47 protein-coding genes, 1 tRNA gene and 1 pseudogene (1 of these 49 running past the window's edge) are annotated in these 47,901 nt (G+C 69.3%); 23 read left to right on the forward strand and 26 right to left on the reverse strand.

Annotation, left to right across the window (positions count from 1 at the left end; genetic code table 11):
- The 5 genes and pseudogenes from pfkB to BLQ49_RS30425 form a co-directional block, all read left to right on the forward strand.
- Positions 1-791, forward strand: partial view of a 1-phosphofructokinase gene (pfkB, locus tag BLQ49_RS21890; RefSeq protein ID WP_091719613.1) — the 3' portion only. The gene continues 157 nt to the left of window position 1, outside the view; 791 of the gene's 948 nt are visible here — the last part of the coding sequence; the start codon falls outside the window, past its left edge; its stop codon occupies positions 789-791.
- A gap of 48 nt (positions 792-839) precedes the next feature.
- On the forward strand, positions 840-1,265 hold the full coding sequence (locus BLQ49_RS30420; RefSeq protein WP_244507711.1) for a hypothetical protein: 426 nt from the start codon (positions 840-842) through the stop codon (positions 1,263-1,265).
- 18 nt (positions 1,266-1,283) lie between these two features.
- Positions 1,284-1,475 (forward strand): annotated as a pseudogene (locus tag BLQ49_RS30800) (PTS fructose transporter subunit IIB); the annotation flags it as partial.
- A 9-nt stretch (positions 1,476-1,484) separates the two neighbouring features.
- The gene (locus tag BLQ49_RS21895; protein ID WP_342028204.1) at positions 1,485-2,555 is read left to right on the forward strand and encodes a PTS fructose transporter subunit IIC; all 1,071 of its coding nucleotides are present in this window, start codon (positions 1,485-1,487) and stop codon (positions 2,553-2,555) included.
- Between the two features lie 261 nt (positions 2,556-2,816).
- Positions 2,817-2,966 (forward strand): carbohydrate porin, encoded by a 150-nt coding sequence (locus tag BLQ49_RS30425; RefSeq protein WP_244507713.1) that lies wholly within the window; start codon positions 2,817-2,819, stop codon positions 2,964-2,966.
- Positions 2,967-3,360: 394 nt separating this feature from the next.
- Here the strand turns inward: BLQ49_RS30425 and BLQ49_RS21905 are convergent, their stop codons facing one another.
- The 5 genes from BLQ49_RS21905 to BLQ49_RS21925 all read right to left on the reverse strand — a co-directional run bounded on the left by BLQ49_RS21905 (position 3,361) and on the right by BLQ49_RS21925 (position 8,521).
- The gene (locus tag BLQ49_RS21905; protein ID WP_091719615.1) at positions 3,361-4,659 is read right to left on the reverse strand and encodes a flavin monoamine oxidase family protein; all 1,299 of its coding nucleotides are present in this window, start codon (positions 4,657-4,659) and stop codon (positions 3,361-3,363) included.
- Positions 4,660-4,707: 48 nt separating this feature from the next.
- Entirely contained in the window at positions 4,708-4,992 is a 285-nt protein-coding gene (locus BLQ49_RS21910; RefSeq protein WP_091719617.1) for a hypothetical protein, read from the reverse strand.
- Between the two features lie 91 nt (positions 4,993-5,083).
- A complete protein-coding gene (gene clpA / locus BLQ49_RS21915; RefSeq protein WP_091719619.1) occupies positions 5,084-7,570 on the reverse strand; it encodes an ATP-dependent Clp protease ATP-binding subunit ClpA in 2,487 nt (828 codons plus the stop codon).
- 38 nt (positions 7,571-7,608) lie between these two features.
- The gene (clpS, locus tag BLQ49_RS21920; protein ID WP_425284023.1) at positions 7,609-7,998 is read right to left on the reverse strand and encodes an ATP-dependent Clp protease adapter ClpS; all 390 of its coding nucleotides are present in this window, start codon (positions 7,996-7,998) and stop codon (positions 7,609-7,611) included.
- A gap of 190 nt (positions 7,999-8,188) precedes the next feature.
- Positions 8,189-8,521, reverse strand: a complete 333-nt coding sequence (locus BLQ49_RS21925) for a phasin family protein (protein WP_091719623.1) — start codon at positions 8,519-8,521, stop codon at positions 8,189-8,191.
- A gap of 298 nt (positions 8,522-8,819) precedes the next feature.
- Here BLQ49_RS21925 and BLQ49_RS21930 point away from each other — a divergent pair, with 298 nt between their 5' ends.
- Positions 8,820-10,298, forward strand: coding sequence for a D-alanyl-D-alanine carboxypeptidase (locus BLQ49_RS21930; protein ID WP_091719625.1), 1,479 nt, complete (start codon positions 8,820-8,822; stop codon positions 10,296-10,298).
- Between the two features lie 103 nt (positions 10,299-10,401).
- Here the strand turns inward: BLQ49_RS21930 and BLQ49_RS21935 are convergent, their stop codons facing one another.
- The 3 genes from BLQ49_RS21935 to BLQ49_RS21945 are packed head-to-tail and all read right to left on the reverse strand — an operon-like array spanning position 10,402 to position 12,580.
- Positions 10,402-11,202, reverse strand: coding sequence for a J domain-containing protein (locus BLQ49_RS21935; protein ID WP_091719627.1), 801 nt, complete (start codon positions 11,200-11,202; stop codon positions 10,402-10,404).
- A 2-nt stretch (positions 11,203-11,204) separates the two neighbouring features.
- On the reverse strand, positions 11,205-11,450 hold the full coding sequence (locus tag BLQ49_RS21940; RefSeq protein WP_091719629.1) for a hypothetical protein: 246 nt from the start codon (positions 11,448-11,450) through the stop codon (positions 11,205-11,207).
- The gene (locus BLQ49_RS21945; protein WP_091719631.1) at positions 11,447-12,580 is read right to left on the reverse strand and encodes a S1C family serine protease; all 1,134 of its coding nucleotides are present in this window, start codon (positions 12,578-12,580) and stop codon (positions 11,447-11,449) included. The genes BLQ49_RS21940 and BLQ49_RS21945 overlap by 4 nt, the downstream gene beginning before the upstream one ends.
- A gap of 413 nt (positions 12,581-12,993) precedes the next feature.
- Here BLQ49_RS21945 and BLQ49_RS21950 point away from each other — a divergent pair, with 413 nt between their 5' ends.
- A complete protein-coding gene (locus BLQ49_RS21950) occupies positions 12,994-13,209 on the forward strand; it encodes a hypothetical protein (protein WP_091719633.1) in 216 nt (71 codons plus the stop codon).
- Positions 13,210-13,267: 58 nt separating this feature from the next.
- On the opposite strand, the gene BLQ49_RS21955 is transcribed toward BLQ49_RS21950, so the two are convergent.
- The 3 genes from BLQ49_RS21955 to egtB are packed head-to-tail and all read right to left on the reverse strand — an operon-like array spanning position 13,268 to position 16,575.
- A complete protein-coding gene (locus BLQ49_RS21955) occupies positions 13,268-14,305 on the reverse strand; it encodes an adenylate/guanylate cyclase domain-containing protein (protein ID WP_091719635.1) in 1,038 nt (345 codons plus the stop codon).
- 23 nt (positions 14,306-14,328) lie between these two features.
- On the reverse strand, positions 14,329-15,288 hold the full coding sequence (egtD, locus tag BLQ49_RS21960; RefSeq protein WP_091719637.1) for an L-histidine N(alpha)-methyltransferase: 960 nt from the start codon (positions 15,286-15,288) through the stop codon (positions 14,329-14,331).
- Between the two features lie 18 nt (positions 15,289-15,306).
- On the reverse strand, positions 15,307-16,575 hold the full coding sequence (egtB, locus tag BLQ49_RS21965; RefSeq protein ID WP_091719639.1) for an ergothioneine biosynthesis protein EgtB: 1,269 nt from the start codon (positions 16,573-16,575) through the stop codon (positions 15,307-15,309).
- A 262-nt stretch (positions 16,576-16,837) separates the two neighbouring features.
- On the opposite strand from egtB, the gene murI reads away from it, so the two are divergent.
- Together murI and BLQ49_RS21975 are read left to right on the forward strand one after the other, a co-directional pair.
- A complete protein-coding gene (gene murI / locus BLQ49_RS21970) occupies positions 16,838-17,713 on the forward strand; it encodes a glutamate racemase (RefSeq protein WP_091719641.1) in 876 nt (291 codons plus the stop codon).
- A 127-nt stretch (positions 17,714-17,840) separates the two neighbouring features.
- Positions 17,841-18,554 (forward strand): cache domain-containing protein, encoded by a 714-nt coding sequence (locus tag BLQ49_RS21975; RefSeq protein WP_091719643.1) that lies wholly within the window; start codon positions 17,841-17,843, stop codon positions 18,552-18,554.
- 25 nt (positions 18,555-18,579) lie between these two features.
- On the opposite strand, the gene BLQ49_RS29815 is transcribed toward BLQ49_RS21975, so the two are convergent.
- Both BLQ49_RS29815 and BLQ49_RS21985 read right to left on the reverse strand, forming a co-directional pair.
- A complete protein-coding gene (locus BLQ49_RS29815) occupies positions 18,580-18,753 on the reverse strand; it encodes a hypothetical protein (protein WP_167627755.1) in 174 nt (57 codons plus the stop codon).
- A 563-nt stretch (positions 18,754-19,316) separates the two neighbouring features.
- Entirely contained in the window at positions 19,317-20,972 is a 1,656-nt protein-coding gene (locus BLQ49_RS21985) for a porin (protein WP_091719647.1), read from the reverse strand.
- Positions 20,973-21,584: 612 nt separating this feature from the next.
- On the opposite strand from BLQ49_RS21985, the gene BLQ49_RS21990 reads away from it, so the two are divergent.
- Positions 21,585-21,794, forward strand: a complete 210-nt coding sequence (locus tag BLQ49_RS21990; RefSeq protein WP_091719649.1) for a hypothetical protein — start codon at positions 21,585-21,587, stop codon at positions 21,792-21,794.
- 97 nt (positions 21,795-21,891) lie between these two features.
- Here BLQ49_RS21990 and BLQ49_RS21995 read toward each other — a convergent pair whose 3' ends face one another.
- On the reverse strand, positions 21,892-22,614 hold the full coding sequence (locus BLQ49_RS21995) for a GntR family transcriptional regulator (RefSeq protein WP_091719651.1): 723 nt from the start codon (positions 22,612-22,614) through the stop codon (positions 21,892-21,894).
- A 151-nt stretch (positions 22,615-22,765) separates the two neighbouring features.
- Between BLQ49_RS21995 and BLQ49_RS22000 the strand changes: the two genes are divergently transcribed.
- A complete protein-coding gene (locus BLQ49_RS22000) occupies positions 22,766-24,064 on the forward strand; it encodes an MFS transporter (RefSeq protein WP_091719653.1) in 1,299 nt (432 codons plus the stop codon).
- A 20-nt stretch (positions 24,065-24,084) separates the two neighbouring features.
- The gene (locus tag BLQ49_RS22005; protein ID WP_091719656.1) at positions 24,085-25,161 is read left to right on the forward strand and encodes a tartrate dehydrogenase; all 1,077 of its coding nucleotides are present in this window, start codon (positions 24,085-24,087) and stop codon (positions 25,159-25,161) included.
- Between the two features lie 55 nt (positions 25,162-25,216).
- Here BLQ49_RS22005 and BLQ49_RS22010 read toward each other — a convergent pair whose 3' ends face one another.
- Positions 25,217-26,272 carry a zinc ribbon domain-containing protein gene (locus BLQ49_RS22010; protein WP_091719735.1) on the reverse strand — a complete coding sequence of 352 codons (1,056 nt, stop codon included), beginning with the start codon at positions 26,270-26,272 and terminating at the stop codon, positions 25,217-25,219.
- Between the two features lie 945 nt (positions 26,273-27,217).
- Positions 27,218-28,216 (reverse strand): GlxA family transcriptional regulator, encoded by a 999-nt coding sequence (locus BLQ49_RS22015; protein WP_244507714.1) that lies wholly within the window; start codon positions 28,214-28,216, stop codon positions 27,218-27,220.
- Between the two features lie 131 nt (positions 28,217-28,347).
- Between BLQ49_RS22015 and BLQ49_RS22020 the strand changes: the two genes are divergently transcribed.
- From BLQ49_RS22020 to glnT, 6 genes are all read left to right on the forward strand, one after another.
- On the forward strand, positions 28,348-29,679 hold the full coding sequence (locus BLQ49_RS22020; RefSeq protein WP_091719660.1) for an NAD(P)/FAD-dependent oxidoreductase: 1,332 nt from the start codon (positions 28,348-28,350) through the stop codon (positions 29,677-29,679).
- A gap of 66 nt (positions 29,680-29,745) precedes the next feature.
- Positions 29,746-30,432: a helix-turn-helix domain-containing protein gene (locus BLQ49_RS22025; protein WP_208859094.1), complete on the forward strand. Its 687-nt coding sequence runs from the start codon at positions 29,746-29,748 to the stop codon at positions 30,430-30,432.
- A 103-nt stretch (positions 30,433-30,535) separates the two neighbouring features.
- Positions 30,536-31,444 (forward strand): class II glutamine amidotransferase, encoded by a 909-nt coding sequence (locus BLQ49_RS22030; RefSeq protein WP_091719662.1) that lies wholly within the window; start codon positions 30,536-30,538, stop codon positions 31,442-31,444.
- A 48-nt stretch (positions 31,445-31,492) separates the two neighbouring features.
- The gene (locus BLQ49_RS22035) at positions 31,493-32,179 is read left to right on the forward strand and encodes a GltB/FmdC/FwdC-like GXGXG domain-containing protein (RefSeq protein WP_091719664.1); all 687 of its coding nucleotides are present in this window, start codon (positions 31,493-31,495) and stop codon (positions 32,177-32,179) included.
- 105 nt (positions 32,180-32,284) lie between these two features.
- A complete protein-coding gene (locus BLQ49_RS22040) occupies positions 32,285-33,613 on the forward strand; it encodes an FMN-binding glutamate synthase family protein (RefSeq protein ID WP_091719666.1) in 1,329 nt (442 codons plus the stop codon).
- Between the two features lie 74 nt (positions 33,614-33,687).
- On the forward strand, positions 33,688-34,995 hold the full coding sequence (gene glnT / locus BLQ49_RS22045) for a type III glutamate--ammonia ligase (protein ID WP_091719668.1): 1,308 nt from the start codon (positions 33,688-33,690) through the stop codon (positions 34,993-34,995).
- 350 nt (positions 34,996-35,345) lie between these two features.
- Here the strand turns inward: glnT and BLQ49_RS22050 are convergent.
- Both BLQ49_RS22050 and leuC read right to left on the reverse strand, forming a co-directional pair.
- Positions 35,346-35,430 (reverse strand) — tRNA-Leu (locus tag BLQ49_RS22050).
- A 67-nt stretch (positions 35,431-35,497) separates the two neighbouring features.
- Positions 35,498-36,910 carry a 3-isopropylmalate dehydratase large subunit gene (gene leuC / locus BLQ49_RS22055; protein WP_091719670.1) on the reverse strand — a complete coding sequence of 471 codons (1,413 nt, stop codon included), beginning with the start codon at positions 36,908-36,910 and terminating at the stop codon, positions 35,498-35,500.
- A 239-nt stretch (positions 36,911-37,149) separates the two neighbouring features.
- On the opposite strand from leuC, the gene BLQ49_RS22060 reads away from it, so the two are divergent.
- Together BLQ49_RS22060 and BLQ49_RS22065 are read left to right on the forward strand one after the other, a co-directional pair.
- A complete protein-coding gene (locus BLQ49_RS22060; protein ID WP_091719672.1) occupies positions 37,150-38,115 on the forward strand; it encodes a 2-hydroxyacid dehydrogenase in 966 nt (321 codons plus the stop codon).
- Positions 38,112-38,993: an AprI/Inh family metalloprotease inhibitor gene (locus tag BLQ49_RS22065; protein ID WP_091719674.1), complete on the forward strand. Its 882-nt coding sequence runs from the start codon at positions 38,112-38,114 to the stop codon at positions 38,991-38,993. Before BLQ49_RS22060 ends, BLQ49_RS22065 begins: the two co-directional genes overlap by 4 nt.
- 2 nt (positions 38,994-38,995) lie before the next feature.
- Here BLQ49_RS22065 and BLQ49_RS22070 read toward each other — a convergent pair whose 3' ends face one another.
- From BLQ49_RS22070 to BLQ49_RS22085, 4 genes are all read right to left on the reverse strand, one after another.
- A complete protein-coding gene (locus BLQ49_RS22070) occupies positions 38,996-39,613 on the reverse strand; it encodes a cytochrome b (RefSeq protein ID WP_091719676.1) in 618 nt (205 codons plus the stop codon).
- A 392-nt stretch (positions 39,614-40,005) separates the two neighbouring features.
- A complete protein-coding gene (locus BLQ49_RS22075; RefSeq protein ID WP_244507715.1) occupies positions 40,006-40,596 on the reverse strand; it encodes an NAD(P)H-dependent oxidoreductase in 591 nt (196 codons plus the stop codon).
- Positions 40,597-40,771: 175 nt separating this feature from the next.
- Positions 40,772-41,431 (reverse strand): class I SAM-dependent methyltransferase, encoded by a 660-nt coding sequence (locus BLQ49_RS22080; protein WP_091719678.1) that lies wholly within the window; start codon positions 41,429-41,431, stop codon positions 40,772-40,774.
- Positions 41,432-41,433: 2 nt separating this feature from the next.
- The gene (locus BLQ49_RS22085; RefSeq protein WP_091719679.1) at positions 41,434-42,594 is read right to left on the reverse strand and encodes a glycosyltransferase family 4 protein; all 1,161 of its coding nucleotides are present in this window, start codon (positions 42,592-42,594) and stop codon (positions 41,434-41,436) included.
- A 134-nt stretch (positions 42,595-42,728) separates the two neighbouring features.
- Between BLQ49_RS22085 and BLQ49_RS22090 the strand changes: the two genes are divergently transcribed.
- Positions 42,729-43,946 carry a DNA topoisomerase IB gene (locus BLQ49_RS22090; RefSeq protein ID WP_091719681.1) on the forward strand — a complete coding sequence of 406 codons (1,218 nt, stop codon included), beginning with the start codon at positions 42,729-42,731 and terminating at the stop codon, positions 43,944-43,946.
- A gap of 33 nt (positions 43,947-43,979) precedes the next feature.
- On the opposite strand, the gene BLQ49_RS22095 is transcribed toward BLQ49_RS22090, so the two are convergent.
- Positions 43,980-44,666 carry a LuxR C-terminal-related transcriptional regulator gene (locus tag BLQ49_RS22095; RefSeq protein WP_091719683.1) on the reverse strand — a complete coding sequence of 229 codons (687 nt, stop codon included), beginning with the start codon at positions 44,664-44,666 and terminating at the stop codon, positions 43,980-43,982.
- A 212-nt stretch (positions 44,667-44,878) separates the two neighbouring features.
- Positions 44,879-45,775: a GGDEF domain-containing protein gene (locus BLQ49_RS22100; RefSeq protein WP_091719685.1), complete on the reverse strand. Its 897-nt coding sequence runs from the start codon at positions 45,773-45,775 to the stop codon at positions 44,879-44,881.
- A gap of 72 nt (positions 45,776-45,847) precedes the next feature.
- On the opposite strand from BLQ49_RS22100, the gene BLQ49_RS22105 reads away from it, so the two are divergent.
- On the forward strand, positions 45,848-46,204 hold the full coding sequence (locus BLQ49_RS22105; RefSeq protein WP_091719687.1) for a hypothetical protein: 357 nt from the start codon (positions 45,848-45,850) through the stop codon (positions 46,202-46,204).
- Here the strand turns inward: BLQ49_RS22105 and BLQ49_RS22110 are convergent.
- The gene (locus BLQ49_RS22110; RefSeq protein ID WP_091719689.1) at positions 46,176-46,550 is read right to left on the reverse strand and encodes a hypothetical protein; all 375 of its coding nucleotides are present in this window, start codon (positions 46,548-46,550) and stop codon (positions 46,176-46,178) included. The genes BLQ49_RS22105 and BLQ49_RS22110 overlap by 29 nt on opposite strands.
- A 137-nt stretch (positions 46,551-46,687) precedes the next feature.
- Positions 46,688-46,921 (reverse strand): hypothetical protein, encoded by a 234-nt coding sequence (locus BLQ49_RS22115; protein WP_091719691.1) that lies wholly within the window; start codon positions 46,919-46,921, stop codon positions 46,688-46,690.
- 252 nt (positions 46,922-47,173) lie between these two features.
- Here BLQ49_RS22115 and ruvB point away from each other — a divergent pair.
- Positions 47,174-47,901, forward strand: a 728-nt coding sequence (gene ruvB / locus BLQ49_RS22120; RefSeq protein ID WP_091719693.1) for a Holliday junction branch migration DNA helicase RuvB, incomplete at its 3' end; no start/stop codon positions are given.

Here is a 47,901-nt window from a genome sequence, read left to right on the forward strand (position 1 = left end):
TGCCGGTGGCCGCCACCGGGATTCTGGGCGCCGACAACGCCGCCCCGTTCACGCAGGTGCTGGCCGAGAAGGGCATCGCCGACCGCTTCGTGCGGATCCCCGGCGAGACCCGGACCAACCTGAAGCTCCTCGACCGGCGCTCCGGCGACACCACTGACATCAACCTGCCGGGCCTTGCGGTGACGGACTCCAGCCTCGCCGAGGCCGAGGCCACACTGCTTGATCTGTCGGGCGATGCCTGGGTGGTGCTGGCCGGGAGCCTGCCCGGGGCGCTGCCGCCCGACACCTACGCGGCGCTCACGCGTCGCCTGAAGGCCCGGGGTGCCCGGGTGGTGCTCGACGCCTCCGGGCCGCCGTTGGCCGCCGCCCTCGCGGCGGGGCCGGAGGCGCTGCCCGACGCGGTAAAGCCGAACCGGCACGAGTTGGAGGACTGGGTCGGGCACGCCCTGCCGACCCTCGACGCCGTGCGGGCGGCCTCGACGAGCCTGCGCGACCGGGGCATCCCGGTCGTTGTGGTCTCCCTCGGGGCCGAGGGCGGGCTGTTCCTGACGCCGGAGGGCGCCGTTCACGCCGAGCCGCCCGCCACCGAGGTCGCCAGCACGGTCGGCGCGGGGGACGCGCTAGTGGCGGGCCTCGTGGCGGCGCTCCAGGCCGGGCTCGACCTCGACGGGACCGCCCGGCTCGCCATCGCGTTCGCCGCCGGGAAGCTGACCCAGGTGGGCGCCAACCTGCCGCCGCGCGCCACCGTGGAAGCTCTGGCGCGGGCTGTCCGCATGCAACGCCTCAGCTGAAACGTCCGGCTCGACCGGTCGGCACAAGCAAAACGAAGGGAGGAACCCATGGCCCAGTTACTCGCGGTGGTCGGAGGCGGTGACCTCTCCACCCATGCCGTCCTCGCCCTCGAGGCGTTGCGCAAGGCTGCCAACCGGCGCAATCAGCCGATCGCCCTGGAACTGCGCGGCGCGCCGGGCGGCAATCCGCTGCCAGAGTCGGCGATCCGCGAGGCCGGGGCGGTGCTGCTCGTCGGCTCGGGCGATCTCGGCGAGGGCCGGTTCGGGGCCCTGCGCCGGGCGCGGGCGGCCATCGAGGACGTGCTGACCGACGTCAACTCCGTCCTCGACCGGGCGCTGTCCGGAACCGATGAGGTGCCCGCCCAAGCGTCCGGTGCTCAGACCGGGGCGAAGCGGATCGTGGCGATCACCTCCTGCCCGACTGGCATCGCCCACACCTTCATGGCGGCCGAGGGGATCCAGGCCGCCGCCTAGGCGCTCGGCCACACGGTCCGCGTGGAGACGCAGGGCTCGGTCGGTGCCCGCGATACGCTGACCCCCGACGAGATCGCCGCCGCCGATATCGTGCTGATCGCGGCCGATACCGGGGTCGACCGATCGCGGTTTGCCGGCAAGCGGGTCTACGCCACCAACACCAAGGCGGCGATCCGCGACGGCAAGGGCCTGATCGCCACCGCGCTCGCCGAGGCGCAGGTGCAGGCGGCCGAGGGCGAGACCGCGGCCCCCGCCCGGCCGGAGGCGGCCGAGCGCAAGCCCGGCGCCTACAAGCATCTGATGACCGGCGTCTCGTTCATGCTGCCCTTCGTGGTGGCGGGCGGCCTGCTGATTGCGCTCGCCTTCGCGGTCGGCGGCATCGACGCCATGGCGCCCGGCCATGCCGGCACGCTGGGCTACGCCCTCGGGCAGATCGGCGCTAAGGCCGCCTTCGCGCTGATCGTCCCGGCGCTGGCCGGCTACATCGCCTACTCGATCGCCGACCGGCCGGGTATCGCGCCGGGCATGATCGGCGGCATGCTGGCCGCCAATCTCCAGGCCGGCTTCCTCGGCGGCATCGCGGCCGGGTTCATCGCCGGCTACACGGCCCGGTTCCTGAACCAGCACATCCGGCTGCCCAAGACCCTGGAAGGCCTGAAGCCGGTCCTGATCCTGCCGCTCCTCGCCACCACCATCACCGGCCTCCTGATGATCTACGTGGTCGGCGTGCCAGTGGCGGCGGTGCTGGCGGCGCTCACGACCTGGCTGAAGGGCATGCAGGGGGCGAGCGCCCTGGTGCTCGGGCTCGTGCTGGGCGGCATGATGGCGGTCGATATGGGCGGACCAATCAACAAGGCCGCCTACGCCTCGGCGGCGGCCCTGCTCTCCTCCGGCGTCGACGCGCCGATGGCCGCCGTGATGCTCGGCGGGATGACGCCGCCGCTCGGCCTCGCGCTGGCGACCCGCCTGTTCCCGGTTCGCTTTACCGTGTCCGAGCGCGAAGCCGGCGGCGCGGCCGCCGTGCTGGGCGCGGCTTTCATCACCGAGGGGGCGATCCCCTTCGCAGCGGCCGACCCGCTCCGGGTGATCCCGTCCCTGGTCGCGGGCTCCGCGGTGGCGGGCGCCCTGGCGCTCACCCTCGGCGTGACCCTGAAGGTGCCGCATGGCGGCCTGTTCGTCCTGCCGATCCCGAACGCCGTGACGAACCTGCCGGGCGCCATCCTGGCGCTCGCCGCCGGCACCCTGGTCACCGCGCTGGCGGTCGGCCTGCTCAAGAGGCGCCCGGCCTGAGGCTCAGGACCCGGAGCCCGATCGGGCGCCGCACCAGAAAACGTCAGGGTAATCCGGCAGACGGGGTTGGCGATGCGCCCCCCCCTGGCGCTCGGGCCGGGGCTCGCGTTGCCGTAGCCCGGATGGGCGGAGGAGGTCGACACACCGGCCGCCGGCCTTGCTGTGCCGGCGCCCGCCGCCGCAGGCGGACGGTCAGGGCTTCGACGGTGCCGACAGCGCGGCCGGCGCAGCGCCGGGATCGCGGGCGGCGCGCTTTACCTCGTGGTGACAAACCGGCACGGGCGCAGCCTGTCGAACGACGTCCTCGTCAACAACACCAGCGTGCAGGAGATGTACGACGGCGGCCACGGGACCCGGCTGACGCTGCTCTCCTACCAGCAGAAGCTGTTCGACAGCGCGGCCGCCGGCTGATGGCCAACATCGCCTTCCGCAACTTGCCGATCGACTGCAACTTCCAACCGAACCCGGCCTGCGGCAACCCGACCTGCGTGTTCAAAACCTCGAATCTCATCTTCTGGCCGGTGTCGAGCTGGGGGCGCACGCCAAGTCCTGGCTCACCGACTGGGTCTTCTTTCACCCCGGCGCCTACGCGGTGAACCCGCTGCACCAGCAGCCGAGCGCCAACGGCCGCGACGTCTGGATGAAGGGCGCGACGGGCGCCGTTGCGCCGTTCGAACTCGGCTACGCCACCACACTCGCCAACGATCAGCTGCCGCTTGCGATCACGCAAAGCCTCCATGCGAAACGGCGCGCTGTGGCGGCATCGGTCCCACTCCGGAAGAGGCAGTATCGCCTCGTCGGCCGCTCAGGTTCCCAGCACCTTCAGTACGTCCCGGGCGGCGCGCTCGCCGTCGAGCGTTGCACCGCCGACCGTCATGGCGCCGCCGCCGGCAAGCGCTTCGCCGGCAAAGAACACCCGACCGCCCACCGGCCCGCGCAGACGCTCGCGGGCCTCCGCATGGCCCGGTGCCACAATCGCGTAGGACCCGTTGGCGTACGGATCGGTCCACCAAGCGGCCAGCCGCCCTGCCTGGACGGCGCCCCGGGCCCTGTCGCCCAGGATCGCACCGAGGCGCTCGGTCGCCAGCGCCACGGCTGCCGCCTCGCCGGCCCGGCACAGGTCCCGGGCGCCGTCGCCGCCGAGATTGGCGACTGCCAGAGGCCGCCCGAACGGGCCCATCTCGAAGTAGAGGGTCGGGCCGCCGGTCGCGATTGAGACCGCGTCGCCGAATGCGGCGGGATCGATCTTGGCCGGGTCGAGGCGCAGGCCGATCTTGGTGTAGGCGCCCATATGCAGCCCATCCAATGCCACCCGGTGACCGTCGGGCAGGCCGGGGGTGAACCGGATGGCACCTGATTTCAGTACGCCCACCGGCACGGTGACGATGATGGCTACCGCCCCCAGGGTGCCGAGCGCCGTCTCGACTCGCACCTCAGGTTCGGACCAGTCGATCGCCCGCACCGGGCAGCCGAGGCGTACCGGCAGGTCGCCGAAGTGACGGGCGACCAGGGCACCATAGCCGTCGACCCACAGGTCGGTGCCCGACCAGAGCCGGTCGTAATCGGCAGCCGAGACCCGCTCGGGATCCTCACCCAGCGACAGTCGGCTCAGGCCCGCGGCGGCTTGCTCAGCCGCGGGGCCGCCGGTCCGGGCAGCCTCGGCGAGGGACCGGTCGTCGCCCTTTGGCTCCAACAACGCGTCGAGGCCGGAGAAGCCCGCCCGGCGGGCCGTCCGCTCGGCCTCCGTGGCGGGGCGACCGTCGATCGTCAGCGTCCGCGCCCAGCCGTCCTCGTGGGCGAACCGCACCCCCGCCGCCCGGGCGATGGGCGCCCAGGGATTGTGCTCGGCCCAGTGGATGTACTCGGCGCCGGCGTCGAAGGGGCAATCCGGGCCCAGCGCTCGGTCGGTGAAGGCGCGGCCACCGATCCGGTCCCGCGCCTCCACGAGCGTGACGCTCTGACCCGCATTCCGGAGCAGTGCCGCCGCCGCCAGGCCCGCCGATCCGGCGCCGATGACCACGACAGGGCCGCCCCGCGCCGAGGCGCGGAGCGCCGGTGCCGCGAGCAGGGGGGCCATGAGTATCGATCGTCGGGTCGGCCGCATGGCGTCTCCTCGGACAGGTCCAGGAGGCGCCGATTGGCCGCCGGCGCACTATCCCCGCGCGCCCTGGTTGCCCGAGCGCTTCTCCATCATCGCCTTGACCTGCATCAGCTGGTCCCAGACCTGACCCGGCGAGGTGCCGAAGAAATCAAAACTGGCGCTGACGCTCAGGTAGAGACCGACGCAGATCAGCGGCACGAGAAACCAGGCCAGGATTTCCTCGCCGCGCTTCCGCCGGCGGCGGCGTAGACGCCGCTCCTCCCGCCAGGTCGGCTTTCTCGGGGGCGCCTGCTGTGTGACGGGGGACAAGGGGCCCTCGTGCAGGTTGTCGGTCATCAGGCGCCTCCTCGCCGCGGCGCTGTCGCGTCGCGGCGGTCATAGACCGGCGGCCCCTCGTCAGGAAGGCCGCCGGACGGCGTGTACACCATTACGCGCGCACAAGTGGCACCTTCGGCACGGTCCGGACACCGCCGCCCGAACCGCCGCCGCCGCCCTTATCGTCCTTGGGCATCTTCTTCCGCACCGCCGTGCGCGGCTTGGCCCGCTTGTGGCGCTTGGCAGCGTTGGTCACGTCGGCCTCGGGCTTGGGCGTCACGGGACCGGCCGGGAAGTCGAACCCCAAGCTCTCCTTGGTGCCGGCCTTAGCCTCCTCGTCCTCGGGCTTGCGGACGATCACCCGGACCGCGCCGCCATCCTTCAGCTTGCCGAACAGCACCTCGTCGGCCAGCGGCGTCTTGATGGTCGACTGGATCAGCCGAGCCATCGGGCGGGCGCCCATCGCGTCGTCGTAACCGTGCTCGACCAGCCACGCGCGGGCCTCGTCCGAGAGCTCGATCGTGACGTTGCGGTCGGCGAGCTGTGCCTCGAGCTGGAGGACGAACTTGTCCACCACCTTCGCCACCACCTCCTTCGGCAGGTGGCCGAACGAGATGATCGCGTCGAGCCGGTTGCGGAATTCCGGCGCGAACAGCTTGTTGATCGCCTCCACGTCGTCGCCCGTGCGCTTCGTCTGGGTGAAGCCGTAGGCCGACTTGGCCAAGTCCGAGGCGCCCGCATTGGTCGTCATGATGATGATGACGTTGCGGAAATCGACCTGCTTGCCGTTATGGTCGGTCAGCTTCCCGTGGTCCATCACCTGCAGCAGGATGTTGAACAGGTCCGGATGCGCCTTCTCGATCTCGTCGAGCAGGAGCACGCAGTGCGGGTGCTGGTCGATCCCGTCGGTGAGCAGGCCGCCCTGGTCGAAGCCCACATAGCCGGGGGGCGCGCCGATCAGGCGGCTCACCGTGTGCCGCTCCATGTATTCCGACATGTCGAAGCGCAGCATCTCGACGCCGAGCGACGCGGCGAGCTGCTTGGCGGCCTCGGTCTTGCCGACGCCGGTCGGACCCGCGAACAGGTACGAGCCGATCGGCTTGTCCGGGTCGCGCAGGCCGGCGCGCGCCAGCTTGATCGCCGAGGTCAGGGCCTCGATCGCGTTCGGTTGGCCGTAGACCACCCGCTTCAGGTTCTCGGTCAGGTGCTGGAGCACCACCGCGTCGTCCTTGGAGACGGTCTTCGGCGGGATCCGGGCCATCGTGGCGATGGTCGCCTCGATCTCCTTAATGCCGATGGTGCGCTTGCGACGCGCCTCCGGCACCAGCATCTGCGAGGCGCCGGTCTCGTCGATCACGTCGATGGCCTTGTCGGGCAGCTTGCGGTCGTTGATGTAGCGGGCCGACAGCTCCACCGCGGCCTTCACGGCCTCGGTCGTGTACTTGAGCTTGTGGAACTCTTCGAAGTACGGCCGCAGGCCCTTCACGATCTCGATCGTGTCGGGGATCGACGGCTCGTTGACGTCGATCTTCTGGAACCGGCGCACCAGGGCGCGGTCCTTCTCGAAGTACTGGCGGTACTCCTTGTAGGTGGTCGAGCCGATGCAGCGCAGCGTGCCCGAAGCCAGGGCGGGCTTGAGCAGGTTCGACGCGTCCATGGCCCCGCCCGAGGTCGCACCGGCGCCGATCACCGTGTGGATCTCGTCGATGAACATGATGGCGTTCGGGTGCGCCTCGATCTCCTTCATCACCTGCTTGAGGCGCTCCTCGAAGTCGCCCCGGTAGCGGGTGCCGGCGAGCAAGGTGCCCATGTCGAGGGAGAAGACGGTCGCGTCGGCCAGAACCTCCGGCACCTCGTGCTGGATGATCTTGCGCGCCAGCCCTTCGGCGATGGCGGTCTTACCCACGCCCGGGTCGCCCACGAGCAGAGGATTGTTCTTCTGACGGCGGCAGAGCACCTGGATCGTGCGCTCGACCTCGGAATGGCGGCCGATCAGCGGGTCGATCTTGCCGTCACGCGCCTTCTTGTTGAGGTTGACGCAGTAGGCGTCCAGCGCATCGCCCTTCTTCTTGGCGCCGCGGGGATCGCCGTCGTCGCTCGGACGCTCGGCGGCGCCCTCCTCCTCGGCACCGCGCACCGGCTTCGACTCGGACGCGCCGGGGCGCTTGGCGATGCCGTGGCTGATGTAGTTGACCGCGTCGTAGCGGGTCATGTCCTGCTCCTGCAGGAAGTAGGCGGCGTGGCTCTCGCGCTCGGCGAAGATCGCCACCAGCACGTTTGCCCCGGTCACCTCCTCCCGGCCGGAGGACTGGACGTGGATCACGGCGCGCTGGATCACCCGCTGGAACCCGGCCGTCGGCTTGGCATCCTGCCGCCCGTCGCCGGTCAGGTTGGAGAGTTCCGTATCGACGTAGTCGATCAGGCTGCGCTTGAGCGTGTCGACCTCGACGTTGCAGGCGCGCATGACCGCGGCCGCATCCTGATCGTCCACGAGGGCGAGCAGGAGATGCTCCAGCGTCGCGTATTCGTGCCGGCGTTCCCCAGCGAGCGCCAGGGCGCGGTGGAGAGCTTGTTCTAGGCTGCGTGAGAAGCTTGGCAAAGCTGGCCTCTGTCCTTCGTGCCTACCGCGAACGGCGCCTACTTTTTTTCCATAACGCACTGGAGAGGATGTTGGTGTTTGCGCGCGAAGTCCATGACCTGCGTCACCTTGGTCTCCGCCACCTCGTAGGTGAAGACCCCGCACTCGCCGACGCCGTTCTGATGCACGTGCATCATGATCTGGTAGGCGTCCTCGTGGCTCTTGTTGAAGAACCGCTCGACCACCAGCACAACGAATTCCATCGGCGTGTAGTCGTCGTTCAGGAGCAGGACCCGGTAGAGGCTCGGCCGCTTGGTGCGGGGCTTGGTGCGGGTGATGATCGCCGTGTTGGACCGGTCGTCGCCGCCCGGCGCGCGCGAACCGGAGGCCGTGACCGGCCGCGCACTCCCCATCGAACCTGCGGTGCCCTGTTGGGGGACCTGTATCATGTGCGTCGAACCGATCCCTCGATTGGAGCGGGCGCCGCCGATCCTGGCGGGCGCAGCTGTCCTGGCCCTGCCCGGAGCAACGCGCGGCTCCGCTCCCGTTAATCTACAGACGGTGAGCCGACTTCGCCAGACGCCTGCGCGCACTTGTCCGTCCTGCTGAGCTTGCGTCTGGCGCACGGCCACCGCCCCGCTAATGCGCCCGGGAGGGACTCGGTGCCGACGGCGCCCGCAGAAGTTCCGTGGTGAGCGTCGCGATCCGGTCGGCGGTCAACACCGAGCGCGCGGCCCAGCGTTCCGCGGTGCGTTGGAGATAGGCGGACTGAACAGCCAGGATCGCGGCCGGATTGCGGGACGTCGCGAGCGCCTGGGCCGTGGCCGCGAGGTCGTCGAGGCCCTGCTTGAAAGAATCGGCCCACTCGATCCCGAGGGTCTGGGCAGCCCGTCCGGCGACCCCGAGCCGCCGCCACGACGTGCCGAAGCCGGCCGGGTACGGGAAAGGCGAAGGAGCGTCGCGTGTCAGCATGGCCGAACTCCCGGCCGCCGCCGACCGGTCAGGCCCGGGCGGCAGTATCGGATCCGGGGCAGACTGTGTGCGCCGCGTCGGGAAGCGTCAAGCGGCGGTACGGAAAGAGCGCGGTTGCGCTGCCCCGATCAACCATCAGCAGAAACGCCACAATCCGATACGCGCGGCGATCGCATTAACGGGCCTGTAACTGCACTTGCCTAACTCTCCGATGATGCAGCGGGGCCACGCGACCGGCTCCGCTCCGCTCAAAAGGACACGACCGGCGCGTGCCGGTCTCGCGAGGCAATCAGGCGTGATGCGTAGCGTAGTAGGCCGCTCCCGGACGATTCCCGCGCTGCCGGCCGCCATCCTGGCCGCGGCGGTTCTTTCCACTCTCGCCTCCCCGGCCGATGCACGGCGCGGGCGGCACCACCACGACGCCCGCGCGGCCGGCGGCGGCTACAACCCGCCCTACGCCGCCATGGTGGTCGACGTGAAGAGCGGCAAGACCCTGCACGCGGTCAACGAGGATGCGCTCCGCCATCCCGCCTCGATCACCAAGGTGATGACCCTCTACCTGCTGTTCGAGCAGATGGAGCGCGGCAAGTTCGCCCTCGACTCTGAGCTGACCATCTCGGCCCACGCCGCCGCCCAGGCGCCGTCCAAGCTCGGCCTGCGCCCCGGCCAGACCATCTCGGTCGAGGACGCCATCAAGGCGATCGTGACCAAGTCGGCCAACGACGTGGCCTGCGCCATCGGCGAGAACATCGCGGGCTCCGAGGAGCGCTTCGCCCAGATGATGACCGCCAAGGCCCATGCCCTCGGCATGAGCCGGACGCACTACGCCAACGCCTCGGGCCTGCCCGATCCCGACCAGCTCACCACGGCCCGCGACCTGACCGTACTAGCCCGGGCGATCCAGGACCGTTTCCCGCATTATTACCGCTACTTCCAGACCCGCTCCTTCGCGTTCCGCGGCCGGGTGATCGGCAACCACAATCATCTGCTGGGCAATGTCCAGGGCGTGGACGGGATCAAGACCGGCTACACCCGGGATTCCGGCTTCAACCTGATGACCGCCGCCAAGTCGGAGGGGCGCCAGATCGTGGCGATCGTGCTCGGCGGCAAGTCGGGCGCGAGCCGCGACCGGATCATGGTCGATCTCGTCCGCTCCAGCTTGCCCCGGGCTTATGCCGGCGCCCGGATCGCACCGCCCGTCACCGAGGTCGCCGAGCGCGCCCGGCCCGCGGTCGTCGCCGACGCGGTCTCGCGGACCCGCACGCAGGTCGCCTCGGCGGATGACGACGATGTCGAGACCACCGGCACCACCGGTGAGCCCCTCGATCTCTCGCCCAAGGGCACCACCACGACACCCGGCGGCACGTGGAAGGTGGGACCGCAGGGCATTCCGAAGGCCGCTCAGGCCTATGCCGGCGCGACCAGCGGCGCCCAGGCGCCCTTCCCCGGTGCCAGCAAGTCGACGGCCCGCGTGGCCTCGGTCGAGCGCGACGAGCCGCCGAAGGCAGTGTCGGGCGCCCGCGTCGTGCCGACCGCCTGGGTAATCCAGCTCGGCGCCATGGACGACGAGACCAAGGCCCGCTCGATGCTCTCGGAGGCCCGCGCCAAGGTCGGTGGCAGCCTGTCGAAGGCCGCCCCCTACACGGTCAAGGTCGAGCACGGCGGCACGACCCTGTTCCGCGCCCGGTTCTCGGGCTTCGCTGAGCAGGATTCCGCCCAGGAGGCCTGCTCGGCCCTGAAGCGCAGCGGCTTCAGCTGCTTCGCAACGCGGAGCTGAACGATCAGGACCCGCTGGCGCCCGTCGCGCCGGCAGGACAGGCCGCGGCGCTGTTCCGCCGCGGCCGAGGCATCCTTCATCCCCTGACAACGCGCGTGGAGTATCAGCGATGTCGGTTCAGAAGCCTGTCCCGGGCGGCGTTGACGCGCGCCGCACCCTCGGCGCTTCCCCCCTGGTCGGGGTGGGCGCGCTTCATCAGAGACCGGTGGGCCGTCCGGATCTGCTCAGCGGACGCCCCGCGCTGAAGCCCCAGGATTTGGTACGCCTCCTCCTGCGTCAGCGCCCCTGGGTTCGACGCACTGCGCGGCCCCGGGTTGCGATCTCGCTCAGCGTCTACACGCCAGCCGGGCGCCCGGCGGTCGAGATACGGCTCTAGCAGCGCCACGCCCATCGGGTCGCGCACGCGGCAGAGCCGGAGCAGCCCGATGACGGCCTCGTTCGGCATGCTATCGATCCAGGCGCCGGCCAAGGGGCCCGCGGTCACGCGGCCGGTGCGCAGGCTGCCATCCTGACGCAGATGCGCCTCGATCAGCGTCGTGCGGAAGCGGCGATCCTGGGTCTCGTAGGAATCCTGCGGCGCCGGGGGCGGCCCGGGATTCTGAGAGGTCCGGGGATTGTTTGAGGCGCCCGGCCGGATCATGCGGCGCAGGCGAGCCGTCATCGATTCCTGCCCCTCGATCATCCAGACGCCGCTCAGACCCAGGAGCGCCGCCAGGATCAAGTTGCCGTGCAGCAGCAGGAAGCCGCCGGCTAGAAGCGACACCGCGCCGAGCGTGCGCGTTCCGCCCGTCACGGCGCCAATGCCCTGGCCGAGGGCGCGCCTGAGGCGCCGGCCCAGGCCGTTGCCGTTCTTGGACAGCCACCAGAGCGTAAGGCAAACGAGCAGGCCGGCGAACAGCGCCATGCTCAGCGCCGCACGCCGTACTCGGCCGAGGCCCGGCCGCCGATCCGGACCGTCGTGCCGTCGCCCAGATCGTAGACCCCCTGCCGACGCGTCGGCGGCGTGCGTGGGGCATCTGTACAGCCGGGCTGCGGCGGCAGCCGCACGCCTTCGGGCAGGTTCTCCGGGCAGAGGCGTGCGCGCGACGGCTGCTCGGCGGCATGAGCCGCACTGGTCAGACCGATGAGGGCAAGTCCAAGCACGACTCTCACTGGCGATTCTCCGCCACATCCGTGGTGGTGATCCGAACCTGCCGGACCCGGCCGTCGCGCTCGACCTTGAGGGTCACCGCCGCGCCGAGCCCCGCCTCTTCGATCGCCGCGGTGAGGTCGGCCAGGCGGTGGACCGGATTACCGTTCGCCTCGACGATCACGTCTCCGAGATCGCCGGTCTGCGGATCGACGCCGCGCAGGCCGGCCTGGGCTGCCGGCGAGCCGGGCAGGACCCGCACGATCACCACCCCGTCGATGCCGAGCCGCGCGGTGGCGGCCTCCTGGGCTGCGATGATGCCGATGCCGGGGTTGCGCACCCGGCCGACCTTGATCAGCTCCGGGACGATCCGGTTCACGACGTCGACGGGAATCGCGAAGCCGATGCCGGCGCTCGCCCCTGAGGGGGACACGATGGCGGTGTTGACGCCGATCAGCCGGCCCGCCGAATCGAGGAGCGGCCCGCCGGAATTGCCGGGATTGATCGCCGCATCGGTCTGGATGACGCCGGACAACTCCCGCCCCTCGCTCGTCGGCATCCGCCGCCTCAGGGCGCTGATGACGCCGGTGGTCAGCGTGTGGTCCAGGCCGAACGGGTTGCCGATGGCGAAGGTGGATTGCCCGACCTTGAGATCTGCCGAACTGCCGATCGCGAGCGGCGGCGGCATGTGCGTCACACGCCCCAGGCGCAGGACCGCGAGATCGTAGGACGGCGCCAGCCCGACCAGGGTCGCCGGCACCACGGTCCCGTCGCTCAGCCGGACCGAGACGGAGCCGCCACTCTGCGCGGCATTCTGCACGACATGGGTGTTGGTCACGATGTGGCCGGCCCCGTCCCAGATAAAGCCGGTCCCGGTCTGCGTGCCGCCGCCCTGCTCGCCGCCCTCGTCGTCGAGGTCGAGCAGGTCGCGGTTCTGGGCTGCACCCTGCGCGAAAACGTGAACGACGGACGGGCTCGCCTGCTCGAACAGCTTGATCGTCGCCTGCTCGGACTGCGCGAGATCACCGCGGGCCGTCACGGCCCGGGGCGTATCCATCGTGTAGAGCAGCGGCTGCAGGTAGGGCTGGGCCACGTAGAGCGCCAGCAGGACCAGGACCGCGGCGAGCACGATGCGCACGGTACGATCCGGCACGGGACTATCTCCAGGAGGGGCGCGGGGAGGCCCGTCGGGCACGGGTCTTAAGTGCGCGTTCAGGATCGGGGCGTCAACACAGAGGCGCGCCCCCGTCGCCGTGCACCAAACGTGTTCTGGCGCACGGCGGCGGTCGGTGCAGACTGGCTAACGGAATGGTCATCATTCGGACGCCTTAATTCTCGCAAGTCCTCGGTAGTCTGTACGCGCTCAATACGGATTGGGAACACGCGACCGCTGCGTCCATCGTACTCATGCGGGGGGCGCTGGTTTCGGAAACCGCCCGAATTGATCGCAAAGCCGCCGCAGAGATGCTTGCTTTGACGCCCAGACCGACGATCCCCGCCGAGGCCCGGCTCCCGCTGGCGGCGGGTATCTGAACGGTCACAAACGGTTCGGAAGGACGAGTACCCATGGAAACCGAAGCTCTGGAACGGCCCGCTGATCTCACGATCTGGCGTACGGCCCCGGCCAGCGCCCCGCTGGCGCAGCCCGAGCGTTACGAGACCCTGCGCGAGGCGATCCAGGCCGCGGCCGGCGCGCTCAGCGACCCAGCCAAGCAGCCCTGGATCATCACGGAGGAAGGCGAGATCCTGTCGCCGAATTGGATCCGCACCTACCTCAACTGATGACATTGCGTCACCGATAGCGGGGATACCGGGGATAGGCGCGCGCCCTGCCCCGGCCTCACGCGGCACTGATACCCCCCGATGCGCGCCGCCGGATCGCCGCCACGGCCAGGGGCGCCTCCCGCCCGCGCAAGGTGTGAGCGCCGAGATCCTCCGTAATGAGGTCGGCTGGCAACGGCCCGATCTTGTCCAGCAGATCGGCCGAGACCAAAACGTGGACCCCCAGCGTCTTCGACAGGGCCTCCAGCCGCGCGGTCGTGTTCACCGTATCGCCGAAATACGCGATCTTGTGCCGCTCCAGCCCGATCTCGGCGGTGACCACCGGACCGCAATGCAGCGCCGCCCGGAATTCCGGAACCTGCCCAAAGCGGTTCCGCCAGGATTCGGCTTCGGCAGCGAGCCGCGCTTCAAAATCGAACACGCACCGGAGGCAGGCGGCATCGCGTATGCCGCGCTCCACCGTCCAAGTCACCAGCGCCAGATCGCCGATGTAATCGTCGATGGAGCCCCGCGCCCGGGAGACCGGCAGCGCCAGGGCGTTGAACACCTGCCCGAGATAGGCCTGCGCCGCCCGGTCGCCGTGCTGGTCGGCGAAGCGCGTCGAGCCGGTTACGTCGAGGAACAGGAAGATCCGCTCCTCGCTGATCGGCCGGTGGTAGCGCCCGATCAGCAGGTTCGCGAACACGCCGGGGCCGATCAGGTCGCGGACGCGGAACACGAACACCACGACGGCCGAGATGGCGAGCGCGTAGAGCAGGCCGGTATCGGTCATCAGCATCGCGTTCCGCTCGCTGTACATGAAGCGGAACAGGCGGTTGAGCACGGTGCTGGCGAGCGCGTTCCCGGCCACGATCAACGCGACATAGAGCGCCACGGTGGCGAGCAGGAACAGGGGCGTCGCGAGGCCGCGGATCCGCTCCCGCAGGGCTGGGACCAGCAGCCGGCGCTCGTACAGCATGATCGGCGTGCCGATGATCGCCCCGCGGATCGCCGCGCCGGTCAGGGGGCCGACATCGAACAGCGCCCCGTAGAGCAGGCCCGCGAGCGCTCCGAGCGCGGGTGCGACGAGAACGAACCAGAGCGGCCGGAACCCCATCGGCCCGGCCGCCGCCCCGATCCTCAATCCAGCCGCAGGGCGTGGACCGAGAACAGGCCGTCCGCGTCCGTCCAGACCTGGATCCAGCGCCAGCCGGCGCGTTCGGCCAAAGCCCGGAAGGTCTCGACCGTATACTTGTAGCTGCTTTCCGTGTGGATCGTCTCGCCCGCCGCGAACGCGAACGTGTCGGAGCCCACCGCCACGTCCTGGGCGTCCCGGGCGACGAGATGCATCTCGATCCGCGAGGCTTGGCGGTTGAACACCGCCCGGTGGGTGAACGCGCCGAGGTCGAAGCGGCCGGCGAGCTCGCGGTTGATCCGGGTGAGCAGGTTCATGTTGAACGCGGCCGTGACGCCGGCAGCGTCGTCGTAGGCGGTCTCCAGGGTCTTTGCGTCCTTCACGAGGTCGACGCCCACGATCATATGAGCGCCCGATCCCAGGATCCGGCCGAACCGCGCGAGCAGCGCTTCGGCCTCCTCCGGCTCGAAATTGCCGATGGTCGAGCCGGGGAAGAAGCCGGCCCGGGGCAGGCCCGCGAGGCTCTCGGGCAGGTCGAAATCCCGGGTGAAATCGGCCACCACCGGCTCGACGCGCAAGTGGGGGAAGTCGGCGCTCAGCGTCTCGGCTTGCGCACATAAAAACTCGCCGGAGACGTCCACCGGCACGTAGGCGGCGAGCTTATCGAGGTGCCGCAGCAGGCGGCGCAGCTTCACGGTCGAGCCGCTGCCGAACTCGACCAGGGCAGCGCCGGCCGGCAGCAGCGCGGCGATCTCCGGACCGCGCCCGTCCAGGATCCCGATCTCGGTGCGGGTCGGGTAATATTCCGGCAGCCGGGTAATCGCCTCGAACAGCTCCGAGCCGGCGGCGTCGTAGAAGTACTTTGGCGAGAGCGTCTTCTGCGGTCGGGAGAGACCCGCGCGCACGTCGTCGAGGAAGGCCGGGGCGACCGGCGTCGCGTCGGAGAAAGTCGGATTGATGGTCAAGGTCGGCTCCCGGGCGCGTCAGGCGGCGTCGGCCAGACGCAGGCCCGTGAACTGCCAGCGCTGGTGCGGATAGAAGAAGTTGCGATACGGCAGCCGGGCATGGCCCTCGGGCGTCGCCACCGAGGAGCCGCGCAGCACGAACTGGTTGTTCATGAACTTGCCGTTGTACTCGCCGAGGGCACCCGGTAACGGCCGGTAGCCCGGATAGGCGACGTAGGCGCTGCGGGTCCATTGCCAGACGAGGCCGAAGGCGTCCGGCAGGCCGCCGTCCCGGGCCGCGACCTCCCACTCGAACTCGGTCGGCAGGAAGCGCCCGGCCCAGCGGGCATAGGCGTCGGCCTCGTAGTAGCTGACGTGGGTGACCGGCGCGTCGAGATCCACCGGGCGCTCGCCGGCGAGCGTCATGGTGGCCCAGCCGTCACTGGTCCGGCGCCAGTAGCCCGGCGCCTCCCAGCCCTCGGCCGGCCCGGCATACCAGCCGTCCGACAGCCACAGCTCGGGCTTGGCGTAGCCGTTATCCTCCATGAAGGCGAGCCACTGGCGGTTGGTCACCAGCGCCCGGTCGATCCGGCCGGGCTGGATCAGCGTCTCGTGGCGGGGCGATTCATTGTCGAAGGAAAAGCCCGGTCCCTCATGCCCAATCCAGGCGATGCCCCGGTCGAGCCGGGTCTGCCCGGACTGGGCCGCGGCCTTCGGGAAGCGCCAGTCCGGGTCGTAGGCCGGATTCAGCGGGTTCTGCGCGAAGGCGTGCAGGATGTCGGTGAGCAGCAGCTCCTGATGCTGCTGCTCGTGATAGAGCCCGATCTCCAGGATCGGCAGCACGCCCTCCAGGGCGCGCTCGGAGGCTTGGCCGAGTAACGCCTCGACCGCCCGGTCGATATGCGCCCGGTAGGCCGTGACCTCGTCCATCGTCGGCCGGGTGATCATGCCGCGCTGAATGCGCGGCTGCCGGGGCCCGGCCGCCACGTAGTACGAGTTGAACAGGTAGTGCAGCCGCTCATCGTAGATGGCGTAGCCCGGCAGGTGCTCGCGCAGCAGGAACTGCTCGAAGAACCACGTCACATGCGCCCGGTGCCACTTGGTCGGGCTGGCATCGGCCATGGATTGGACCTGCTGATCCTCCGCGGAGAGCGGCGCCGCGCGGCGCTCGGTCTCGCCTCGGACCTGCCGGTAAGCCGCGATCCAGGCCGCCCGGTCGATCGGACGGGCCGAGACCGGCGGCGGCGGGAACGCTGGCGCTCCGGCGTCACGGGTTTCGTCCGAGCGCAGTGCGGCTGTCGCTGCCATGACGATCGTCCCTTATTCGAGCCCTATCGGGAAGCGTTTCCTCGCGCCCCGTCCGGCGCGCAGAAGATATGTCTTGGCCGTGGTCCGACAACCTCCACCGGGGCAGTCCGCCCGGCCGATGTCGATGGAGGTGTCTTCGCCGCCGCGCTGCCGCGGTTAACAGGGCGGGTTTGGGGATCGTGGGTCTTTCTCTCGCCGCAGTGAGCTTGCCTTAACCAGCGATGCCGATTCTCGGGACCCTCGCGAGGAGTCCGGACGTCACATGCGGATCGATCTGATGGCCGGGGCCAGCCTCTCTGCCGCGGCTCTGCGCAGCGCCGCCGAGCCGACCATTCTGGTGTTCGATTCCGGGCTCGGCGGGCTCACCGTGCTCGATGCCGTGCGGCGCGCCCGGCCGGATGCCCGCTACATCTATGTCGGCGACGATGCTGCCTTTCCGTACGGCCGGCTCGGCGAGGCGGCCCTCGTCGCCAGGGTGCTGACGGTCATGGAGCGTCTGGTCGCGACGCACCGGCCCGACCTCGTCGTCATTGCCTGCAACACGGCCTCGACCCTGGTGCTCCCCGCCCTGCGGCAGCGCTTCACCACCCCGTTCGTCGGTGTGGTGCCGCCGATCAAGCCGGCCGCCGAGGCGACACGCTCGCGCTTGGTCTCACTCCTCGCGACCCCCGGAACGGTGGCGCGTTCCTACACGCGCGACCTGATCGCGACGTATGCCGGGGCCTGCACGGTGACGCTGGTCGGCTCGCGGAATCTTGCGGGCTATGCCGAGGCCGAACTCGCCGGCGTTCCCGTGGACGATGTCGCCCTCGCCGCTGAGATCGCCCCCTGCTTCGTGACCGAGGCGGACGGGCGACGCACCGATGTGGTCTGCCTCGCCTGCACGCACTATCCCCTGTTGCTGCCGCGCCTCGAACGGCTGGCCCCCTGGCCAGTGGCCTGGATCGATCCGGCGCCAGCCATTGCCCGGCGCGTCGTGCAATTGATCGGGCCGGTCCCGCGGGAGGCGGACCAGCCCGGTTCCACGCACGGTGCTTTCACGTCCGGGACCTGCCTGACCGATCCCTTGCGTACAGCGCTGGCGGCCCGCGGCATCGGCGAGGTCGCCATCGAGGCGATTCCGCTGCCGCTGCAATAGGCCGATACCGCTCAAAGCGGGGCTGGTGGCATCACTGAAGACTGCATTCAGCCGCTTGCCAAACGGGCGAATGCAGTCTTTAGTCATACCGATTCGGCGAAATGTGCTGCATTCGGGAGACGGCGCGATGCTGAAAGCTTCGATGCTCGCGGCCAGCCTGCTCCTCGGACTGCTGGCGACCGGGCCCGTCCGCGCCTGTGGCGACGGCGAGGCGCCGACCTCCTGCGACGATCCGAGCCCGAATGGCTTCGCCGCCTGGATGCTCGGCCGGGTCGATCGGGCGCTCGTGGCCGACAAGGCTCAGGCTCTGCAGGACTTCACCGACGGCGCCCGGGGATTCCGCACCGCCGACACCTACGTGTTCTGCATCGGTCCGGACGGGGTCATGTCGGCCCATCCCAGCCCGATCCTGAAGGGGCACGATGTCCGTGACCTGCACGACAGGACGGGCAACCACTTCATCCGGACGATGATGGAGACCGCCAGGCCCGGACAGGTCTCGGTGATCCGCTACCTGTTCCCGAAGCCCGGCAGCACCGTCGAGGAGCCGAAGACCACGTACTACACCCGGGCCGGCGATCAGACCTGCGCGGTCGGCGTGTACGACGCGGATGCCGAAGCACCGAAGAGCGCGACCGCGGACGGGCGCGTCGCGCAACTCCGCCTCAGGCTCGATCGCCAGATCCCGGCCGGCGCCCGCGCGGACTGGACGGCCTTCCTCGAAGCGCTCAACGCGCAAAGGTCCGAGAAGGCGACAGCGATCGCTCAGGCGCGGCGCGACCTGACAGCCGCGGCGACCGCCCTCGAAAGCGCCGGGACGCGTCAGACCGGGGGCGAGTGACGGTCGCGCCGCACAGGTGCCAGACCTATCGAGCCCCCGCCGGGCTGGAGACAGGCACGGCCTCGGCCGGATGCGCCGCAGCGTCGTCGGGATCAATCAGGCGTACGAACAGCAGGCCGGCGGCCACGATCAGCGCGAGCGCCACGATGCGCCAGGGTTCCAGGATCGGACCCTGCGGCTCGGTCGTTCTGCTCGACATCGCGTCCTCATCTCCACCTCGGCAGGCCCGATGGGACCCCGCGTGGATGAACGCTTCGTAAACGCTGAGGCGGCGGCGCTCGCTCGGTCCTGCGTCGGACCCTTCGCGGCATCGAAGGCTGCGTCAGCAGAAGAGCCGGCCGCCATTCAGGATCTTCACCCGGTATCGCTCCGGGCTGAGAACATTGCCCAAGGGATCAACGATCTTGACCGCCTCGTAGCCGGCGGCCATCCAGGTCCGGGCAAGAACCACCGCGCTCGCAGCCCGGGTCCTGGTCTGGCGGATATCGCCTTTTTGCCCACGGGCCGTAATGACGTACTGCGATGTCAGATCACCAGCGCTTGTCATGGGTCCGAACTCCCATATCGGAAGTTTTGTCGCTCCCTCCTGCGTTAACGGCACTCATGTTTCCCGGCGGTTCGAGCCGCTGAATCCGGGGAAACACGGTCTCCAGATAAAAGAAGCCCGGCACAAGGCCGGGCCCAAGTCTTCGTTTGCACGAGGGGCGTTCGACGGATCCGAGGCCAGCGGCTCCGGTCCCGTCTTCCGATCGCCGGGGGTGATCAGAAGTCGCGCTGGACGCGGAAGCGGACCTGCGAGACCGAGTCCTTCGTGGCGGTAGCCACCGCGAAGGATCCGTTGTTGATGCCGGCGATGTTGGCGTAGGCCGTCGGGCTCTTGTCGAGGTCGATCGCCCGGCCGTTCTTCAGGCCGATCTGCGTGTAGAAGGCCTCCACGCCGATATCGAGGTCCTTGACCGGCGACCAGATGATGCTGCCGCCCGCCACGAACTGGTAGGTGTCCCGCAAAGCCTGGCTCAGGTTGAAGAACCGGGTGCCCGGCGTGCCGACTGCGTTCGAGCCGAACGGGTTGCTACCCGCCAGACCGCTCACGAGGCTGTAGAGCGCGCCCTGCGCGAAGCGCGCACCCGCCCAGAAACCCTGCTCGCCGTAGGAGCCGAAGAAGGCCGAGCGCCACTCAGGCGTCCAGTAGTGCAGATACGACGCCACAACGGTGAAGCTCTGCGAGGTCTGCAGCTGGCCGGTGAACGGGTTGACGGTCGCGTCCGAGAAGTACTGGGCGAACTTCTGGCCCTGGATGGTTGTGGTGCTCTGCGTGTAGCAACCGGTATAGGCGCAATAACCGGTGTACATCTGCGCGCCGTCACCATAGGCGCCCTGTAGATAAAGCGAATCGCCTGGCGCGATGAACGGCGTGTTGATCTTCAGGCCGCCCTGCACCGCCCAGCCGAAGACGCTGTTGGTATGGGCGGGGGCCACAATGCTGCCGGTGCCGGTGCTGGCGGCGGTCGAGAGGTTGCCGATGTTCAGCTCGTGGGTGGCGGCCGAGAGCTGGGCCGAGCCCCAGGCTTGGTCGAGGCGCATGACGCCGACGAAGTCGGGCATCCGCTCACGCTCAATGGTGTCGACGTTGCCGTAGCGGGTCGGCAGGCCGTTCGTGTAGCCGACGAAGACCGGGGTCGGCTGGTTGGTCACGCCGAAGTTCGACACGCTGCCGGTGTTGAGCGTTGCGGAGATGTTGAACGGCGAGAAGATCGGCGAGCGGCGGAAGACCGGGTCTTCGATCGAGATCGTGGCCGAGAGGCCGTTGCCGATCGTGGCGGTGTAGGCCAGCAGGTTCGTCGAGAACACGTCCGAACCGAGGGTAGCGCCGGCGAACTCGAAGTCGTGGGCGTAGAAGTCGAAGAACGAGGAGGCGCGACCGGCGGTCAGGCCCGCGAACTGGATGAACGCCTTGTCGACGTTCGCGTATTGCTGGTCACGGCCGAAGCTGTCGGTGCCGATGCCGGGATAGGCCTGGCCGATGCGCTGCTGGGTGCCGGAGGTGCCGACGCCGGAGTAACCCGTGCGGGCACCGGCATCGAGACGCACGAAGGCGCGGAGCGTGCCGTAGGCGGTCTGGGTGCGGGCATCGAGGTTGATGCGCATCCGGCCCTGATAACCCGACGAATCACCCACATTCGGACCGGCCTGACGCGAGTAGCTGGTCTGGTATCCACCCTCGAACCGGGCGCGGCCCGAGACGCGCAGGCAGGTGTCGGTACCGGGGATGTAGAAGAAGCCGGCGCCGTAAGCGTTACAAACCCGGACAAATTCGACCGGTTGGGCCTTTCTGACCGGCAGGTCGGCGGCGTGCGCGGCGCCCACCGCCGCGAATGCAGCAGCGGACCCGAGCAGCGAGCCCTTCAAGAGCGTCATCGATATCTCCAAAGCTTCGAGACCCAATCGTGCGGATCTGTCCGGTTCTCCGGATCTTGCCGCGTTCCAAGCCTTCGGCCCGCCTTCGCCCGGCCGGCCCATCTGGAACCGCGCCGGGCAATGCCTGGCTGCGCGACCATCATGCGCAGGCGACGGCTCTGGAACAATACAGTTTGCGTCATGAAAGCTATTGATGTCGATGAATGTGATTTTTGTGCCACGAAATATGTGCTTCCGGAGGGGATTTATCGGCTAAATCGGGAAACATTTCGAAATGTATCTGGGATGAGGTGGGCGTTAGCCTAATCGGGAGGCCGGTTGCCGCGTTTTTACACACTTGGCCGTTCGGAATGGCTGGCGTGGTGACGATGCAATCGGTGCGTTGATCGTCTCACGGCGTACATTCGGTCTGGCGGCCCCAACTCGCTCAAGCCGGCGCAGCATTCGCCCTTCTGGTTCGCCTGGCGCGCCGGAGCCGCTGGGGGGCTGCCCCTATCCACAGTCGATCCCCTGAAATGATCGCCTGCGGCCGTCTTGATTCGAATTGTCCAGTTTCAGTTGCATCTGTCTTCGGTCTACTATCGAAACAGCGAAGATCCTGGGCCGGGACGCATGTTCGAGAACCTGTTCTGGGGTGCGACGCTCATCGCTCTGATCTGCGTCGCGGCGCTCGTGGCGATCGGTGCAGCGCACCGGCCCCGCGATGTCCGGCGCGTTGCGGAAGTGGTGCAGACCGATCCGCGCCGGTCGTTCGGACGTAAACGGGGCTGGCGCCGTCTCGTCGGCGCGCCGCGCCGACCCGGCTCGGTGCGGCTGCGATAGCGCGTTTATCGGGGCCGGCCCGCGTCCCTCTCCTGGGCTCGCGACGGGTGGACCCCTTGAACGAGCGGTCCGCCCACTCTGCCTCGTCCCCAATGCCCTACAAGTGCTTGAGCCCGTAGCTGTTCAAGAGCGGCAGCAACTCATCCCGGGCCCGGATGCGGTGCTGGCGTGCCGCTTCGAGCGCGTCCTCGATCGCCCCGGCGCGGATGGCCACGGCAATGCGCCGGTGCTCCCCGATCGAGGCATCCAGGGTCCGGCGGAGGTTCAGTGTCAGCATCCGCGCCCGGTGCGACTGGTCGTTGATCGCCTGCACGATACGGCTCATCCGTCCATTCCGCGCCTGCGCGATCAGCGCCGCATGGAACGCCGCGTCGGCGGAGCCCCAGCCCGGTAGGTCGCCGCGCGCATGCGCCGCCGCCATGGCATCCGTATGAGCGTCAAGCGTTTGCGCGGCGGCCAGACGTGCCTCGTCAGGGAGGGCCGCCACCAGTTCGGCAGCCCGGCCCTCCATAGCGATGACGACGTCGTAGATCTCCCGCATGTCGTCCGGCGCCAGGGCCAGGATCAGGATGCCTTTGCGCGGCAGGACGCGCACGAGCCCGTCCTCCTGCAGCCGGATCGCCGCTTCGTGGACCGGCGTCCGGCTCATGCCGAGCCGCAGGGCGATCTCCTGCTCGGAGGCCTGATAGCCCGGGGCGAAGCTGGCATCGCGGATAGCGGCGCGCATCGCCGCGTAGGCATCATCGACGAGGGAAATGCGCTTCTCGCCCGCCGCGGCGCCCTGCGTCTCAGGATCCTCACTGGACCGCGCCCGCGCCATCGACCGTCTCCCCCTCGCCCGCCGGCCTTACAGCCTGCCTCCTGGTTGCGGAACCACCGTTGACACACCGTAAGGCTGCCCCTACCGGTATTTAAGCTTGCATGGAAGATGGCGCGCAACAGACGTGCCGATCCGGCGATGGGAGGACACGATGGAGCGCTCGCTCGAGCAGGCGACCATGCGCCGGGTCGCTTGGCGCCTGATCCCGTTCATCTGCCTGCTGTACTTCATCGCCTTCATCGACCGCGTGAATATCGGCTTCGCGGCTTTGACGATGAACAAGGACCTCGGCTTCTCCGCGTCCGTCTTCGGGTTCGGCGCGGGCGTGTTCTTCTTCGGCTACTTCCTGTTCGAGGTGCCTTCGAACATCATCCTCGATCGGGTCGGCGCCCGGCTCTGGATCGCCCGCGTGATGATCACCTGGGGGCTCATCTCCGGCGCCTTCGCGTTCATCCAGGGCGAAATGAGCTTCTACGGCCTGCGCTTCCTGCTCGGCGCCGCGGAGGCCGGCTTCTTTCCCGGTATCATCCTCTATCTCGGCTACTGGTTCCCCATCCGCTATCGGGCCGCGGTGGTGTCGCTGTTCATGGCGGCGGCGCCGGTCTCGGTGCTGTTGGGCTCGCCCCTGTCGAGCCTCCTGCTTGAGCTGGAGGGCCTCCTGGGTCTGCACGGCTGGCAGTGGATGTTCCTGATCGAGGCGGTCCCTGCGGTGATCCTCGGCTTCGTCGTGCTGGTCTATCTGACCGACCGGCCCGAAAGCGCGACGTGGCTCGCCGACGATCAGCGGGCCTGGCTCATGAGCGAGATGGAGGCGGAGCGGGCTGGGCGGCGGGTGCAGGCCCGCCACAACCTGCTGAGCGGGCTGACCGATCTGCGCGTGCTGGCGCTCGCCCTCGTGTATTTCGGCACCTCCGCGGGGCTCTACACCCTCGGCATCTGGGCGCCGCAGATCATCAAGGGGCTGGGCCTGTCGACCATGAATGTCGGCCTGCTGAACGCGGTGCCGCCCACCATCGCGGTGGTGGCGATGATCCTCTGGGCGCGCCATTCCGACCGGACCGGCGAGCGCATGTGGCACGTGGTGATCGCCTGCCTCGCCGCGTCGCTGGGCCTGATGCTCGCCGGTGCCGCCGCTTCGGTGGTGGCCGTCATCGCCGCGCTGAGCCTCGTCAACGTCGGCATCAGCGCCGCCAAGCCCCCATTCTGGGCGATGCCGACGCTGTTCCTGTCCGGCCCGGGCGCGGCGGTCGGCATCGCCACCATCAACGCGATCGGCAATCTCGGCGGCTTCGTCGGGCCCTGGATGATCGGCTGGATCAAGGACCGGACCGGCAGCTTCGCGGGCGGCCTGATGTTCGTGGCCGGCCTGCTTCTCATCTCGGCGATCCTGACCCTCGTGGTCGCCCGGGCCGGGCGCCGCGCCGCGCCCGCCCGCGTCGCCCTGCCCTGACGTTTTCTCGGAGACCCACCATGAAGACCTACACCATCGCGGCCATTCCAGCGGACGGCATCGGCGTCGAGGTTATCGCCGCCGGCATCGAGGTTCTCGACGCGCTGGCCGAGAAGACCGGGTCGTTCCGATTCCAGTTCGACCATTTCGATTGGGGTTCGGACTACTACAAGAAGCACGGCGTCATGATGCCAGCCGACGGGCGCGATCAGATCCGCAACCACGATGCGATTTTCTTCGGCGCGGTCGGCGCACCGGATGTGCCCGACCACATCACACTCTGGGGCCTGCGGCTCGCGATCTGCCAGCCCTTCGATCAGTACGCCAACGTCCGCCCGACCCGGATCCTGCCGGGCATCACCAGCCCGCTGCGCCACGTCTCGGGGCCGGAACTCGATTGGGTGATCGTGCGCGAGAACTCCGAGGGCGAGTATGCCGGCGTCGGCGGCCGGGTCCACCAGGGCCACCCCAACGAGGTCGCCACCGACGTCTCGATGATGACCCGCTCGGGCGTCGACCGCATCATCCGCTACGCGTTCCAGCTCGCTCGATCGCGCCCGCGCAAGCTGCTGACCGTGGTGACGAAGTCGAACGCCCAGCGCCACGCCATGGTGATGTGGGACGAGATCGCCGCCGAGGTCGCCAAGGACTTCCCCGACGTCACCTGGGACAAGATGCTGGTCGACGCCATGACCATGCGCATGGTGACGAAGCCCGCGACCCTCGACACGATCGTGGCGACGAACCTCCACGCCGACATCCTGTCGGACCTCGCGGCGGCGCTCGCCGGCTCCCTCGGCATCGCGCCGACCGCGAACATCAACCCGGAGCGCACCTTCCCGTCGATGTTCGAGCCGATCCACGGTTCGGCCTTCGACATCACCGGCAAGGGCATCGCCAACCCGGTGGCGACCTTCTGGACCGCCTGCCAGATGCTGGAGCATCTCGGGGAGACATCAGCCGCCGAGAGGCTGATGCGTGCGGTCGAGCGCGTGACCGCGGATCCGAGCCTCCACACCCCGGATATCGGCGGCACGGCGACGACGCGGGAGGTTACGGATGCCGTGATCGCGGCGATCCGCGGCGACAACGCCTGAGGCGCGGCGGGTCGGAGCCGTCGGCCTCCGTCCCGGCCTGAATACCGGGCCGGAGTCAGGTCGCTTCGCTCGCGACATCCGGGCTCCGGGTGCCGCAGGCCCGGCAGAAGCGTTCGAAGGTGCTCTTGCGCTGCCTACAGGCCGGGCAGTGCGCGAAGATGCCGAGCCCGCAATGCGGGCAGAAATTCGTGCCCGGGTCGTCAAGGGCGATCGGCCGCTCGCAGCCGGGGCACGCCTTCCTGGCAAGGCGCGCCAGTGCCTGATCGGTGGCGATTTCGGTGCGCCGCTCGGCGTCGGGCCGCGTCTCCACCGCGGCCTGACGCGCACGGTAGGCGTGCAGCGCGTTGATCGCTGCGCGGCCGGCAACCAGCGTGACGATCACCCCGACGCCGTACTGCACGTAGCCGCCGTAGCTCGGCATGTAAGGCACGAGTTCGACGAAGAAGGCGAAGGCTGCCGCCAGGGCAAAGCCCCACACGAACGGCCAGTTGCGGGTGTGCCGGCGCTTGAGCAGAAGCCAGCCGGCGAGGGCTAGCAGCGGCAGCGTCAGGGCCAGGCGATAGGCGAAGACGCGCAATTCCTGGCCGCGCTCGGCCGCATCGAGGCGCTTCTGCGCCGCCGCCCGCAGATCGTTGTCCACGCGCAGCTGAGCCGCCTCGCGCTCCGACAGGTCGAGACCCGTCCGCGCCTGGGCCGCGAGCCGCTCCTCGATGCTGCGTTCGGCGGCCTTCAGCGCATCGAGCTGCTGCGTACGCGCGATGAGGCCGGGATCCTGATCGACCCGCTGCGTGGCGTCCCGGGTCTTCAGCCAGTTGGCGAAGGTCTCGCGCGCACCTTCGGACGCGGCCTGCGCCGCTTCGAGGGCGAGCTGATCCTGCTCGGTCTGTCGGCGTGTGTCGTCCTGCTCGCGACGGATCTGCTTGAGGGTCTCGACCGAGGACGTGTCCTGATCGGTGTCGAGGAACTGTTCGAGGGTGTAGCGATGCTCCACCTGCGGCAGGTCGCCGACGATCAGCGATCCGAGCCCGATGAGGAACCACGCGAAGACCAGCGCGACGAGCCAGAGGGCCAGCGTGAACCAGCGTTCGGAGAGCCTTGACCCGGACCGCACGTGCATTGACCTCGCTCAAAACCGAAGCAGGTCCTTATACCGCACAGCGCGTGTCGGGGTATGAGGGGGATCTGGCAGGTTAAGTCATCACAGTGGTGCGCGCCGGACGATTCAGGGTCGACGCCGGTCGAGGCGCTCATTCAGTCTGCGCCGTGGAGACGACAAAGCTCGTTGTCTGAGCGCCGCCGCCGCGGATCCACGGCCCTGTCGTGATGCGGATCCGAATCCCTGTTGCTCCGCCCTGACAGGCAACCACGCCGTTCAGGAGGTGGATCATCCGGTCTCCAGTGAACCGGCCTTTCTTCCTCGTCCGTGTTCGTGTCGATGGATCATGGTTTCAGATTCGGGCCGTTCAGAGTGGCAAAATCACGCCCGGTTTGGGCCGCACGTCACCACGCGTCCGCGAAGGCGATCTGCACGTCACACACTTCGACAGGCTGACTGGTGCGGATCGACTGGCGGCGCGAGGAGGGAGACCGTGTCGAGACGTAGCGTTACGACGATGGTGGCACCGGGCGGACACCCGACCTGAGGCCGCGCAGCTGGGTCGGCGGGTACGTTCCGGTGCATCCGCGCAGTGCGCCGCCGGACGGCTTCTGGGCCCTGATCGACCAGTCATTCCAGGGGTTGCGATCTGCCCCAGCGGCGTTTCAGGTGATCCCGCGTCCTGACGCGGGCTGAAGCTCTATCCGCCGAAATGGACACCGTTTCGGCGCAAGAGAGCGCGTCGTCACGAACGCTCAGCGCTGTGTGGTTGTGTGCCTGTCTGCCCACGAAACCTGATGACCCAAACCGGTACGCGTCCGCGGATTGTGCCGGTTGGCAGTTTCGCGCGCGCCGCCGCGTTTTACGCATCAGGGAAATAAGGTTTATCTCCGGGGGCGTCGGTGACCGCGCGTCGGAAGCTCCCACGCGATGGGGACAACCGCTGGACGCATCGGCGTCTCACCGGGCGAGTGCCGCCGGAACGAAGGGAGAGGCCTCCTTGGCGATCCGCCGTTCCGCCGACGGGCTCCGCCCGAACAGCATGCGGTAGACGCGCGCAAAATGGGCGGCATTCGTGAAGCCGGTGGCGGCGGCGATCTCGCTGATCGTCAGGGGGCTCTGCCGCAGCAAGCGCCGGGCGTGCGTGACGCGGATCATCCGGTACTGCTGCGTGAAACCGAAGCCGCGCTTGTCCCGGAACATCCGGTCGAGATGGCGCTCGCTCACCGAGGCGAGCGCGGCCATGGCCCGACGGCTCAGCGGTGCCTCGACCGTCTTCTCCATCGTCTCCAGCACGAGGAGTAGGGTTGGATGATGGACACCATAGCGCTCGGCCGATGAGGCGCGCTGCGGATCGGCCGGCGCACCGACCGCGGTGTGGAGGAACCAGTCGGACACGCGACCGGCGAAGGCTGCGCCCATGCGCTCACGGATGAGGGCGTGGGCCATGTCGAGCGGTGCGATGCCACCGCCGCAGGTCACCCGGTCCCCGGCGGAGACGTAGCGTGCGAGCGTGGGACTCAGGTCCGGGAACGCCTCCTTGAAGGCGGCCGCATGTTCCCAGTGGAGGGTGCAGGGGCGGTCAGTCAGCAGCCCGGCAGCGGCCATGAGATAGGGGCCGCCGGAGATGCCCCCGATGCGCACGCCCAGCCGGGCCAGTCGACGCAGCGCCGCGTGGATGGTGGGTCGGTGCCATTCAGTCGGTTCGCCGCCCGCGCAGACGAAGACGGTGTGGAGGTCCCCGCGCTCCCGCGGGAGCGGCTCGCATGGCACCTCCGCCCCGGAGGACGAGACGACCCGGCCGTCCGGCGCCTCGCCGAAGTAGCGCATGCGATAGAGAGGCCGTCCGGCGAGCCGGTTGGCCGCCCGGAACGGTTCGCAGGCCGAGGCGAACGACAGCAGCGCGAAACCGGGCACGAGGATGAAGCCGATCCCCTGAGCCCCGTCGCACCCTGGCACCGGTGGCCCGTCAACCTCATCATCTGGCCTTTGTCCCATCGGGACAAGAAAGCGTCCCATCGAGGCAAGCGCAAGCGGCGCGCCGCGCCATCCTGACGTCTCCCGCCATCGAGACCATGGATGCGTCAAGAATGCCCGGTCCCACCGTCGATACCGTGACGTCCTCCGCGGATCACCCCGACCGCGCCGATGTGGTGATCGTCGGCGGCGGCATCGTGGGTGTCTCGACGGCGCTCGAACTCGCCGAGCGGGGCCTGTCCGTAGTCCTCTGCGAGAAGGGGATCGTTGCCGGGGAGCAGTCGAGCCGCAACTGGGGCTGGGTGCGCCTGTCGCGTCGCGATCCCCGTGAGATCGACCTGATGGCGGCCTCGATCCGTATCTGGGAGGGCTTGGCCGAACGGGTGGGCTTCGACGTCGGCTACCGGCAATGCGGCATCGTCGTGCCGTTCCACAGCGCCGCCTTCCGGGACAAGAACCTCGCGTGGCTCGACTATCTCAAGGGGACGCAGCTGCGCGTCTCGGCGATCGGCAACGACAGCGTTCGCGACCTCGTGCCGGACATGAATCTGGCCTTCGACGGCGCCCTGTACTCGCCGACGGACGGGCGGGCCGAGCCGCAGCGGGCCGCACCGGCCATCGCGCGCGCCGCCCAGGCCCGGGGGGCGACGATCCTGACGGGCTGCGCGGTGCGCGCCATCGAGACGACGGGCGGCGCGGTCAGCGGGGTGATCACCGAGCGCGGGCGGATCGCGGCGGGCGCGGTCGTGGTGGCGGGTGGGGCGTGGTCGCGTCTTCTCTTGCGCGGCATCGGCGTGACCCTGCCGCAGCTCAAGGTGCTGAACTCCGTCCTGCGCACTGAGCCCCTCGCGGGAGGACCCGAAGTGACGGTACGCGGGCCCGATTTCTCCGTGCGCAAGCGCGCTGACGGCGGTTACACGGTCTCGACGCTCGCGGCGAACATCTACGACCTGACGCCGGACAGTTTCCGGTTCCTGCGCCAGTTCCTGCCGGCCCTGAAGATGGAATGGTCGGCCCTGCGGCCGCGGATCGGCGGCCGGTTCGTCCAGGAATGGCGCGAATCGCGGCGTCCGCGGGCGGGCGAGCCCAGCCCCTTCGAGAAGACCCGGATCCTCGATCCCGAGCCGGATGCCGCCATGGCCGACAGGGCGCTGGCCCAGCTTGCCAAGGCGTTCCCGGTCTTCGCGAGCGCCCGGGTCGCCCAGCGCTGGGCTGGGCTCATCGACGTGACGCCGGACGCGGTGCCGGTCATCTCGCCGGTGGAGGGCCGTCCCGGCCTCATCGTCGCCACCGGCTTCTCCGGGCACGGCTTCGGCCTCGGCCCGGGAGCCGGACGGCTCACCGCCGATCTCGTGACCGGCGCGCCCCCTGTGGTCGATCCGAAAGCCTTCCGGTTCTCGCGCTTCTCCGACGGCTCGAAGATCGTGCCGTTGACAGGCGTGTGACGCCGCGGCAGGGCGCGCCGGGACTCGCGTGGCCCGGGCCTGCGATCGCCGAGGAGGAATCCCGCCATGCCGTCAGGCTCATCGAACCGGACGGCGGGGGAAGCCCCCAGGCAGGCTCGCGAGCCGGTCCTGTCGCAGGATCCGCACGCCGTCCGCGAGCCGCGCGAGAACAACCTCGAACGGGCGATCGGCCACGCAGTGCGCGAGCGCCGGAAACGCCTGGGGATCACCTCGGCGGATCTCGCCGCGACCACGGGCCTGTCACCCGGGATGCTGTCGAAGATCGAGAACGGCAACATCTCGCCGTCCCTGACGACGCTGCAATTGCTCGCCCAGTCGCTCGGCATGCCGATCACCGGCTTCTTCCGGGGCTACGAGGAGGTCCGCAACGCGGTCTTCGTCAAGGCCGGTGAGGGTGTCGAGCTGGAGCGGCGCGGGACGCGGGCCGGGCACCAGTACAACCTGCTCGGGCATATTCACGAGAACACCAGCGGGGTCACGGTCGAGCCGTACCTGATCACGCTCACCACCGATTCGGACGTGTTCCCGACCTTCCAGCACGCGGGCCTGGAGTTTCTCTACATGCTGGAGGGCGAAGTCTTGTACCGCCATGGTGACCAGCACTTCCACATGCAGCCGGGCGACAGCCTGTTCTTCGACGCCGACGCGCCGCACGGCCCGGCGGAGCTGCTCATGCTGCCGGCCCGCTACCTGTCGGTGATCGCCTATCCGCAGGCGAGCAGCCCCGGCTGACCCGCAACGCTACGTTCCTGAGAAGAAATTTTATTTCTTGGCAGTTGATTTTTCCTGCGGTGTCCGCCTATGCTCAAGGCGTACTCACGACGGAGGTGGTGCCATGTGCGGCATCGTCGGATTGTTCCTGAAGGACCCCACCCTGGAGCCGCAGCTCGGCACGTTGCTCGCCGACATGCTCGTCACCATGACGGATCGCGGGCCGGATTCGGCAGGGCTGGCGATCTACGGGCCGCCGACGCCTGGCCTGTCGAAGATCACCGTGCAATCGGCTCAGGCTCTGGTGGACTTTCCCACCCTGGAGCAGCGCCTCGCGGAGGTCTCCGGCGGCTCGGCCCGAGTGGCAGTGAAGAGCTCGCACGCGGTGATCACTGTCGCCTCCGACCGCCTGGAGGCGACGCGGGCTGCACTGAAGGGCCTCTCCTCCGACCTGCGCGTGATGGGCGCAGGCGAGAGTGTCGAGATCTACAAGGAGGTCGGCCTGCCGAAGGATGTGGTGGAGCGCTTCGGCATCGCCGGGATGTCCGGCACCCACGGCATCGGCCACACCCGGATGGCGACGGAATCGGCCGTGACCACGATGGGCGCGCACCCGTTCTCGACGGGCGCTGACCAGTGCCTTGTCCATAACGGCTCGCTGTCGAACCACAACAACCTGCGCCGCAGCCTCGCCCGCGACGGCATGGCCTTCGAGACCCAGAACGACTCCGAGGTCGCGGCCGCCTACCTCACCACCGCGATGGCGCGGGGCCGGGACCTCGGCGCGGCGCTCGCCGGGGCGCTTGAGGATCTCGACGGGTTCTTCACCTTCGTGGTCGGCACCAAGTCCGGCTTCGGCGTGCTGCGCGATCCAATCGCCTGCAAGCCCGCGATCATGGCGGAGACCGACCGCTACGTCGCTTTCGGCTCGGAATACCGGGCGCTGGTCGGCCTGCCGGGGATCGAGACCGCCCGCGTGTGGGAGCCCGAGCCGGCGACCGTCTACTTCTGGGATCAGCGGCAGGCCGCCTGAGCCGCCCCGCTTCCCGCCCGTCACGGATCTCGTCCACGGATCTCGCCCATGCCCGTCTTCGATCTGGCGGCGACGCCCCTGCGCGCCCTGAACCAAGCCCTCCACGGCGTCGCTCCCGGCGCCAACGACACCGCCTTCGAGGTGCTGAACCCGCGTGGCCAACACGCGGTGGCGGTCGGGATCGACGGACCCGTCACCGTCACGGTGCGCGGCTCGGTCGGCTATTACTGCGCCGGCATGAACGACGGCGGCACCGTCACGGTGCAGGGCTCGGCGGGCCCCGGCGTCGCCGAGAACATGATGTCCGGCACGGTCGTGATCGAGGGTGACGCCTCGCAATATGCCGGCGCCACCGGGCGCGGCGGCCTCCTCGTCATCAAGGGCAACGCGGCTTCGCGCTGCGGCATCTCCATGAAGGGGATCGACATCGTCGTGCACGGCTCGATCGGGCACATGTCGGCCTTCATGGGCCAAACCGGCTCCCTGGTGGTGCTGGGCGATGCCGGCGAGGCTCTGGGCGACTCGCTCTACGAGGCGAAGCTGTTCGTCCGCGGCAGCGTCAAGAGTCTCGGGGCCGACTGCATCGAGAAGCCGATGCGCGCCGAGCACCGGGAGCATCTCGCCGTCCTGCTCGACCGCGCCGGGGTGACGGACGTCCGGCCCGAAGAGTTCCGGCGCTACGGCTCGGCCCGCACGCTCTACAGCTTCAACATCGACAACGCCGACGCCTACTGAGAGCGCGCGCCGCCGAAGTGGATGCCGGTTCGGCGTAAGCAAGCGCGTCAAATCAAGGACTTAAAGCCGTTCCCGATCGGGAGCGGCTCAAGCGGGAGACCGGGCATGACCTACCAGAACCCGCCGATGCCGCCGCGCAAGTCGGCGACCTTCGACGACCACACGATGGCGGAGATCCGCCGAGCCGCGGCCACCGGCATCTACGACATCCGCGGCGGCGGCACGAAGCGCAAGCTCCCGCATCTCGACGATCTGCTGTTCCTCGGCGCCTCGATGTCGCGCTACCCGCTGGAGGGCTACCGGGAGACCTGCGGGACAGGCGTCACCCTCGGCACGCGGTTTGCGAAGAAGCCGATCGCGTTGAAGATCCCGATCACCATCGCCGGCATGAGCTTCGGATCCCTCTCGGCCAACGCCAAGGAGGCGCTCGGCCGCGGCGCGAGCCTGGCCGGCACCTCCACCACCACCGGCGACGGCGGCATGACCGACGAGGAGCGCGGCCATTCCGAGATCCTGGTCTATCAGTACCTGCCCTCGCGCTACGGCATGAATCCGCGCGACCTCCGGCGCGCCGACGCCATCGAGGTGGTGGTCGGCCAGGGCGCCAAGCCCGGCGGCGGCGGCATGCTGCTCGGCCAGAAGATCTCCGACCGGGTCGCCGCGATGCGCGATCTGCCGAAGGGCATCGACCAGCGCTCCGCCTGCCGCCACCCGGACTGGACCGGCCCGGACGATCTGGAGATCAAGATCGGCGAATTGCGCGAGATCACCGACTGGGAGAAGCCGATCTACGTGAAGGTGGGCGGCGCCCGGCCCTATTACGACACCGCGCTCGCCGCGAAGGCCGGGGCCGACGTCGTCGTCCTCGACGGTATGCAGGGTGGCACGGCGGCGACGCAGGACGTGTTCATCGAGCATGTCGGCCAGCCGACGCTGGCCTGCATTCGCCCCGCCGTGCAGGCGCTGCAGGATCTCGGCCTGCACCGGAGCGTGCAGCTCGTCATCTCCGGCGGCATCCGCTCGGGCGCGGATGTCGCCAAGGCCATCGCGCTGGGGGCGGACGCGGTCTCGATCGGCACCGCCGCGCTCGTCGCCATCGGCGACAACGACCCGGCCTACGAGGAGGAGTACCGCAAGCTCGGCTCCACCGCGGGCGCCTACGACGACTGGCACGAGGGCCGCGACCCCGCGGGCATCACCACGCAGGATCCCGAGCTGATGGCCCGCCTCGACCCAGTGCGCGCCGGCCGGCGGCTCGCCAACTACCTGAAGGTGATGACCCTGGAGGCGCAGACCATCGCGCGCGCCTGCGGCCACAACCACCTACACAATCTGGAGCCCGAGGATCTCGTGGCGCTGACCCTGGAAGCCGCCGCCATGGCCCGCGTGCCGCTGGCCGGGACCGACTGGTACCCGGGCAAAGCCGGCTTCTAAGCTCAACAACCCCGCCGGTCGCGCCGGAACGGGGCGCGACCGGCCCCCAACCGATCCGCGCTCAGGGGGCTGCCGTGACGACCGACCTTTCCGCCTACGCCGCCGAGCACGGCGTGAAGTACTTCATGATCTCCTACACGGACCTGTTCGGCTGCCAGCGCGCCAAGCTGGTGCCCGCGCAGGCGATCGGCGCCATGCAGCGCGACGGCGCGGGCTTTGCGGGCTTCGCCACCTGGCTCGACCTGACCCCGGCCCATCCCGACCTGTTCGCGATGCCGGACGCCGCCTCGGTGATCCGCCTGCCCTGGAAGCCGGACGTCGCCTGGGTGGCGGCCGACTGCACCATGGCGGACGCCCCCGTCGACCAGGCGCCCCGGGTGGTGCTGAAGCAACTCGTGGCACGGGCCGCCGCCGAGGGCTTGCGGGTGAAGACCGGTGTCGAGGCGGAGTTCTTCCTGCTGAGCCAGGACGGGGCGGCGATCTCCGACCATCACGATCGGGCAGAGAAATCCTGCTACGACCAGCAGGCGCTGATGCGCCGCTACGACGTGATCGCCGAGATCTGCGACCACATGCTGGCTCTGGGCTGGAAGCCCTACCAGAACGACCACGAGGACGCGAACGGCCAGTTCGAGATGAACTGGGAATACGACGATACCCTCGCCACCGCCGACAAGCACGCCTTCTTCAAGTTCATGGTCCGGTCGGTCGCCGAGCGGCACGGCCTGCGGGCGACCTTCATGCCGAAGCCGTTCCCAGGGCTCACCGGCAATGGCTGCCACTGCCACGTCTCGGTGTGGAACATGGCCGGCACCGAGAACGCCTTCGCGGATCCCGAGATGCCATTCGGCCTGTCGACCCGGGGCCGGCATTTCCTGGGTGGGATCATGCGGCACGCGCCCGCGCTCGCCGCGATCACCAACCCGACGGTCAATTCCTACAAGCGCATCAACGCGCCGCGCACGATCTCGGGGGCGACCTGGGCGCCGAACGCCGTGACCTGGACCGGCAACAACCGCACGCACATGGTGCGGGTGCCCGGGCCCGGCCGGTTCGAGTTGCGCCTGCCCGACGGCGCGGCCAACCCCTACCTGCTCCAGGCGGCGATCCTGGCGGCCGGCCTCGACGGGCTCGCGCACGCCGCCGACCCGGGGCCGCACAGCGACATCGACATGTACCGCGACGGCCACACGATCGCTGGCGCTCCGCGCCTGCCGCTCAACCTGCTGGACGCCTTGCGCGCCTTCGAGGCCGACGAGGCCCTGCGGACGAGCCTGGGGAGCACCTTCTCGGCCGCCTATCTCAAGCTGAAGCAGGGTGAGTGGAACAGCTACTGCGCCCATTTCACCGCCTGGGAGCGAGAGACCACGCTCGATGTCTGATTCGAAGTCAGCAGGCACGTAAGATCCGATCCTGCCGGCAACAGCCATCAACAGAGTAGGTCTTGCCGGCACCTGCCGTGGTGCCGGTAGATTGCTCTCGGCATATGATACTTTTGTTCGATGAGGACGCTTCGCGTCGTCATCTGCAATCGTGGACGACCGTTGCCAACTTATGCAATCGGACGCGCCCGCGATGTAACGCGCTGTTCAGTTAGGCCGCCGGCGCTCGAAAGCGTGTCATCGACACGGGGGCTGCGAACCAAGCCCGGATGGGCCGCGCGACGCGAAGGCTTTTCGCACCCCAGAAAAGATAAAGCCCGCCAACAACTTGGCGGGCTCACATCCGTTATTGGTGCCCAGGAAAGGACTCGAACCTTCACCTCTCGCGAGACTGGTACCTGAAACCAGCGCGTCTACCAATTCCGCCACCTGGGCATGTCGTCGGCTATCGGCCGGCGACGGCTCCGTTTAGGCAACCGAGCCGCCGCCGTCAATCGCGATTTCAGCCCCGCGGCCATTCCCGGATGTCGACGAACCGTCCGGCCACAGCCGCCGCCGCCGCCATCGCGGGCGAGACCAGATGCGTGCGCCCGCGCGGACCCTGCCGGCCCTCGAAGTTGCGGTTTGAGGTCGAGGCGCAGCGCTCGCCCGGCCGCAGCTTGTCCGGGTTCATGCCCAGGCACATCGAGCAGCCCGGCTCGCGCCAGTCGAACCCCGCTGCCTTCAGGATCTTGTCGAGACCCTCGGCCTCCGCCTGCGCCTTCACGAGGCCCGAGCCCGGCACGATCATCGCCGAGACGCCGTCGTGCACCTTGCGGTCGCCTACCACCCGCGCAACCTCGCGCAGATCCTCGATCCGCCCATTGGTGCAGGAGCCGATGAAGACCCGGTCGAGGGTAATGTCGGTGATCCGGGTACCCGGCGTCAGCCCCATATAGGCCAGGGCTTTCTCCTTGGACTGCCGCTTGTTCTCGTCGGCGATCTCCGACGGGTCCGGCACGCGGCCCTGGACCGAGATCACGTCCTCCGGGCTCGTGCCCCAGCTGACGATCGGCGGCAGGTTGGCGGCGTCGAGGCGCACCTCGCGGTCGAAGAAGGCGCCCTCGTCCGTGACGAGGCTCTCCCAGTAGCGGCACGCGGTATCGAAGGCCGCGCCCTTCGGGGCCTTGGGCCGGTCCTTCACGTACGCGAAGGTCGTGGCGTCGGGGGCGACCAAGCCGGCCCGTGCCCCGCCCTCGATCGACATGTTGCAGATCGTCATCCGTCCCTCCATCGAGAGGGCGCGGATCGCCTCACCAGCATACTCGATCACGTGGCCGGTGCCGCCCGCGGTGCCGATCTCGCCGATGATCGCCAGGATGATGTCCTTGGCGGTCACCCCCGGCGGCAGGGTGCCGTCGACGGTGACGCGCATGTTTCTGGCCTTGCGCTGCACCAGCGTCTGGGTGGCCAGCACATGCTCGACCTCCGAGGTGCCGATGCCGTGCGCCAGCGATCCGAAGGCGCCGTGCGTCGAGGTGTGGGAGTCGCCGCACACGATGGTCTGGCCGGGCAGCGTGAAGCCCTGCTCCGGACCGATGATGTGAACGATGCCCTGGCGCCGGTCGAAGGCATCGTAGAATTCGACGCCGAAGTCGCGCACGTTCTCGGCCAGCGCCTCGAGCTGGGTCCGGCTCTCGGGATCCTCGATGCCCTGGCTGCGATCGGAGGTCTGGACGTTGTGGTCCACCACCGCCAGCGTCTTCTCCGGGTGGCGCACCCTGCGGCCGGCCGCGCGAAGGCCCTCGAAGGCCTGCGGGCTCGTGACCTCGTGAACGAGGTGCCGGTCGATGTAGAGGAGGCAGGAGCCGTCCGGCTGGACATCGACGACGTGGTCGTCCCAAATCTTGTCGTAAAGGGTGCGCGGGCTGGTCATTGGTCTTCGTCTTCGGAGATGGGGCGGTGCAAAACTCTCGCGATGATGCGGCTTCCTTAGTAGGCATCGCGCACGGTTTGCGAAAGAGGCGAGCCCCGCCGCTGTCAAATGGCCGCCCGGCGCCGGTGGAGGGATGTCAGCGGCTGCGCCGTATCCCGCTGGCGTTGCACCCCGTCGAGGCCCTATGCCGATCGGGGGAGCCGGCCGCATCGCTGAACGGCCGAAGGTGGGAGTGAACGATGCCAGATGCGCCGGCCGAGATCCTGTTCCTGCGGAAGATGCATCCGCTGGTTGAGGCAGCCTTCGAAGGGCGGCACGTCGTCCATAGGTTTGCGGACGCCGCGGATCCCGACGCGCTGCTCGCCGAGGTCGGACCGCGGATCCGGGGGTTGGTGGTCGGGGGCGGGGTGGACGCGTCCCTGATGGACCGGCTGCCGAAGCTCGAACTGATCGCCAATTTCGGGGTCGGCTACGACGCGGTCGATGCCGGGGCGGCGCAAGAGCGCGGTATCGTCGTCACCAACACGCCGGACGTGCTGACCGACGAGGTCGCCGACCTCGCGATCGGCCTCACCCTCGCCACCCTGCGGCGGCTTCCGCAGGCCGACCGCTACCTGCGCGCCGGCCACTGGCCGAAGGCCCCCTTCCCGCTCACCGCCTCCCTGCGCGGGCGGCGCGTCGGCATCCTGGGGCTCGGACGGATCGGGCGGGCGATCGCCAAGCGGCTCGAGAGCTTTGGGGTTGCGATCGACTATCACGGCCGCCGCCGGCAGGCGGACGTACCCTATACCTATCACGACAGCCTGATCGGGATGGCCAAGGCGGTCCACATCCTGATCGTGGTTGCCCCCGGCGGCCCCGAGACCCGCGGGCTGATCGATGCCGCCGTGCTGGAGGCGCTGGGGCCGGAGGGGATCCTGATCAACGTGGCGCGGGGCACGCTCGTCGACGAGGCGGCACTCACCGCGGCGCTGAAGGCCGGCACGATCCTGGGGGCCGGCCTCGACGTGTTCGAGAACGAGCCGCACGTGCCGGAGGACCTCGCTGCCCTCGACAACACGGTGCTGCTGCCACATGTCGGCTCGGCCTCCGAGCACACCCGGGCGGCGATGGCGCAACTCGTCGTCGACAACGTCGTCTCGTGGTTCGAGGGGCGGGGCCCGCTGACGCCCGTCGCCGAGACGCCCTGGAGCCCGCAATCGTGAAGTCGGCATCGGTCGCCCTGCTCGCCGCCCTCGCCCTGTTGCCGTGGCCAGCCTGGGCGCAGGACGATCCTACGGCGCCATCCGAGCCGGATGCCGCGGCCACACCGACCCTGGCGGCACCGCCCGTCGCGCCCCTCGCTGCGCCCCCTGTCCTGCCCGGCCTCCCCGAGCGGGTCAGCGAGGTTCCCGGCACCTGGGATCTCTCGCGCGACGGCACCAACCGGCGCTGCGTGATGACCCTCGTCCTGGACAGCGGCGAGTCCGGGCGACGTCTGCGCTTCCCTGCCGGGTGCCGGCGGGCCTTGCCGATCATGAACGGGATGGCCGGCTGGCTCTTCGTCGACAGGGGGCTGCGGCTTGTTGACCGCAACGTCCGGCCGATCCTGGATTTCTCCCGCCGCCCCGACAAGCGCAGCTACGTCGCCAAGCTGGAGAATGGCGAGCAGTACAGCCTCGTACCCCTCGATACCGTGGCGATGCGTCCGGTCGGTGCGGCGGCCGCGGACCTTGTGCCGGACATGGCGGCCCCGAAGCCCGCCGCCCTCCAGGCGGCGGCACCGGTCCCGGCCGAACTCCAAGCGCCCGCCGTGACGGCCGGGCCAACACCCGCGCCGGGGACCTACGCCCTCGACCGCTTCCAGGAGCGCGACACCTGCCGGATCACGCTGGACGCGGCCGGCGGTGGCGTCCACGTCGTCCCGGGCTGCCATGATGGCGGCCTCGAGGTGTTCGATCCGGTCCGCTGGCGCTACGCCAACGGCCGGATGACCCTCACGGCCAAGCGTGGCCACACCATCGACCTCGTGCCGGGCGGGGACGGGCGCTGGAGGCGCGATCCGGAGGTCGGCACGACCTTCATGCTGCGCCGCGTGGAGTGATCCTACAGCGACAAATTCCGGCCGTCCTGAACCGGCAGCATCCGCTCCAGCAGCCCGTCGCGGCGGATGATGAGGTGCCATGCGGTGCCGGTGATGTGCAGGAGCACCAGGGCATAGACGAACCATTGCCCGACGAGGTGGATCGATTCCGCGATTCTCTGGGGACCCTCGTCCTTGGTCAGGCCCGGGATCGTGAACAGCCAGAAATACGGCGTGTCGCGGCCCGAGAAGGCGCTCAGCAGGTAGCCGCTGATCGGCATGATCAGGAAGATCGCGTAGAGCAGGTAGTGGTTGACGCGCCCGATCAGCGTCAGGAGCCGCGGCGCCTTGGGATCCGGCGGCGCGGGCCGGATCATGCGCCAGACGATCCGCAGGACCACGATCGCCAGGATCGTTAGGCCGACCGACTTGTGCAGGGTGAATAGGGTCCCCTTGGCGGGGGCGGGCGGCAGGCTGACCGCCACCCAGGCAAGGGGCAGGACGGCCAGGACGAGCGCCGCCGTCACCCAGTGCAGGGCCTGCGAGACCGGGTTGTAGCGCGGCAGCCCGGAGGCCGTGACGTAAGTGGCCGGCAGTGCCGTTTGCGCGGCTTTGCCGATCGTGGTCGGAGAACCTGACATGATTCCTCGCGCGAGTGCGTGGTCCTGTCAGCACCTAGGGCCGGCTGCGATCCCGGGGAGTGCGCTACCGCATCGCTTCCGAGGACGTTTCGCAATCCGCAGCTGGGCGGCGGTGCGAATCGGAAATCCCCCGAACTCACCGATTCAGGTCTCAAACTGAAAGCGGTTGCATCTGTGGCTATTCCCGCCCCGCCGAGGCTACGGAAATCCACACCTCCAGGCACCAAAGCCGTGAGAGCAGAGCGCATTTCCCTCCCCATCCCCACAAGGAGACGAGAGAGTTTCGCGGCTGATGAGGCCTGAACCCTAGTCGTCCATCGAAGGAGGATGGAGAGGCGCGGTCAGCTACATCCTTCAAGCCTGACCGTCATGTCCCGCTGCTCCCGAGAGCCTCACCGCGCGTTCAAGACCGCCACGTCGACTGGCCGCGCCACGTCGATGAGCGCTGCGAGTTCCGCCGCTGCGCTGCCGAGCCGGGCCGCCACGGTCTGATCCAGGATCTGGCCATCCGCCATGTCGTCGGAGCCCGCATAGACTGAGGTCGGCGCCACATGCGCGGCGAAGAAGCCGAACAGGGGCCGCAGGCTGTGCTCGACCACGAGGGCGTGGCGCAACCCGCCCCCCGTGGCGGTGAGTGCCACCGGCATCCCCGCCATCCGGGCCGGATCCACGAAGTCGAACACGTGCTTGAACAGCCCGGCGTAACCGCCTTGATAGACGGGCGTTCCGACGATCAGTGCATCTGCGCCCTCGATCGCCTCGATGAGCTGCGCGGCCGAGGCCGACAGTTCGTCGCGCTGCGTGGCGCCGAGGCCCGGGCCGGCATCGATCAGGTCGTAGACCGCCAGGTCGATCCGGCGCAGGCGGCCGAGTTCGGCCCCGAGCGCCTCGACCAGGATGCGAGTTCGGGACGGGCGCTTGGCGCTTCCCGAGAAGGCGACGACGCGGGCAGGATGCGGCATGGCGCTCAACGGCTTGTTCATCGGATGACCTTCCGCGGCGGGACGCCCGGGTTCGGGATGTCGAACGATCTGGCGCCTGCCCGACAGGCCGCGGGGGCCACGCCGAGGGTAGCGCATTTCGGCCCGGGAAGAACCCTCGCCGCGCGCGCGCGCCGCACTTGGGTGAATCGATCGGGATGGATGTTCCAAGCGATGCTCATGGCCGCAACCGCCAGACGTGGCTACGCTTGATCTCGGCATCCTCCAGGGCGCGCGAAACGGGAACCGAATAGCTCGCCAAGCAGTCGAGCCGGTCGCGCGGCAGGTAGGTGCGGCCCGGATCGCCGATCAGGACCTGAACGCCGCGGCCCTGCAGCGCGCAGAGCCACCCCGTCACCGCCTCGGCGAGGTCGCGCTCGTAGAAAACGTCGGCTGCCAGAACGAGATCGACCGCGGGATCCGTCCCGAGCAGGTCGTCGGCGACTGGCTCGATCACGCCCGCCACGCCGTTGGCCGTGGCGTTCAGGCGGATCGTCGCCATGGCGAAGGGGTCGAGGTCGCTCGCGGTCACGTGCCGGGCGCCGGCCCGCGCCGCCGCGATCGCCACGAGGCCGGAGCCCGACGCAAAGTCGATGGCCCGGGCGCCGGCCACGAGCGCCGGATTGTCGAGGATGTAGCGGGCGAGCGCCTGACCGCCCGCCCAGGCGAAGGCCCAGAATGGCGGCGGCAGGCCGATCGCCTCCAGCTCCTCCTCGGTCTTCTCCCACAGGGCGGTCGCCTCGTCGGCGACGTGGAGGCTGATCTCGGGGGCGTGGGGTACCGGCAGCAGGCGGGTATGGGCGCGGATGAAGCCTTCGGGATCGTCGGGCGGGCGCATCTTCAACCCTCCAGCAGATCGCGCCAGAGGGCGCAGACGGCCTCGGTCACCGCGGCCTCGGTGAAGCCCCCGGACTCGATCCGCGCCCGCGCCGCCGCGCCGAGGCTCGCCACGAGCGCCGGATCGCGGCTCAGCCGAACCAAGGCCTGTGCCAAAGCCGGCGCGTCGTCAGTCGGGACGAGCAGACCCTCGACGCCGTCGCGCACGAGGCTGCGGCAGCCCGGAACGTCCGAGGCGACCAGCGCCCGGCCGCAGGCGGCGGCCTCCAGCAGGGTGCGCGGCAGCCCTTCCCCGCCCCGGGATGGCAGGCAGGCGACATGGTGGGACGCCCAGACACCGGCCACGTCGGCGGTGGGCCCGTGCCAAGCGACGCCGTCGCGGCTCCAATCCCGCAGCGTCGCCTCGGCGATCGCGCGCCGGTTCGACGGGTCGGGCGCGCCGTAGAGATTGAGCTCGACCGGCGCGCCCTGCGCACGGGCAAGGCGGACGGCCTCCACGGCCACATCGATCCCCTTCGACCACAGCATGCGCGCGACGAGCGCGACCCGCAGGGGCGGCGTCGGCGGCAAGGGCTGCGGCTGGTAGGCGGCGAGGTCCACCCCCGCGCCGCCGACCACGGTGACCGCCTGGTCCAGCGGATCGAGGCCCAGCGCCCGGGCGTCGTCCGGGTTCTCGAACAGGAAGCGCGTGCGCGACGAGGCGAGCGGGCCGCGGATCAGCGTCCGCAGGGCGAGCCGCGCCGCGGACCCGAGCCGGTCCTTGCGGGCGCCCACGAGGCCGAGGCCGGTCAGGGCGTAGACCCGCGCCGGGATGCCGGCCATCGCGGCGGCGGTCCCGCCGATCAGGATCCCGCGCAGCGCGATGCAGTGGACGATATCGGCCCGGAGCGCCTTCAGGATCCCGGCGAGCTGCCCGGCCGCGTAGCCCGCCGCCATGGGGCTGAGGCTCGACCGTTCCGCCTCCAGGGGCACGACGCGCGCGCCGGTCGCCTCGATGGCCGCGCGGTGCGCGCGGACCCGCGTGACGACGGTGACCGACAGGCCCATGGCGATCGCGGCCCGCGCCATCGGCAGGAAGTGCGAGGCGAAGAACCAATCTTCGGTCACCACGAAGGCAAGATTACGCATTGGGGCGGGCAGGTTTTCGGGGGCGGCGCTCGTCATCGCAGCCCTCTAGCACGGCGTGGCCGATTGGCCTGCGGCGGATGCGCAGGCGAGGAACAGCGCTCCCGCGCCGCCGGTTGACCAGAGCCTTCTCGCCGGCCCGGCAGCCGGCTGCGTATGTGAGGGAACGGGCGATGGCGGCTGTCGAAACAGAAGAGGGCGGCAGGAACCTGCGGGAGGCCGCGGAGGAGGCCGGGCTTGCTTACGTCGATGACAGCCGGCCGGGCCTGACCCGCAAGCGCAGCGGCACAGGCTTCCGCTACCTCGACGCGAAGGGCGCGCCGCTTCGCGACAAAGCGGTGCTGGCTCGCATCAAGGCGCTCGCCATCCCCCCGGCCTACACCGATGTCTGGATCTGCCCCCGCCGCAACGGCCACATCCAGGCGACCGGCCGGGACGCCAAGGGGCGCAAGCAGTACCGCTACCATCCGGATTTCCGGCAGGCCCGGGAGGCCAACAAGTTCTCGCGGATCATGGCCTTCGCGGACGCCCTGCCGGGCATCCGCCAGCGGGTCGATGCCGACATGAAGCGGCCGGGCCTCCCCCGCGACAAGGTGCTCGCCACGGTGGTCCATCTGCTCGAAACGACGCTGATCCGGGTCGGTAATGACGATTACGCGCGCACCAACAAGAGCTATGGGCTCACCACCCTGCGCGACCCCCATGTCCGGATCGAGGGCTCGGCCCTGTCGTTCCGTTTCAAGGGCAAGAGCGGCAAGACCTGGGATGTCGCCCTGAAGGACCGCCGCGTCGCCCGGATCGTGAAGGCCTGTCAGGACCTGCCCGGGCAGGAGCTGTTCCAGTATATCGACGGGGACGGCACCCAGCGCGACGTCACCTCCTCGGACGTGAACGCCTACTTGCGCGAGATCACGGGCGAGGATTTCACCGCCAAGGATTTCCGCACCTGGGCCGGCACCGTGCTGGCCGCCCTGGCGCTGCGCGAATTCGAGAGTTTCGACAGCGACGCGGCCGCCAAGCGCAACGTCCGGGCCGCGATCGAGAGCGTGGCGGGGCGGCTGGGCAACACGCCGACCATCTGCCGCAAATGCTACATCCATCCGCAGGTCCTCGACTGCTACATGGAGGGGGGCCTGCTCCTGCACGTGAAGGATGTGGTCGAGTCGGAGCTGAGCCAGGATCTCTCCAGCCTCCGCTCCGAGGAGGCCGCCGTGCTGGCGCTGCTCCAGGCGCGGCTCGCTGCCAGCGAGGACGCGGCGCGGGACGGCAAGCGGGTTAAGCCGGCCGGCAAGCGGAGTTCGCCGGGGCGGAAGGCGCGGAACAAGGCCTCGGCTTCGAAAGCGGAGCGCCCGTCGCGCAGCGGATCCGAAGTGCGGGTCGGGGCCGCCTGAGGCGGCCACCACCCACGGTCTTACCCGGTCCGGTCAGTGCCGCGACTGGCTGTCGTTGCCCGACGGCCGCCGGTCGATGGTGCGCCGGACCTGATCGCCCGAATCCACCACCGGTGCCAGACCGAGCTGGCGAGCGAGGGAGACGAGATCCTTCAGCCGGCCGGTCTGCGTCTTGCGGCGCAGGTTGAGCCGGTGCGTCTCCACCGTGCGGACGCTGAGCGCGAGGCGCCGGGCCACCTCCTTGTTGCTGAAGCCCGAGCTGAGGAAGCGCAGCACCTCGGCCTCGCGCGGCGTGAGCCCCAGGCTGTCGGCCGGCTCGTTCGCCAACGACAGGGGCTGCTCCGGCGGTACGAGGCAGTCGGAACCCTCCGCCAGGGCAAGCAGCGCCGCCGCGAGTTCGCGCGGGGCCTTCGAGCGGGCCACGAAGGCGTCGGCACCCGCAGCCAGCAGGGCGCGCAGATCGTCCGCCGTCAGCGCGCCGAACACCACCAGGGTGCGCAGGTGCGGCTGCCGTTCCTTGAGATCGACGATGCGTGCGATCCCGTCGGCGAGCCGGATCTCGTCGAGGAAGACCAGCGCGACCGCGGAACCGGCCTCGGCCATATCCAGATCGGCCGCGCCGATCGTGTGGAATTCCGGCATGTGTTCCAGGGTCGCACGGACGGTTGCGCTCAGGTCCTGCGGTTCATCCAGGATCAGGACGCCAACAGCGGTACTCATTGCCTCGCACTCCGCTCTCCCGGCTCGATACAAGCGACCGGGATCGGAGACTAGGTTCCAAGAACTGTTCCAGCGGGCGTTCGTCAATATTAAGCTTGATATCGGCATATATGCCGACAATTCAGATAAATTCTCGGCGGTCGCGTCCCGATCCGGGACTTGCCTGCAACGTGCTTAACGGCACTGTTCCGATATGGGGCAGCGGGACTGGCTCATTGCGCGACGATTGGCACCGCGTCCGGTGTCGATGCCACGACGCGGTTCCGCCCGCCGCTTTTGGCTGCGTAGAGGGCGATATCGGCACGCTTGATCAGCGCCTCGACACTGTCTCCGTCGGCCCAGGTGCTGACGCCGAAGCTGCAACTCAGCGTGACGGTGGCGTCGCCCGCACGAATCCGCAGATCCTGCACGTTCGAGCGCAGGCGCTCGGCCCGCGTGGTGGCTTCCGACAGACAGCACCGCGGCAGGATCAGGGCGAACTCCTCGCCGCCGAGCCGACCGCCGATGCCCTCCCCGGCGATCAGATCGGCCACCGCGGTGATCGCGCGGTCGCCGGTATCGTGCCCGTGCTGGTCGTTGATGCGCTTGAAGTGGTCGATATCGGCCAGGATCGCCGAGACTCCGCCCGGATGGCTATTCCGCTCCGCCGCGATCCGGGCCCGGTTGAAGAAGGCGCGCCGGTTCAGCGCGCCGGTCAGCGGATCTGTCTCGGCGAGGCGGATCAACTCCTCCTGCATGGTGGTCAGGCGCTCGGCGGCGCGCAGCCGGGCATTCAGCTCCTCCGCGCTCGGCGGCTTCTCGATGAAGTCGTCCGCGCCGCTGTCGAGGGCCTCGGCCAAGCTGCGGACGTTGCGCACCGACGACATCGTGATGACGTGGAGCGGCCCCCGCTCCTCCGCAATCAGGCGTGCGGACCAGCACAGTTCGAGACCGCATAGCGGCCGCACCTCCAGGCTGGTGATCAGAACGCGGACCGTGGGCGTCGCCCTGAGAAACCCGAGCGCCTCCGCCGAATCCGTGAAGGCATGCACGGCGTGTCCGCGCGGCTCGATCAGCGACGCGATGATCTGAAGGACGACACGGCTCGAATCGACGATGACGATCTGCATGGCGGACCTGAGATTGATATCTGCAGGGTACGCCAAAAGACTTAACCTACCCACAACGGGATGGATGTCAGTATGAGCTTGGCAATAACTACCCCGGACAAGCGCTATATCGTTGTCCGCGGACGACTTTGGCGCTGTGCCAACCCTGACCTCTCGTCGGAGCGGCGGGCGATGCTGGTATCCGAATTGATGGCGGCACGCCGCGCCGTGAAGGAGGCCAAGCGGGCCGAACGCGCGGGCGAGGCGGACGCGGCCGGGGCTCTGGCCGCCGCCCGTGACGCGGTGAACGCCGCCAAGATCGCGCTCGGCGAGCGTGGGCCGGTCTGGTGGCGCGACGGCGCGCCGGACCTGAATCGGCATCTGGTCCGCACCACGCCTTATGCGGCGTGGTATGCCGCGCTCAGCGACGAGGAACCTGAATCGCGATGATCCGAGCGCCCGTCGTGCGATCCTCCTCCAGGGCGCCGAGCTGGCGGCGCGCCTTCGGGCTACCGGTACGAATGACGGTGAGGGACGGTTGTGCCGTAGGGGCGGCTGCGATGCCGCTGACCGTCGGGACCCCGTAGGTGCCATAGCTCCACGGGGACGGGACGATCTGCGTGGGACTGGGCACGTGGGTCAGGGGTGCGCCGATATAATCACCGCGCACGAATTCTCCGGCGAAGCCGTATGTGTCCGCATAGGCGGGCGCGTAGGGAGCGCCGCCGTAACCCTGCGCCGAGGCCGGCGCAGCCAGGATGAGGGCGAGGAGCGGCAGAGTTGTCCGGATCGCCATGGGCCGTTCCGTTGCGTGTCGGCACGACAGCGTCGCGCAGGATGCTGGGAAACCGACCCAACCCGACGCCGTTCCGCGATCCCAGCCGCGAAGAGTGCGTAAGTCCGATCCGTATATCCTGCCGGTCCTGAGGCGTCTCAGCGGCAGGTCGTGATCCGGCGGACCACCCAGCCCTCGCCTTCGATCCACAGGCGGCGGCGTGACCGGCTGCAACTCGCGTCGTCGTCACGTTCGATGCTGGCGGCGGCGTGAACCGGGGACCCGGCATCCGCCACCTTGGTCTCGGTCTGGGTGTCGGCGGCCTGGGTGGCCGTGGCCGCCAGAAGAAACGCGGCGCTCGCCAAGCCGAGTGCGGTCGTTCGAAGGATCATGTCGCGGGAGGGCTCTGGCAACGTGTCGGGCGGGGTGCTGCAGGAATGCGCGGGCGTCTGCTTTGGTTTCATCGCGGGCGGTGGATGACGTGCGCCCCCGCGCGTCACGGTGGTGCTTAGACTTCCCGGCAATCGCCGCTAAAGGAGGTCTGACCCGTACGTGACGGCTCCCGGAACCGCCTGCAGATGCCCCCTGATCGGGGGACTTGTTGCGCTCCGGCTTGGGAGCCGGGGGCCGGAAGCAAAGGGTCTATGAGCAAGCCGAAACCGCCGACCAACGCGCTGCTGACGCCGGAGAAGCGGGCCGAGGACGTCGACCAGACGATCCGCCCGCTGAGCCTGGCCGAGTTCATCGGTCAGCGGGCGGCCCGGGCCAACATGCAGATCTTCATCGAGGCCGCCCGCAAGACCGGCCAGGCCCTCGACCACGTGCTGTTCGTCGGCCCCCCGGGCCTCGGCAAGACCACGCTCGCCCAGATCGTCGCCCGCGAGCTCGGGGTCAACTTCCGCTCAACCTCCGGGCCGGTCATCGCCAAGGCCGGCGATCTCGCCGCTCAGCTCACCAACCTCGACGAGCGCGACGTCCTGTTCATCGACGAGATCCACCGCCTCAACCCGGCGGTGGAGGAGATCCTCTACCCGGCCATGGAGGATTACCAGCTCGACCTGATCATCGGCGAGGGTCCGGCGGCGCGCTCGGTCAAGATCGATCTGCCCAAGTTCACGCTGGTCGGCGCCACCACGCGCGCGGGCCTGCTGACCACGCCGCTGCGCGACCGGTTCGGCATCCCGATCCGGCTGGAGTTCTACGAGATCGACGAGCTGGAGCAGATCGTGGCCCGCGGGGCGCGGGTTCTCGGCCTCGGCATGTCGGCCGAGGGGGCCAACGAGATCGCACGGCGCGCGCGCGGCACGCCGCGGATCGCGGGGCGGCTGCTGCGGCGGGTGCGCGATTTCGCCGTGGTGGCGGAGGCCGAGAC

Origin of the sequence: Methylobacterium phyllostachyos (assembly GCF_900103445.1) — a bacterium.
Classification (GTDB): domain Bacteria; phylum Pseudomonadota; class Alphaproteobacteria; order Rhizobiales; family Beijerinckiaceae; genus Methylobacterium; species Methylobacterium phyllostachyos.

Bases quoted from the DNA above. Each gene is read 5' to 3' on its own strand.
- BLQ49_RS30420 (WP_244507711.1), top strand. From the start codon at position 840: ATGGCCCAGTTACTCGCGGTGGTCGGAGGCGGTGACCTCTCCACCCAT.
- BLQ49_RS21905 (WP_091719615.1), bottom strand. From the start codon at position 4,659: ATGCGGCCGACCCGACGATCGATACTCATGGCCCCCCTGCTCGCGGCA.
- BLQ49_RS21910 (WP_091719617.1), bottom strand. From the start codon at position 4,992: ATGACCGACAACCTGCACGAGGGCCCCTTGTCCCCCGTCACACAGCAG.
- clpS (WP_425284023.1), bottom strand. From the start codon at position 7,998: ATGATACAGGTCCCCCAACAGGGCACCGCAGGTTCGATGGGGAGTGCG.
- BLQ49_RS21925 (WP_091719623.1), bottom strand. From the start codon at position 8,521: ATGCTGACACGCGACGCTCCTTCGCCTTTCCCGTACCCGGCCGGCTTC.
- BLQ49_RS21930 (WP_091719625.1), top strand. From the start codon at position 8,820: ATGCGTAGCGTAGTAGGCCGCTCCCGGACGATTCCCGCGCTGCCGGCC.
- BLQ49_RS21935 (WP_091719627.1), bottom strand. From the start codon at position 11,202: ATGGCGCTGTTCGCCGGCCTGCTCGTTTGCCTTACGCTCTGGTGGCTG.
- BLQ49_RS21950 (WP_091719633.1), top strand. From the start codon at position 12,994: ATGGAAACCGAAGCTCTGGAACGGCCCGCTGATCTCACGATCTGGCGT.
- BLQ49_RS21955 (WP_091719635.1), bottom strand. From the start codon at position 14,305: ATGGGGTTCCGGCCGCTCTGGTTCGTTCTCGTCGCACCCGCGCTCGGA.
- egtB (WP_091719639.1), bottom strand. From the start codon at position 16,575: ATGGCAGCGACAGCCGCACTGCGCTCGGACGAAACCCGTGACGCCGGA.
- murI (WP_091719641.1), top strand. From the start codon at position 16,838: ATGCGGATCGATCTGATGGCCGGGGCCAGCCTCTCTGCCGCGGCTCTG.
- BLQ49_RS21975 (WP_091719643.1), top strand. From the start codon at position 17,841: ATGCTGAAAGCTTCGATGCTCGCGGCCAGCCTGCTCCTCGGACTGCTG.
- BLQ49_RS29815 (WP_167627755.1), bottom strand. From the start codon at position 18,753: ATGTCGAGCAGAACGACCGAGCCGCAGGGTCCGATCCTGGAACCCTGG.
- BLQ49_RS21985 (WP_091719647.1), bottom strand. From the start codon at position 20,972: ATGACGCTCTTGAAGGGCTCGCTGCTCGGGTCCGCTGCTGCATTCGCG.
- BLQ49_RS21990 (WP_091719649.1), top strand. From the start codon at position 21,585: ATGTTCGAGAACCTGTTCTGGGGTGCGACGCTCATCGCTCTGATCTGC.
- BLQ49_RS21995 (WP_091719651.1), bottom strand. From the start codon at position 22,614: ATGGCGCGGGCGCGGTCCAGTGAGGATCCTGAGACGCAGGGCGCCGCG.
- BLQ49_RS22000 (WP_091719653.1), top strand. From the start codon at position 22,766: ATGGAGCGCTCGCTCGAGCAGGCGACCATGCGCCGGGTCGCTTGGCGC.
- BLQ49_RS22005 (WP_091719656.1), top strand. From the start codon at position 24,085: ATGAAGACCTACACCATCGCGGCCATTCCAGCGGACGGCATCGGCGTC.
- BLQ49_RS22020 (WP_091719660.1), top strand. From the start codon at position 28,348: ATGCCCGGTCCCACCGTCGATACCGTGACGTCCTCCGCGGATCACCCC.
- BLQ49_RS22025 (WP_208859094.1), top strand. From the start codon at position 29,746: ATGCCGTCAGGCTCATCGAACCGGACGGCGGGGGAAGCCCCCAGGCAG.
- BLQ49_RS22030 (WP_091719662.1), top strand. From the start codon at position 30,536: ATGTGCGGCATCGTCGGATTGTTCCTGAAGGACCCCACCCTGGAGCCG.
- BLQ49_RS22035 (WP_091719664.1), top strand. From the start codon at position 31,493: ATGCCCGTCTTCGATCTGGCGGCGACGCCCCTGCGCGCCCTGAACCAA.
- BLQ49_RS22040 (WP_091719666.1), top strand. From the start codon at position 32,285: ATGACCTACCAGAACCCGCCGATGCCGCCGCGCAAGTCGGCGACCTTC.
- leuC (WP_091719670.1), bottom strand. From the start codon at position 36,910: ATGACCAGCCCGCGCACCCTTTACGACAAGATTTGGGACGACCACGTC.
- BLQ49_RS22060 (WP_091719672.1), top strand. From the start codon at position 37,150: ATGCCAGATGCGCCGGCCGAGATCCTGTTCCTGCGGAAGATGCATCCG.
- BLQ49_RS22070 (WP_091719676.1), bottom strand. From the start codon at position 39,613: ATGTCAGGTTCTCCGACCACGATCGGCAAAGCCGCGCAAACGGCACTG.
- BLQ49_RS22075 (WP_244507715.1), bottom strand. From the start codon at position 40,596: ATGAACAAGCCGTTGAGCGCCATGCCGCATCCTGCCCGCGTCGTCGCC.
- BLQ49_RS22080 (WP_091719678.1), bottom strand. From the start codon at position 41,431: ATGCGCCCGCCCGACGATCCCGAAGGCTTCATCCGCGCCCATACCCGC.
- BLQ49_RS22085 (WP_091719679.1), bottom strand. From the start codon at position 42,594: ATGACGAGCGCCGCCCCCGAAAACCTGCCCGCCCCAATGCGTAATCTT.
- BLQ49_RS22090 (WP_091719681.1), top strand. From the start codon at position 42,729: ATGGCGGCTGTCGAAACAGAAGAGGGCGGCAGGAACCTGCGGGAGGCC.
- BLQ49_RS22095 (WP_091719683.1), bottom strand. From the start codon at position 44,666: ATGAGTACCGCTGTTGGCGTCCTGATCCTGGATGAACCGCAGGACCTG.
- BLQ49_RS22100 (WP_091719685.1), bottom strand. From the start codon at position 45,775: ATGCAGATCGTCATCGTCGATTCGAGCCGTGTCGTCCTTCAGATCATC.
- BLQ49_RS22105 (WP_091719687.1), top strand. From the start codon at position 45,848: ATGAGCTTGGCAATAACTACCCCGGACAAGCGCTATATCGTTGTCCGC.
- BLQ49_RS22110 (WP_091719689.1), bottom strand. From the start codon at position 46,550: ATGGCGATCCGGACAACTCTGCCGCTCCTCGCCCTCATCCTGGCTGCG.
- BLQ49_RS22115 (WP_091719691.1), bottom strand. From the start codon at position 46,921: ATGATCCTTCGAACGACCGCACTCGGCTTGGCGAGCGCCGCGTTTCTT.